The organism is Lactobacillus sp. ESL0261, assembly GCF_003693025.1.
Taxonomy (GTDB): Bacteria; Bacillota; Bacilli; order Lactobacillales; family Lactobacillaceae; genus Lactobacillus; species Lactobacillus kullabergensis.
Map to the genome: position 1 here is coordinate 403,700 of NZ_REHN01000006.1, position 57,671 is coordinate 461,370.

Below are 57,671 nucleotides of genomic sequence, written 5' to 3' on the forward strand. Positions count from 1 at the left end.
ATTCAACCCAATTAATTCTTGAGCTGTTCTTTCGTATACATCAAAAAATTTTAATAGATCTTCTTGATTAGATTCATCAAAAGCATATTTAGAGTTTTCATATTCAGCTTCTTTAAAAATGTCACTGTATAAAACGCCATCACCCCATTCAAGATCGAAAACAGAATTAACATCTTGAATATAGGAAGCCAGTCGTTCAACACCATAGGTAATTTCACTCATTGTTGGCTTAACATCAAGTTCACCAACAGTTTGAAAGTAAGTAAACTGACTTACTTCCATACCGTCAAGCCATACTTCCCAGCCAACTCCAGCGCAGCCCATTGAAGGATTTTCCCAGTTGTCTTCAACAAAGCGAATATCATGTTCCAATGGATTTATTCCTAATTCTTTCAAACTATCCAGATAATATTGCTGGATCTTTTCTGGAGCCGGCTTAATTACTACTTGAAATTGATGATGCTGAAACAAGCGATTAGGGTTATCTCCATACCTGCCATCAGCCGGACGCCTTGAGGGTTCTACATAGCAAGCCGCCCATGGTTCTGGACCAACAGCCCGTAAAAAGGTATAAGGACTCATAGTTCCTGCTCCCTTTTCAACATCATAAGAAGGCATTACCATGCATCCTTTCGAAGACCAAAACTTCTCTAGTTTAAAAATCATATCTTGAATATTTAATTTTTTCTGTGCCATTTTTATTTCCTTTCTGCATAAGACCATAAAAAAAGCCTATGCAAAACATGCATAGGGACGAGATTTAGTCGCGGTTCCACCCTAATTCAGGAAATAAATTCCTGCTCTTAATTAACTTAGCTAGAGGTGCCTTTTCCCAGATGCTCTCACACTCCCAGCACTCGCTTAACTGGTACTTTTTTTATCCTCATTATAGCCAAAACATATTATTATTTTATCATAAAAAGCATATAATCTGAAGGGCTAGTCAGTTAATTTTAATTCGTCCAAAAACTTTTTAGTTTTGAGGTTGAGATCAATTGTTTCCTGATAAATACGGTCAATTGCTCTGCGTGTAGCTTTTTTAGTAGGAGATTTAATTTTAATATCACCTAACTTGTTAAATGGAAGTAAAAAGATAGTTCTTAAAACAGCTGTTTCTCTCGGTTTTAAATGTAGACGACCTGGATCAGCATAAAAATGCTTACTGCACAAGATGCCGCCATTTTTGATTGAGTAGTCAAACTCTCCCTGCTTTTCACCACAGATCACACAGCTTCTCAGCTCTGGTTCAACCCCATAAGCCGCTAGTAATTGCATTTGTACTATTTGAGTTATCATTTCGGGATCGGTTCCAAAATTAATTTTTTGCAAAGCAAATTTTGCAAGATCGTAATACCTGCCTAGATCCTGATATTCAATAAATGCGTGATCGATTAAGTCAATAATAAAAGAAGCATACGCATTTTTTATTAAATCATCATATAATCCATCAAATTGTTTTACATTCTTGTAAGTCCTTAACGTACTCAAACCGTGTCCAGAAGAATAAATGACGTAAGTTCCATACGAGAAATTCAGTAATGAAGCACCTAATTTAGATTTTGATTTTAGAGCACCGCGGGCAAGAAGTGTAATTATGCCATTTTTTTCGGTCATTATTTTAGCCAATAAATCTGCTTCATGATACTTTTGTCTTTTAAAAATTATCCCGTGTACTTCTTTCAATTGACGAGCCATTTCAGGCAAGATCCTTTAGGTTATAACCAATTTGTCTTAAAAACTGAGGATCAGAACGCCAATTGTGCTGCACTTTTACCCAAAGATGCAAATTAACTTTTTCACCTAATAAATCTTCAATTTGTCGTCTGGAATTGATACCAATTTGCTTGAGCATCTTGCCGCCCTTACCAATGATGATTCCTTTTTGACCACTTTTTTCTACATAAATAGTGGCCTCTATTTGTAGCTTATTGTTCTCATGCTTGTTCATTTGTTCTACCCAAACTGCAGCAGCATGAGGAACTTCTTCAGCTGTAAACTTTAAAATTTGTTCACGAATCAGTTCTGCAACCATAAAATATTCAGGACGATCTGTTATTTGATCTGTGCCATAATACTTAGGTCCTTCAGGTAAATATTGATATAAAACTTGAATTAGATCACTAATTCCAACTCCCTGAGTTGCAGATACCGGCAAAAACTCTTTAAAAATATTTAGCTTACGATATTGATCAATTATTGGTAAAAGCTCATTTGGATTAACTTGATCTACTTTATTAATAAGGACCACAATGGGAACAGTCGCTTTTTGCAATAACTCTGCTATATAAGCATCACCCTTGCCCATTTTTTCTGGTTCAACCATAAACAAAATAAGATCAACATCGTTCAAGCTAGACAAGCTGGCTTTATCCATGTAATCATCTAAATCTAGGTGCGGCTTAAATATACCGGGAGTATCAATAAAAATCGCCTGCATATCATCAGTTGTTAAAATCCCAGAGATTTTATTACGGGTAGTTTGCGGTTTACTGGAAGTAATTGCTACTTTTTGCCCTACTAGATAATTCATTAAAGTAGATTTACCAACGTTAGGTCTTCCTAGCAAAGCGACAAATCCAGATTTTATTTTCTTGTTTTCAACCATTATTTACCTCTGCCTTCATCTAACTGATCGGGATACAATGGCAAGCCATATTCTTCTAATACCTTTCCTTGTATTTTAAACATGGTTTTTGCTTCGCCTGGTTCAATATGATCATATCCGCTGAGATGCAAAAAGCCATGGACTAGAGTATAACCAAATTCGCGGTCCCAACCGGTACCGTATTCCTTACTGTGTCGCATAATAACGCTGGGACACATAAATAAGTCACCAATATCTTCAATGAAATCAGGATCATCAAATGTGCTAAAATCAATTTGATCTTCTCCATCTTCAATAGCAAAAGAGATCACATCAGTTGGTCTGTCTTTACCACGATATTTTTTATTAATTTCGTTACTGCGTTTTTCATCAATGAAATTAATACTCATTTCCAAGATGTTGGTTCTATTTATCTCATTTTTAGCAAGTAAGAGAAGTTGCAGAATCCATTTTTGCCAATCACGTTTTTCATTGTCAAGAAAACCAATTTCATCATTAAAAGTAATATCTATTGAATCCATTAAAACTTTTTTTCTTCCTTTTCATAGGCGTTAATAATTTTAGCAACTACCGGATGACGGACAACATCATTAGCAGAAAACCAAATAAATTTAATCTGTTCAATTTTCTTCAAAATACGTTCAGCATCTATCAGTCCACTCCGTTGCTTACCGGGAAGATCGACTTGTGTCATGTCACCATTGACGATCATTTTTGAATTAAAGCCAAGCCTGGTTAAAAACATTTTCATTTGCGCGTCAGTAGTATTTTGTGCTTCATCAAGAATAACAAACGCATCATCCAATGTACGACCACGCATGTACGCTAATGGAGCAACTTCAATTACACCACGTTCCATTAAATGATCGGTGGTATTGGTGCCTAAAATTGCATATAGAGAATCATAAATGGGCCTTAAGTAAGGATCAACTTTTTCTTTGAGATCACCAGGTAAAAATCCCAGCGACTCCCCCGCTTCAACTGCAGGTCTAGTCAAAATAATCCTGGAAACTTCGCCCTTTTTAAAAGCAGCAACAGCACAAACAACTGCAATAAATGTCTTACCGGTACCAGCAGGACCGATCCCAAATACAACATCATTTTTTTCAATAGCTTCGACATATTTTTTCTGTCCCATGTTTTTGACTCTAATCGGCTTGCCTTTAGCATCCCGAATTAAAATCTTTTTATATAGATCAGGAAAATATTCTGTTGTTCCTTTATCTGCCATTTTCATTGCACTTACAACATCGGCAGGACCGATATTAATATTTGCATTAACGACATTATCAAGAGCTTTTAAAACAGCTGAAATTTTTTTGATGTCGCTGTCATCACCTTGAATAGCTATACTATTGCCAGTATCAACTACACTAGCATTATACCCTGTAGACAAAAGGCTTAAATTGTTATCATTAATACCAACTAATTTCTGGATATTTTCAGGATTTTTAGGAATAAAATTGGTTTGGGCCAAATAACTCTGCTCCTTTTCTTATGCCTAATTCAGCTGTTTACGAACGACTGCAGAAGCTTCTTTGCCATCAGCTTTACCTTTGATTTTAGGCATTAATACTTTCATTACTTTTCCAAAATCTGACTTGCCTTGAGCATTCACTTCTGCAATTGCTGAAGAAACAGCTTGATCGAGCTCTTCAGGGGTCATTTGCTTAGGCAGATAGCTTTCAACAATTGCTAATTCCTGTTTAGTTTCGTCTGCCAGATCTTTACGATCAGCTTTAGTAAATTCTGCAATTGATTCTTCACGCTGCTTTTTTTCTCGGCTAAGAACCGTCAGTTCTTCTTCAGCGGTTAAATCGTGACCAGCTTTAATTTTTTCATTCATTAAAGCAGACTTGATCATACGAACAGTGTTCAGTCTAACTTTGTCACGAGCTTTCATCGCTTCTTTCATATCTGACATTATTTGCTCAGATAAACTCAAATGAATTCCCTCTTTCTTCATAAAATCTAGCTAAATTATAACAAATTTACAACCTAGTTTAAATTAAATAAAACATTAAACTTTAATTGTGGTTAATAAAAAACGACTTTTATCTGCTTGATAAAAGTCGTTTTTAGATTAATAATGTCTGCGTTTCCGAGCAGCTTCGGATTTCAGTTTCCTACGAACACTAGGTTTTTCATAAAACTCGCGTTTGCGGTATTCCTGTAAAGTACCACTTCTAGAAACGGAACGTTTAAAACGACGAAGAGCATCATCAATAGACTCGTTTTCGTGAACGACTGTCTTGGCCATATGTGATCCCTCCTTCCATTTCTTGACGTTACCGTCATACATTTAACTAAATTATATCAAACATCACCAGTGGGTCAATACAAACGAACAATATTTTTCAAATTTTTCACAGGAAAAACTTAATCTGTTAATGATTTTGGTTAAATTGTATAATTAAAGAAAAAAAGGAGTAAATAATGGCTGAAGAAACACCCAAAAAAGAAGTTAACATAATAATAATTTCAGATTCTGCTGGTGATACTGCTTTTAACAATGCTGTTGCCGCAGCCGCCCAGTTTCCTGATGCACAGATTAATTACAGGAGGTATCCATTCATAATTAATAAGGAGAAATTGGAAGATACTTTTGCAGAAATAGTTCAATATCCAAATTTATTGCTTATTTACAGTCTGGTAAAAGATGAAATGCAAATACCAGTTATTCGGTTTGTTAGAGAACACCATATTCAAAGTGTTGATATTTTATCTCCTGCTATCGAATCGATTCAAAAATTAACTGGTTTGAAACCGCAACAAAAAATAGGTGCACAGCATAAAATGAATCAAAAATACTTTGATCGCATTTCAGCTATGGAGTTTGCGGTTATGTATGATGATGGCAAAGACCCTAAGGGTTTTTTAGAAGCTGATGTCGTACTTTTGGGAGTATCGCGTACGTCGAAAACTCCCTTATCTTTGTTTTTAGCTAATAAAAATCTCAAAGTCGCAAATCTGCCATTAGTTCCAGATACCCATATCCCGAAAGAAATATATCAAATTGATCCTAAAAAAATTATTGGTTTGACAAATGACCTTTCTGTGTTAAATGAAATCAGACGTGAAAGAATGATTTCCTATGGTTTAAATCCCGATACCTCCTATTCTAATATCGATGCCATAAAAAAAGAATTGGATTCAGCACAAAAGCTTTATGATCAGCTTGGTTGCTTTGTAATAAATGTTGCTCACCGTTCGATCGAAGAGACTGCAGCAATTATCATGAACCACTTAGGAGTTCAAAACTAATTTTTTCTTTGTTTGCCTTGTTTTCATTATTTAACTTCCATATAATTAATTTAATATTAAAAAATTAAACTATTGAAGCCAATTGAGGCAAAATAATGAAAAACAAACAAGCTAATAAATCAATCAGAAAAGTGGTTGTTCTAAGACTGATCTTAATCGCTATTTTTGGCGGGATCACTGCCTTAGATGGCATTATTAGTCCAATTTTAATTGGTAAATTAATGGACAACATCAGTAAAAAAGAATTTTCCACTTCTTTTATCTTATTAGTGGTGTTTTTACTGTGCTTTGTTTTAGTTAACGCTTCCTTTTGGATTTGGCGCTTATTGAGCCTGAATATCAGGAAAATTATTAACAAATGGTTGCGCAGTCAGGCAGTAGCCAGCTACAATAACCATCCGCAACTACAGTCAAGTAAAATTTTAAATTTTATCAATGTCACGATCAAACAATTTGAGAACCAGATCATTGATTCGGTAATAATGTTGATCTACTGCATCGAGCAAGCAGTAATCACTTTATTCTTTGTAATTAAGATTAATCCTATATTAGGTCTGACCTATTTAATATTAGGATTTATACCAGCAGTAGTTCCCTTTGTTTTTAAAAAATGGCTGAGCAAATCAACTGATCGGTGGAACAAGTCATACCAGCGTTATTCACTGCACACCACTGAATATTTTAACGGCTTTTATACAATCAAAAGATTTGAAAGCTTGTTAATCTTTAAGGATAAGCTGAACAATCTCTTAAATGACTCGGAAAATAAATATTATCAAATGGATGCGGACAAGGAACATTCACGTTTTGTTTCTAACTTGCTCTATTCATTATCTACCATTCTTTCTTTGGGTTTGGGCGTTTACTTTGTCAGCATTGGTCAATTGACCGCTGGTGCGTTAATGTCCTTATATTTAGCAGCAGACAGGGTTACAAGTCCCATAATTAGTTCTATTCAATTCACTAATCAGTTACTTTCAAGTCGCCCATTAATTGCTTCATGCAAAAATATTATTTCTAACAAAGAAAAACCAATTAACAATATCGTGTCTCAAAAATTTACAGATGATACTGTGCTAGAAATTGATGATGGTTCATTTGGTTATGATAAAGCCATTATCACTAATCTTTCTTTTAGTGCAAGCAATAGTGAAAAAATTTTAATTTCTGGCAGATCCGGCATCGGTAAAACAACGATAGTAAAAACAATGTTGAACGAGCTCAAATTGTTGGGTGGAACAATTAAATACAGCAAGGAGTTATATGCTAAACCAATTTATGACAATATCGGTGTCTTAGCCCAAGAAACTACCATTTTTACCGGTACCCTGCTTTTTAACTTGTGTCTTGGTCAAAATTATCCGACTGCTACAATTTTACAAGTTTTACATGAAGTTGGATTAACCAAATTTGCTAATGAGAATGCACTGAATTTGAGGCTGGGTGAAGGTGCCAATGCCTTATCTGGAGGAGAAAAAAGAAAGTTAGAATTGGCCAGATTGCTACTGCGCAATAAAAAGTTATTACTGGTTGATGAAGCATTATCAGGTTTAGATAAAGAAAGCTACAGCCAAGTTTTTGACTTGATTCTCAATTTTCCTGGCACAGTGATTGATATTGAACACAATGTTCAGCCTGCATTTGCTAAAAAATATGGTAAAGTAATAGAACTTGATCAGTATGCTTTATGATACAGAAACAGATTTAAGTTAATTATTTACTAAGTTTAATAATTTTAAGCTCATCAATTGCAGTAAACTACCGGGCAAAATAAAATGGAGTAGAACAGTAATCTGATCTAGCAATAGAAAGCGTGTAGAGTTTATGTATGAAAATAAAGAAAAATTAGATACAGCTATTTTCGCCGGTGGTTGCTTTTGGTGCATGGTTAAACCGTTTGACTCTTTACCGGGAATTAAAAAAGTAATTTCGGGTTATACTGGTGGACATGTGCCAAACCCAACCTATGAACAAGTATGTACAAGTGAAACGGGACACACTGAAGCTGTTGAAATCACTTATGATCCTGAGGTTATGCCTTATGAAAAGTTGCTTGACTATTATTGGCAAGTAACTGATCCAACAGACGCATCCGGACAATTTCAGGATCGCGGTGATAACTATCGTCCAGTTATCTTTTATAATTCTTCTGCTCAAAAAGAAGCTGCGGAGATGTCAAAAAGAGCTCTCCAAAATAGTGGCAGGTTTGATGCGCCAATAGTTACAAAAATTGAACCAGCCAAGCCATTTTATCCTGCTGAAGATTATCATCAGGATTTTTACAAAAAAAATCCACTGCGTTATAGTCTTGAAGAATCTGGTGGCAGAGAAGAATTCATCAAAAAACATTGGCAAAACTAATCAAAAATAGATTAAAAACACTTTAAATTTCACGAAAATGTGTTAGTATACTTAAGAAAAATACTAGTTTTTATTTTTATATAGAAACTAGTATTTATTATTTTTATTTAGCATTTTTTCAAAAAGGGATAATTGAATAATGGACCAGCTTGACGCATTCAATCGGCGGTATAATCTACTCTCTAAAATTTCTGCCTCATTTTTCTATTCGCTAGCCGTGGCTGTGGCTCTAAATTTCTTTTGGACACCAGGACACATGTATTCCTCAGGAATAACTGGTTTTGCCCAATTAATTAATACCATGAGCGAACGGTATTTACCCGTTACTCTATCAACTTCTGTTTTGTATTTTGTATTGAACTTGCCTCTGCTTTTGCTTGCCTGGATAAAGATTGGACATAAATTTACGTTTTTTACAATCATTACAGTCATCCTTGGATCAATTATGATGCGAGTAATACAACCGATTAACATGCACATTGATCCACTTGTCTGTGCGATTTTTGGTGGTATGATCAATGGCCTGGGTACAGGTTTTGCGCTTAAGAACGGTATATCAACAGGTGGACTTGATATCATAGGTATAGTCATTCAGCGAAAAACAGGAACCAGTTACGGTAAAATCAGTATCTTAATTAATTTAATAATTATAGCTGCTGCTGGATTTGCTTTTGGTTGGACGCGTGCATTATATTCAGCTTTAACTATTTTTATTAACGGACGCGTAATCGATGCCGTCTATACGCAGCACCAGAAGCTACAGGTTACCATCGTTACAGAACAGCCTCATGCTATTATTGATGGCATTCAGGAAAAAATGCATCGTGGCATTACGATTTTCCATGATGTAGAAGGAGCGTACAGCCATAACGAGAAGAAAGTATTGATCACTGTGATTGACCGCTATGATATGTATGACATATTACATATTGTCAAAAAAAGCGACCCCTACGCTTTTATGAGTGTAACAGAAGTAGAACGGGTTTACGGCAGTTTTAAGGAACAAGAAATAGTTTAATAGTACTCAAAAAGAACATGACTAATAATAGTCATGTTCTTTTTTACATAATTTAGATTATTTAAAGAGCTTTTTATATTCTCCGTAACCTTTTTGTTCTAATTGCTCATAAGGGATGAAAGCTAAAGCTGAAGAATTGATACAATATCTCAAGCCACCTTTATCAGACGGCCCATCGTCAAATACATGTCCTAAATGCGAATCTGCGTCTGGACTCTTAACTTCTGTTCTTTCCATATTATGAGACTGATCACGGTGGTAGACTAATTTTTTAATTGGTCGGGTAAAACTAGGCCAGCCACAACCCGCATCATATTTGTCTTCACTCGAAAATAGTGGTTCACCCGATACAATATCAACATAAATTCCTTTTTGATAAAAATCATCGTATTTGCCTTTGAATGGGTAATCAGTTGCAGCTTGCTGAGTCACTTGGTACTGATCGGGAGTTAACTGCTTCAATCTCTTATTTTTCTCATTTTGATCCATAAATCACACACTCCTTACGTGTATATACCCAATATAACAAAAATAAATAGCATACACTAACTATAAACTCACTAAAATAATACTTTTTCTTAATTTTATTTAAGTTCATGCTGGGTTATAATATGGTTTCAAGAAAAATAGGAAGGATCTTATTGTGTTATGCCACATTTAGCAAAAAACTTATCTGCAAAAATAAATTCTAGAATTAGAAACTTGCCTAATTCTGAAATCAGATCTTTTAGTCAAAAAATTTCTCAAATTCCTGGGATAATAAAATTAACTATTGGTGAACCTGATTTAAATACTCCTGAACATATAAAACGAGCGGCAATTAAAGATATTAATAGTGATGACTCCCATTATGCTCCAGAAGCTGGAAAGGAAAAATACTTAAGTTCCGTCAGCAAGTATTTAAAAAAGAGTTTGGGTGTAAGCTATGATCCTAAAAGTGAAATTTGTGCTATTGTAGGTGTTTCAGAGGGACTGAATATTGCCGCCATGGCTTTGTTAAATCCGGGAGAAAAAATCATTGTCCCTACCCCAGTTTGGGAAGTTTATTTTGGTATTATAAAAATGGCCGGTGGTATACCTGTACAAGTTGATACTTCTGCTGATAATTTCCTTTTAACAGCCAAAAAGCTGACTGAGACGCTTGAAAATGAAGGCAAAGGAGCAAAAGCTGTTATCATTACTGACCCCTCTAACCCAACAGGTCGAGTATACTCAAAGCAAAACTTACAAGAGTTAGCAGACGTTATCACTAAATATGATATATTTGCAGTAAGTGATGAAATTTATGCGGAATTAATTTACGGTGAAAAAAAGCATTATTCTCTGACACAGATTATTCCGGAAAGAACTGTTTTGTTATCGGGGCTGTCAAAAAGCGTTGCAATGACTGGTTGGAGAATCGGTTATATCGCGGGGCCTGCTGAGTTAATGAAGTCAATGATCAAAATACATTCATTCATGATTTCTTCTGTAACTGATAATGTTCAAATTGCAGCTTCAGAGGCATTAGAACATGGCGATCAGGACTATATTGAAGCCAGGGAAAAATACCAAAAGCGTTTGTATCTTCTTCAGGATGGTCTAAAGAAGAACGGTTATATCATGGCTACACCAGAAGGAGCTTTTTATATTTTCGCTAAAATACCAAGTAAATTCGGCTGTGACGATGTCGCCTTTGCTAAAGATTTGGCTGAAAAAGCAAAAGTTGGGGTAACACCTGGAAGTTATTTTGGTGCTGGAGGTCATGGATACGTTCGCTTTTCATATGCATCTTCTGAAGAGAAGCTCAAAGAGGCTATTAAGCGCATAACTGATTACACTAATAATAACTAAAAAGCTAATTTCTTGGGGTTTTCAACTTTAGTAGTTTAAAATTTAAAGGGTAGTCGTTTATATTTATAACAAGAGAAAGGGTTAAGATTATGCAAGTAACAATGAAGAATGAACCTCTGTCAACCAATGGTGAACCACCAAAGGTGGGCGAACAATTACCAGACTTTAAAGTAAAACAGGCAGACGGTTCTGTTGTTTCAGTAACAGAATTAGTTGACAAGCCAACTTTAATCAGTGTTGTACCTAATATTAATACCAGCGTCTGCAGTATTTCTACTAAAAAGTTTAACGGTGAAGTTGATAAGTTTGACGGTATCAATTTCTATACTATTTCTACCAATACTCCAGAAGAACAAAAAAACTGGTGTGCAGCTGAAGGCGTTTCTAAAATGAAGCTTTTGTCAGATGATTCTTTTGATTTTGGTAAAAGTATGGGTCTATTTATTGAAGCTAATAACTTAGATTCCAGAAGCGTTTGGATCGTTGATGCAGATAAAAAAGTTTTGTACAAAGAACTCATTCAGGAATTAACTAACGAGCCTAATTACGATAAGGCTTTAGATTTTTTACAAAGTTTAAAATAATCTAGTTAAAAGCGGTTAAGGAAATAATTTCCTTAACCGCTTTTTTACTTTAAAAAACAGGTTTATCAAGTACAAACCACTTATCAAAAGTTTGATCTGCTAAATCAAAATTGTCTGGGTTTAATAAAAATTGCTTAGCTTTAACTACTAAAGGCGAAGAATTTGCAATACTTATCTTTGCTAATGGTATCCTGATTGCTCCTAATGAGTCTTGACCGGCAAATTGTTTAACTTCTCTTTGAACTTTACCAATAGTTTTCTTTATTTCATAAAAAACACAAATATGTTGATTAAAATGCCACTGTTCAAAATTCCAAGGGTATTTAAACGAAGTAACACCAATTTGCTGGTAATCTTGAACTATTAAGCCTGTTTCTTCATTTACTTCACGCTTAACTGCATGCCTTAATGATTCCCCGTCTTCTAAACTACCTCCTGGTAAGTCATAGCGATTTATATAAGGTCTACCCTCTTTTTTGATTACAACTAGATTTTGCTGATCACCAATAATGTCATAGCAACCAAAAGCCCGATGAAACTTATCAGTCATATGATTTCCTCCTAATTCAAGTTGATTTTTAACAATAAGAGAACAAAATAGCATGAAGAGCATAATTCTTCATGCTATTTTGATATTTGTTTTATCTTTAATCCCAACTGGTATTTTGTGCAGCATCTTTTTCGGCTTGTACTTTCAAGTTTGCTTCAATTTTGGCTACATCGTCTTGATACTTATCTTCGACCTCAATACCCAAATCAGTTAATTGTTGTTCAGATACAGGAGCAGGTGCATGCATCATTGGTTCTGAAGCATTGGCATTTTTCGGGAATGCCAATACATCACGGATATTATCTTTTTCAGCAAGCAGCATTGCAAAACGGTCAAGCCCGATGGCAAGTCCAGCATGTGGTGGAAAGCCCATATCCAAAGCTTCAAGAAGGTAGCCAAATTGTTCATAGGCACGTTTTTTGGTAAAACCGAGTGCCTTAAACATTTTTTCCTGAATTGAACGCTTGTGAATACGTATTGAACCTCCACCCAATTCATCACCGTTCATAACAATATCATAGCTGCGAGCGTGAGCCTTGTGCGGTTCAGTATCCAATAATTTAATACCTTCATCATCGGGCATAGTGAATGGATGGTGCGCTGCAATCCATCTACCGAATCCTTCATCATATTCAAATAATGGCCAATCAACCACCCAGACAAAGTTAAATACATGTTTTGGAATAATATTTGTTTCTTTAGCGAATTCACGACGCAAATGGTCAAGCGAGTCGCAGCAAACTTTCCATTTGTCAGCAATAAATACGACTAATTCGCCGCCTTGCAAGTTAAATTCATTGATTAAAGAAGCTTTATTTTCATCAGTTAAGAATCGAGAAATTGGACCAGAGAACTCACCATCTTCAAATTTGACCCAAGCCAAACCTTTTGCATGGTAGCGCTTAATATAGTCCTGCTTTTTCTCAATTTGTTTGCGAGAGTATTTTTGAGCACCATCTTTAACTGCAATCCCTTTAACAAAGCCACCATCGGCAATAGCACCAGAGAAGACTTTAAAAGCACTATCCTTAAAGATTGGACTTAAGTCGTGAATCAACATGCCAAAACGAGTGTCTGGTTTATCTGTTCCGTAATTATTCATTGAATCTGTCCAGGAAATGCGGTCAATTGGAGTTTTCAGATCAATTCCCATTACGTCTTTCATGATTTTCTTGAGCAAGCCTTCAGTGTAGTCTTGTACCTGCTGCTCATCGGTAAAAGAAGTTTCCATATCAATCTGAGTGAATTCAGGTTGCCTGTCACCCCGCAAATCTTCGTCTCTAAAGCATCTAGCTAACTGATAATATTTATCAAAGCCTGCTCCCATCAATAGCTGCTTGAAAAGCTGGGGAGATTGTGGCAGAGCGTAAAAACTGCCAGGATAAATTCTAGACGGTACCAAATAATCACGAGCACCTTCAGGTGAAGATTTTCCTAAAATTGGTGTTTCAATATCAATGAAACCATTTTGATCAAAAAATTCATGTGTTGCTCGTAAAATTTTTGACCGTAAAATGATAGCATTTTGCAAGTTGGGTCTACGCAAATCCAAATAGCGATACTTTAGCCGAGTCTGTTCGGCAACTTCAACATTATCTTTAACTTCAAACGGCGGATTCTTGGCTTTGTTCAACACATTGATTTCTTTAGCCTCGACTTCGACTTCTCCTGTTTTCATGTCAGGATTAATACTTGAACGTTTAACTACTTTACCTTTGACCTGTATTACGTATTCATTTCCTAGTGAATCTGCAATAGCCATTAACTCTTGGCCTGAATCATGATTAACTACAACTTGGACAAGACCTTCTCGATCGCGTAAATCAATAAACACCAGATTACCTAGATTTCGCACACGTTGTACCCAGCCGTACAAATTTACACTCTGATTAATAAATTTTGATGTGATATTACCACAATAGTCAGTTCTTTTTTCCATTTTTTATTCCTTTAATTGTTTCATTACCGCATTCATATCTTCAAGATCGTTGAAATTAAACTTAAATGTTTTAGCATCAGCAAGTCTTTTAACATTTAAAACTTCGGCAGCTAACTCTTTGTCGCCAAGTGTAATGACGTATTTAGCTTTAGCTCTATCAGCTTTTTTAAATTGGGCTTTTAACTTCTTTTGATCAACATCATATTGAACTTTTAAACCTTGCTTACGCAACAAACGAGCAATTTCGACAGTTTTTACTTCGGTTCCTTGACCAATATTGGCAATAAAGAAATCAATACCCTGATCTTTAAAAAGTTCGGGATTTTGTTTTTGTAAAACCAGCATCAAGCGTTCTTCGCCTATACCAAAACCGACTGCAGGTGTTCTTGGTCCGTCAAATTCCTCTACTAAATTATCATAGCGACCACCACCTACAATTGTAGATGCAGATTCCCAAATACTTTTATCTTCTACCATAAATTCAAAGATTACACCAGTATAATAATCAAGTCCGCGAACCAAATCATTATCAATCACATAATTAATTTTTAATTGGTCCAGTATCTTTAGAATTTGGTCAAAATTTTCTTTTGATTTTTGATCCAAATAATCAACTATTTTAGGTGCTTTAGGCAAAAATTGCTTATCCTGTTCATCTTTGGAATCTAAAATACGCAAAGGGTTCTTTTCTAACCTTCTCTTTGAGTCTTCTGAAAGCTTTTCTCTGACAGGCTTAAAATAATTGACCAGCGCATCATGATAATCTTGACGAACTTGTGCATTACCCAGCGTATTAATATGTAACTCATAATTTTTTACACCGAGTTTGGCTAATAAATCATGAGCCAGGACGATTGTTTCTACGTCAGCTAATGGATTAGAAGAACCAAAACTTTCGATGCCAATTTGGTGAAATTCACGTTGACGACCTGCTTGAGGTCTTTCATAACGAAAAGTTGATTCAATATAATAAACATTTAAAGGCTTCGCTACTTCTGGTGCATAAAGCTTATTTTCAACGTAAGCACGCACAACTCCAGCTGTCCCTTCAGGTCTTAAGGCAATGTGTCTGCCACCTTTATCATTAAAATCATACATTTCTTTTTCAACAACATCAGAAGTTTCACCACTCGAGCGCGAAAAAACATTATAGTTTTCAAAACTGGGTGTGCGAATTTCGCGATAATTTGCTCGTTTAAAAAAATCACGTAAAATTTGTTCTACCTTTTCCCATGATCCAGATTCATCTGGCAAAATGTCAACTGTTCCTTTAGGTCTTTGAACTCTCATTTAATCATCCTTTTAATAAAAAAACGTCCTTGAATAAATCAAGGGCGCTCTGATTTAGCACGGTACCACCTTTTACCTGCTGCGAATAACGCTCGCGAGGCGATCATTATCTGGTAAAGGGGTCACAGTTAGTTTTTTCCCAACCTTTTCACCAAAAACAGGCGGTCTCTGAATAAAAATACTAAACTTCAGTCTTTGTCATTGATAATTCTTTTTTAGAATATAGTTTTCACAGTTAAAAGTCAACCTGTAGTACTACTATGCATGATATTTACAGATCCAACACGATTGTGAAAGGTCCATCATTTTCTAAATCAACCTGCATGTCGGCACCAAATTCACCTGTTTCTACAGTTAAACCCAGTTTCTCCAATTCTTTATTGAACTGTTCCCATAACTTTTTTGATTTTGGTGGTCTCATAGCTTTAATAAAACTTGGTCGATTACCCTTTTTGGTATCCGCTAGTAAAGTAAACTGACTAACACTTAATATTTGTCCGCCAACATCTTTAATTGCTAAATTAGTTTTACCATTTTCATCTTCAAAGATACGCATTTTGGCAATTTTAGCAGCGGCTTTTTTAACGACTTCAGCTCCATCGCCTTCTTTTAAACCAACTAGCAGTAATAAACCCTTGGAAATTTGTCCTACTGTATTTTCAGCTATTTTTACACTAGCCCTGTTAACTCTTTGAATCACAATCCGCATTAATTATCAGCCCTCCTCGTCTGGTATACATCTGGTATATCTCTTAATTTGGTCAAAATGCCATCTAATTGAGCTGAATTTTTGACTGCCACTGTAGCATATATATGAGCAATATTATCTTCATTAACTTTGCCTGAGATATTATTAATATTTGGGGTTAGTGTGTTCAATTTTGTAATGACATCTGTAAGTAATTTACCACGATTGTAGCCGAAGACTTCAATATTGGCATTAAATGCTTGAGCACTGTTTTCTTCAACATTTTCCCACTGAACTTCGATCAGTCTGCCCTTGCTTTCGTCATTATTTACAATGTTGCGACAATCTGTTCGATGAATTGTCACACCGCGACCTTTGGTAACATAGCCGACAATGTCGTCTCCTGGAACTGGGTTGCAGCACTTGGCTAAATGAAGCATCAGGTCACTTATGCCTTGTATCATAACACCATTTTTGTGCTTGATCTTCATTGCCTTAGAATCTTTTTTACTTGGTGGAGTTTCCGAAACTGATTTTTGCCCTGAATTCAGAATTTCTTCTTCAAGCTGCTGTTGCTTTTTCTTTTCATTTTCGTGCCGGATATCAGCAGTTAGCCTGTTGACCACACCAATTGCCGAGAGATCACCAAAACCGATTGAAGCATACATTTCATCAGCAGTGTGGTAATTTATTTGCTCTAAAAGAGGCTCGATATGTTCTTTAGACATAAATACTTTGGGTGAAAGTCCTTGCTCACGCAATTTGTCCGCAACCATTTGCTCGCCCTGTTCAATACTGTGGTCACGATCAAGATTTCTAAAGTACCGGCGAATTTTATTGCGTGCACGTGAGGTCTTAACCAGATCTACCCAGTCTCGTGATGGGGTGGCATTAGATTGAGTCATGATTTCAATGACATCACCATTTTTTAACTTATAATCTAATGGTACTAATTTGCCATTGACTTTAGCTCCAACTGCATGGCTACCCACTTGAGTATGGATTTCATAAGCAAAATCTAATGTAACTGAACCTTTTGGCAGTTCATAAACCTCACCTTTAGGAGTAAAAACATAAACGCGATCAGAGAAGATCTCGCTTTTAACGCTTTTCATGAATTCATCAGCGTCTGAAGTTTCATCTTTTAATTCTAAAATTTCACGGACCATGTCCAATTTTTCATTTGAACTGGTTTGTTCTACGCCTTTAAAATTTCCCCTCTTATACGCCCAGTGAGCAGCCACACCGTATTCAGCAATTTCATGCATTTGTTCGGTTCTGATTTGTATTTCAAGAGGTCTGCCACCAGGTCCAATAATAGTGGTATGAAGCGACTGGTAGCCATTGACCTTGGGAACAGCAATATAGTCCTTGAACCGGCCCGGCATCGGTTTCCATTTAGTATGAACTGCTCCCAAAACTGCATAACAGTCTTTAACCGTTTTAACAATCACGCGTACTGCCAACAAGTCATAAATTTCATTAAAATCTTTATGCTTGTTGACCATTTTTTTATAAATAGAATAAATATGCTTTGGCCGACCATATATTTCGTACTTAATGCCCAGGCTATCCAAACTTTCCTTAAGTGTCTTGATAGCATCTTGGATATATTTTTCCCTTTGGCTGCGTTTAAGACTCATTAAATTAACAATGCGATAATATGCCTTGGGGTTCAAATAATGAAAACTCATATCTTCAAGTTCCCATTTAATTGTTCCGATACCCAAACGATCAGCTAAGGGAGCATAAATATCCATAGTCTCAGATGCAATTCTGCGTTGCTTATCAGGGCGCAAATGCTCTAATGTATGCATATTATGCAGTCTGTCTGCCAGCTTGACCATAATCACACGAATATCTTTTGCCATTGCAATCAACATTTTTCTGTGATTTTCAGCTAAAAATTCTTGGTGTGATTTATACTGGTATTTATTTAACTTAGTGACGCCATCTACTATAAAAGCAACATCTTTACCAAATTTTTCCTTAATATCATCATTAGTGACTGGCGTATCTTCTACTGTATCATGTAGGAATCCTGCTGCAATTGTATCCGGATCAAGACTCAGTTTTGCAAGAGTACCGGCAACTTGGGTAGGATGAACGATATATGGCTGACCGGAGGCTCTTTTTTGATCTTTATGGGCATTTGCAGCAAATTTATATGCTTTTTCAACAAATGCAATTTGATCATCATTCATATATTTTTTACAGGTATCTATCACCTGTTCATGTGTCATTTCGATGTACTTTGACATAGAATATCGCCCCTTCTAGCACTATCCGTAAATTTGATTATCCATTAGACCAAATATTTCCAAAATCAGGTAAATTAACGCAAACAAAAAGTTATAATTAGCATATTTCAATAAAACAATTAAGCAAAAACAGCCCGGCATAAACAATAGCCAATAGTGCCTTAAATTAAGTGCTTTAATCAATTTGCCAATGTGATAGCTGATTATGCTGTTGAGTACTATAAATAAGAGACCCACACGATAAATAGTCCCTATTGAAAACAGGCTAAATAAGAGTGGCAAAATCATGACTAATATACTCCAGCAAATTACTGGTGTTATCTTATAGCTATTTAACTTTTTAAAAAAAGGAATATTTTTTAGTTTATCAATCAACTTGTCAGTTCCTTACTAATTTAATTATCTATTATAACTCTTTTTAGTTATCTTTTCTTTCAATAATCAGTCCAATCCAACGTCCCTGCTGCATTGATAATATAATTTGGAATCCATTGGTAGTTAAAGCTGTCCTGATTTTTTCTATCTGGTCACAATCTATCCCAGAAAAAATCACTTTTCCATTAGAGTTTAAATGCTCATTCAATTCTGGAATCAAATCAAGTAAAATTTCAGCTAAAATATTTGCTACAATAATATCATATTTACTTTTGACTTGATTTAATAAGTTCGTCTTCTGCACTTTTATATTAGTTAAATTATTTAAAGATATATTTTCATTAGCAGCAGTTATTGCCTCATCAGATATATCTGTCGCTAAAACTGAACTTGCTCCTAAGACAGATGAAGCAATAGCTAAAATTCCAGAGCCAGTGCCAACGTCACAAACAGTCTCTGGTTTGACTAAAATCTGTTCCAGTCCTAACAGTGCTAATTGAGTAGTCTTATGTGAACCAGTTCCAAATGCCAAACCTGGGTCAAGTTTGATTATGTTTTGGTCTTTAAAAGCTGGCTGATATTCTTCCCATTCAGGTACTATTGCCAAGTGCCTGGAAAAATCAATTGGATGATAAAATTTTTGCCACACTGTATTCCAGTCTTCATCTTTGATATAAGAAGCAGTCACTTTAGCCTGACCTATTTTCAAACCGTAATCCTCTAATTCAGACAGTTTTTTTTGGTACTTTTTAACTAATTCTGCCTGATCTTGTTCCATATCAAAATATGCTAAAAATTCCAAATCTTCAGGTAAGTCTTTTATTTCGTCAAGTTTAACAATTGTTGAATCAGATTCCCAACCAGCTTGTTCAAAATCTGAACGTTTCCGTGTTTCAGTGCCCAAACACTTTAGTACATCATGACTATATATATTTAATGCATCTTCAACTTCATGACTAGTTTCTATTTTAATAATTAACAATTTCATTATTTTTTTAACTCCCTTTTATTTTCCCTTTTATCAATGCTATCATTAAAAAGGTGATCATTATGTCAAAAAAGAAAAATAAGATTGAAAAGACGCTCGTCGAAAAAATATTAGATAGGAATAAAATACTATATCGACAAGCAGAGTTTGCTACACGTGAAGACTCAGGTGGTGTGGCAAAAATGGATACGTCCATTTTAAACGAGAATGAACATTTGGTCTATAAAACTTTGGTGTGCTGTGGAAATAAGACGTCGACTTTAGTAGCGGTAATACCAGTAACCGAGCATTTGAGCATGAAAAAACTTGCCAAAAACTCCGGTAATAAAAAATGTGAAATGTTGCCTCTGAAAGATTTAGAAAATACTACCGGTTATGTACATGGGGCTAATACTCCCATTGGCATCTATTTTAAACATCATTTTCCTATTTTTCTTGATAATAGCATGATTAAAGAAAATGAAATTGCTGTTTCCAGTGGCAAAATTGGCCGGAGCGTGTTTTTAAATCCTCAAGATTTGCAAAAAATCACACATGCAAAATTTTGTGATTTACTGGAATAAAAGCAGAATTTAAATTTCGCATCCCGAAAATTTTTCTTCTAAAGAGTTGCTTAAGTTATAGTATTAAACCGTTCTTTCTAATATAATTAAAACAAATAAAAAGTATAAAGAATAGGAAAAAAACAAATGACATTGTTAACAGATGAACAACTTGCGAACATCGCACACGACTATTTTTTGAGCAAGCTAAACATTGCAGAAATCTCGAAAAAGTATAATCTCTCCCGCTATCTTATAGCTAAAGCAATAGAAGAAGCCGAAGATAAGGGAATTGTGAAAATTAGTATTTATCAAAGTCCTAAACGGGCACAAAAACTTGAGCGTGAATTCCAAAGACTCTTTGATTTAAAAGAAGTTTATATCTTAGAAGATAAAGAAACCAAAAATCAAGATAATGAAATGATTGTTAACTTTGCAGCTAAACAAATACAGAATTATATTAATTCCGCTCATGTCATAGGTTTAACTTGGGGAACTCTCTTAAGAGACATCATTGATGATTTTTCAGTAGAAACGCGTGATGATTTGACTTTTGTACAGTTGTTAGGTCAAGTGGTTAATGCAAGCAAGCGTAAACTGCCATTGATTCAACATGCTGCAGATAAGTTCAGCGCAAAATGTCTAACTTTTCCTGCTCCCCTTTATGCGATTGATCCCACTTTAATAAAAAAGGTTCATAAAGAACCGTATTATGAATATATAGAAAAATACTTCTCACAGCTCGACCTAGTATTTGCAAGTATCGGAACATTCCAGTCGTTAGAATCAGGCCAATTCTTTATGGATTATTATGCAGATAAACTATTTGCAGGTTTGGAGAAAAATCAATTAGCGGGAATTATTTTTGGCAGGCCTTATGATATTAAGGGACGTTTTTATAGTCCTATTGAGCCACATATATCTGGCATCAGCCTTTCTAATATTTTTGCAATTCCGGATCGCTTTGTAATTGTTAGAAATCGTTTTAAAGAAGATGCTCTTTTGGGAGCGTTAAGGACAGGCGTAATTACTCACTTGATTACTACTAGTGGAATAGCCGAAAGAGTTTTACATAAGAATGACACTCTTTAGTTTTAATCAGAGGATATCTCCTGCTTATACAAATTAGTGATAAAATTTTGTAAATCTGTGACCGAATGTCTTCTTGAACGAGCACATTCTTTAGCAGGTCTTGAACATAAAAAACATCTGCGAACAGGCATACCCAATTCTTTGCGGGATATGGCCTGTTTTTGCTTATTAATCAACACATCAGCATCAAAAAGTCGATTTAGTTTTTGATGATCTTCAAATTCAACTGCTTTTTCTTTTACAACTCTGTAGTTACTATTGACAAGGTAAAAATTTTCTGGACCTGTTACTTTTTCCCAATGTTCATAAAGAATAAAAGGCAAATTACTGCTTTGAAAAATTTTTTCTAAATCAAAAATACCTTCGGCAAATATTTTTTCTAAATAACAATTGTTTTTAATAGGTCCAGGAATATTCAATTTAACATCCAATAATGTAATCTTTGGAAACTTTTGTAAAATTTCTTGTTGAAGCTTGACTCGTTCATCTTTATTTTCCAGTACTTCAGCTATACTCTGAGGCTGACCCTTGTCAAAAATTGATTTTATCATTCTGGTATTCATTTCTTTTTATATTATAACTAAAAAATGTGAGAACAAGTTCCAGCTCATTCTCACACTTTTTTAAAAATAAATAATTAGTCTTTTACCTGCTTAATAGTATCAATAATTGTGCCGTCTCGATACTGAATTAAAGCAACAGTGCGATCAGTATATGCCAGTGGTTTTGGTACCCCAACCTGCTCTTGAGCCATTTTTTGAAGTTCCTTAATATCAACCACATTGAGTTCTGGAACCTTGGCAAAAGCATCTATGAGATCTTTACGGCGTGGATTAATTGCAATTCCTCTTTCAGTTACCAAAACATCAATTGAATCACCAGGAGTTACAACTGTTTCGACTGCTGGAACAACAGTCGCATTTCGTCCACGTACTAATGGAGCAGTAATAATAGTCATTTTAGCTGCAGCCGCATCTTGATGACCACCAATAGCGCCGCGGATAACACCATCAGAACCGGTCATTACATTAACGTTAAAATCTGTATCAATCTGTAAAGCCGAAAGAATAGCAACATCTAAATTATTAACTACTGCCCCTTTATTGTGAGGATCGGCATACCAAGAAGCATCAATTTCTTGTTGATTTTTATTCTTAGCCATTGATGCCGCAGCACCTTTATCAAAATCCTGCACATCCATAATTTTTTTGACTAGGCCTTCCTCAAGTAAGTCGGTTGTAGGCTTGGTAATGCCACCTAGAGCAAACGATGCTGTGATACCATCTTTTAACATGGATTCTCTTAAATACCTGGTCACAGCAAGAGCAGCTCCACCAGATCCTGTCTGAAAAGAAAATCCTTGTTTATAATAAGGTGAATTGGTAATTACCTGATTAACGGTTTGAGCTATCTTTAACTCTTTCGGATCTTTAGTAAAGCGAGTAGCTCCTGAACCTATTTTATCTGCATCACCGATTTGATCAACCTTAACAACGTAATCGACCTGGGTTTGTTTAATAGAAGCAGGAGTATTTGGATAATCAACAATGTTGTCTGTCAATAAAACTACTTTATTCGCATATTGAGAGTCAATCAATGCGTATCCTAAAGAACCGAATACGGCATCTCCTTCTTGACCATTAGCGTTTCCTGCAGGATCAGAATTAGGGACACCTAAAAAGGCAACATCAATTTTGATTTCTCCTTCTTCAATTGAACGAGCCCGATTGCCGTGAGAACGGAAAATCACTGGATTCTCCAGCCCACCGTGGGAAACAAAATCCCCTAAGCTGCCTCTCATTCCAGAAGAAGTAATATTGGTAATGACACCCTTTTTAATTGCTTCAATTACTTTGTCATTCATAACACCAGTCAAAGAAGAAGGAGCTAAAGTCAAATCTTGATAACCCATTTTAATAATTAAATCCATTACTTTGTTAAAAGCAAAATCGCCATTTCTAAAGTGATGGTGAAACGAAATGGTCATACCGTCTTTTAGTGTCTTTTTGATAACTTCCTCTAAAGAGTCGACCACTTTTGATTCACCAGTAGTAACTTGCACTTTGGGTGCAACTCTCTTTACTTCAGGATTCCCAACTACAACAGACTCAAATGGTTTAAGATTCATATCAGTCATCAAATCATCCGGCAAATTGCGCTTTACTTTATTCTCCAATGTAATTACCCTCCTCATCAATTAAATTCGAAGCTTTTGCTGTTTCAATAACGCGATCAGCTTTTTCAACTACAGGTTTGTCAACCATCTTACCGTTCATCGAAATTACTCCAGAACCTTTTGCTTTTGCTTCCTGAATTGCATTTTGCACAGCAAGTGCATTTTCAATTTCTTCTTTAGTAGGATTGAATACTTTATTAACCATTGGAATTTGCCGTGGATTGACCAAAGACTTACCATCATACCCAAGTTCATAAATATATTTTGTCTCGCGGTAAAATCCCTCGGTGTCGTTCATATTTGAAAAAACTGTATCGAAGGCATAAACATCTGCAGCTCTAGCAGCTTGTAAAACCATATTACGAGCAAATTCAAGTTCACGTCCGTCAGGATACCGGTGAGTGTGCATATCAGCAGTATAATCTTCGCCAGAAACTGCCAAACCCATCATTAATGGTGTGGCCGTTGCAATTTCAGGTGCATTAAGAACACCTTTAGCACTTTCAATCGCAGCCATTACGCCAATAGAACCTTTTTCAACGCCATATTCTTCTTCTGCCTTTTCCATATCAGCTACTAATTTTTTAATCATTGCAGCTGATTCTGTTTTTGGCAGACGAATAACATCAACTCCTGCTCGAACCATTGCCTTTACATCTTCGTCATAAAAAGGCGTATCTTGACCATTAATTCTGACAACTACTTCTGCACCACCAAAGTCAACAGTTTTTATAGCATTAAATACTAACATTCTTGCTGCATCTTTTTCAGTTAGAGATACTGCATCTTCCAAATCCAACATAATAGAGTCGGCACCATAGATACCGGCATCCTTAACCATAGCTGGATTATTTCCCGGTACAAACATCATAGTTCGACGCAAACGATTTTTTACGTAAGTCATTTATTGTAGTACCTCCAATCTTGGTTTATCTGTGGTTTCGGTTGCTCTTTGAGCTGCAGCCAATGTACGTGCTGCAATTACGCAGTCAAGTGCACCTTTATCAGTAGCCTTGACTTTTGCATTATCAAGTCCGAATTTATTAAGAGTATCTGTTATTACTTTTTTAATCTGATCTCCGTATGATTTGGCTACTTCGGATTCCAAATCTATTTCAATACCATTTTGACTAGCGGATACCATTATTTGAATATCTGAAGATTCTAAAGTTCCTGCCACTCCAACAGTCTTAATTTCCATTGATGTTCATTCCTTTCTTTATTCTTTCTTGTAAAATTTGATAGTTTTTATTAATAAAATCAAACGTAGTTGGCGGGACTAAATTTGAAATGTCTTTTAAATTATCACTTTTGATCAATTGACGAACACGAGTAGCTGTAATTATTTGATCGCTATTGCAAAAGCGCTTAACAATTGCAACGTAAATTTTGGGACCAAGTGTGTTTTTTAAGCTTTGATTATAGAAATTAGTTGTTCTTGAAAATGGTTCAGTACCCAAATAACGCTTTTTTATTGCCAATTTCGGTGCAATAGTATTTTTAAAAATTAATGCATCAATTTCTGTTTGCGTAGCGATCAGTTCATCAGGTGATTTTAAAAAGTATGCTGGAAAAGTTGATTGAGAAACTAAATAGTCTCCACCACTAACTACTAATACATTTTTGTACTCAGATGTGCCTTGTTTTACCAGTTCCATTCTTTCGCTCGTCTTAAATAATGAAGCATCTGTAGCAACAACAAACACATATACCAGATCATTTTCGCTACTAGCAAGTTTTACCAGCCCTTGATGACCTAAAGTAAATGGATTAGCGTTCATGACAATTGCCGCAACTTTTTTATGATTTTGGTCTTTTATTCTGGGAATTTTTGCCAAAAAATCCTGAATATTAGGCGTGCCACTCTCTAAAAAAGCTGCTTCATTAGTATGAGCTAGTTCCTTAAATCCTAAGTGAGAAAAACTGGCAGAATATTTTGCCTTAGTAAAAACAAACGAATGATAAATATTTTGGCTAAAAAGGTATTCTTGTAAAGCTGAAACTATTTGATTAAATCTTGTTCCTTGAACAGATTCATCATTTGAAACTGCTATATATTTGAGAACATTTCCAGCAATGCTACCCGTTCCTACTAATTGACCATTTTCATCAATTAGGCCAACTGTATGATCAATCACAGCAACTTCACTAGAACTAAAATTATTAATTCCTTGACTAACCAGGAAATTTTGCCACCTTTTTTTGGTTTCCGGCAAGGTTAAAAAAAGTTCTACGGTTTTATCCATTTGTTTCATTCTCACTTTGAGTTAAATCTTTTTTAAGAAATTCGTAACTTCTTTATACATGCTAGAAGGCTGTTCAGCCTGAATTAAGTGTCCACAATCTTTAATAACTTTTGCGCTAATTATTACATTTAACCTTTCCATAGCAAAGGCGAAGTGATAATCAAAAAAGGGGGATTTCTGCCCTGCTAAAACGAGCATTGGGATTTTTAAATCAATTAAAACATCTCGCCAATCCTGCTCAGCATGATCTATACGACAAAGATAATTTTCTTCAGCATTATATGGATGTTTTTGGGCTTCTATTTTGGCCTTTTTAAACATCTCATCATTGATATGAGCATAAATGCCATTGCCAAGATCTGCCTTTAGATAATCCGGATAATTCTGCCAAGTTAATTCTTTAAAACCATACTCCCAAGAGCTATCTCGAATCATCTTGGGAGGTTGATCCAAATCAATAATTGCATGTAGCCTGTCATAGCCAAATAATGAAACATAAGCCCAAATATTTGCTGCACCCATTGAATTTCCAATAGCAATAATATTTTTCAAGTTTAACTTGGTAATCAGTTCCGCTAAATCAGCCGCATGACGACTGATACGCTGTCCCTTAAATGTTCTTTGTGACCGTCCCTGATTACGCGGATCTATTACAATAAAACGATAGTCAGTTGCAAAAAGTTTAGCAACTCCTTCCCATAATATTGCGGTGCTTCCTATACCGGAAATTGCCAATACAGGTTGTTTGCCTTTTTCAGTATCATAATATGCTATCCGTATACCATCATTAGTGATAAAACTCTTCTCATTAAGCATTTACCAGATTCCGATAACTTTCATCCATAAAGTTCCAATTACTCCAAAAATCAGCAAATAGATAATTCCCAAAATAAAGTTGTATTTCCACCATTCACCTTGTTTAATGTAACCTGTAGTAGCTAAAATTGAAGCTGGGCCGTTGGCATAGTGAGTAGTTGAAGCGTTGAAAGCTCCTGTAAATGCAAGCAGCATTGCAGAAAGTCCTAAAGGAGCACCAGTAGCTACTGCCACTGACAAGAATGGTAAATATAAGGCAGTCATATGAGCGGTTCCACTAGCAAAGAAGTAGTGGGTATAAAACATTAATATTACCAAAACCACTAATACTATTTGCCAGCTGATGCCGTGAAGACTTGTTTGAATAGTCTTTGAGAACCAGTCAATAAAGCCAAATGAAATAAGTTTACTTGCCATAAAAATTAAAATTGACAGCCAAATCAAAATATTCCAGGCACCAGTTTGGTTTAAGGCATCTTTCATGGTTAAAACACCAGTTAACAGCAACAAACCAACCGCTAGAAAAGCAACGAAAGTTGAATCTAATTGAGGAATATCAAAAACGCCAGATAAAACCCATAAAATTATGGCCAGTAAAAACACCATTGACATAATTTTTTCTGGTTTTGTAACTGGCCCCATGTCCTTTAAATGATCAGTAGCCCATTTTTCAGCATTAGGAGTTTCTTTTATCTCAGGTGGGAAAATTTTATAAATCACAAGTGGAATGACAATAGTTGCAACAAGTACAGGAACTACAGCTGCTGAAAACCAGCTAATCCAGGTCATGTTATAATTTTTCTGCGCTGCCATTTGTGAAGCAACCATATTCGGTGCCGCGCCGGTAATAAAGAGGGCAGTTGAAAGAATATTGGCATGAAAAGCCATAAAACTGAGATAGGCACCAATTTTCTTTCTGGAAGGGTCATTAGGGTAAGAATCATAATCTTTAGATATTGATTCGGTCACGGGCCAAACGACTCCTCCAGTTCTGGCACTGTTTGATGGAATCAAAGCTCCTAAAATTAATTCCAATCCAGTAATGGCATAGCCGATGCCAATGGATTTCTTGCCGAAACGTTTAATCATCCAATAAGCTATACGGTTGCCCAGTCCAGTTTTACTAATACCATATGCCATGATGAAAGCCATAGCAATTAGCCAAGAAGCTGAATTGCTAAAGGCACTGAGGATTCCAGTTGTTACTTTGCCTGTTTTAGGATCTGCAATGTCCTTGATTGGGGCTAAACCAACTAAAACCGTTACTATAAGTCCGATTAAAGTGGTGCCGCCTATTGGCAAAGGTTTAGTGATACACCCAACAATAGTTGCTACGAAAATAGCAAACATTTCCCAAGCTGGAGCGGATAAACCTGCAGGACGCAAAGGCGTGATGCACCAAAGTATAACACCAACAGCTAGGGGTAAGATAAATCCCTTGTAATTAACTTTTTCAAGTGTTTTCATTTTAATTACCTGTAATTTTCCGGGCGATAAAAATCGTCAATAATTTCATAATTTTTATTCTTCAGTTCTTCATCAAGCCAATTTATATTTCCTGTGCCATCATGAAAACTTGCCGCTTTGGCATCATCTTTTTTGTGAAAATCCTGGACGGCTGGAAGCAATTCACTTGCTTCTTCTAAAGCAATTTTTATAACACCATCGGCATCACCTAAAATTACGTCACCAGGATTAACACTCACGTTCCCACAAGAAATTGGAACGTTTATTTCTCCTGGGCCCTCTTTATATGGTCCATCTGGTGTTGTGCTAACCGCATAAATGGGCAAGTCCCAATCACGCAAACTATCTATGTCACGTATTGGCCCATCAACTACGACTCCAGCAACATGTCTTTGGTCGCGAAGCCAGGTCATCATCACTTCGCCAATAACGGCCCTGGTATTGTCATTCTCATTGTCAATGACAACGATATCGCCTTCATGACAATATTTTAAAGCTGCATAAATGGTCAGATTATCACCTGGACGATTATGCACTGTAAAAGCTGGCCCACACATTTCCTCATGAGGATTGGACATAAGCTTAATTCTCGGTGCCATTGCACCTGTTCTATTCATACAATCAGCCACATTTGACGATGGCAATTTTTTGTATGCATCTATTACCTCTTTCTGTGGAAGGTTTCTTTTTAAAAAAATTCTTTTTCCAACCTGCATTCGTCATGCCTTCTTTTGGTTAATCTAAAGTAATATTATCTAGTACTTCCTGCATTTTTGAAGCTGAGTTCAGCATCTTAGCTTTTTCAGTTTCAGAAAGCTTAGTCTCAAGCACCTGACTAATTCCGGCACCATTTATTACAGTAGGAGTTCCTAAATAAAGCTCACTTTTAATTCCATATTCACCATTAATTGGTGCTGATAAAGGCAAAGCGATTGACCGATTATTTAATATAGCGGTAACAATTTGAGTTAACATCATCGCAATGCCATAAAAAGTAGCACCTTTATTTTCAATTATTTTTCCTCCCTTTTTACGAATACCTGATTCTACTTGATCCAGCACAGAGTTGTCAATACCGTCAAAATCTTTAAGTGGCTTGCCACTAACTGTTGACTCATCAAAGTTTTCGAAAGAAGTATCACCATGCTCACCTAAGACCATAGAATTAACTTCAGCAACAGGAACATGTAATCTTCGTGCTAAATCTACCTTTAAACGTGCTGAATCAAGGGAAGTACCTGTTCCAATAACCTTATTTTTAGGGAAGCCGGATAATTTCTGGGTCAGCGTTGTTAAAATATCAACTGGATTAGCAGAAACAAGGAAAATTCCATTAAAGCCTGATTCAACTACAGGTTGAATTATGCTTTTTAAGATATTAACGTTTTTATTAACTAGATCCAAACGACTTTCTCCCGGCTTGCGCGGAACACCAGCGGTGATCACAACAACATCAGCGTCTTTTGCATCAGAGTATTCTCCCGAATGAATATTACATTCTCCTGTAAAAGGCAATATATCTTCTAAATCCATTGAATCACCCAGTGGACGTTTTTTTACCACATCGCAAATAACCAGCTCGTCAACTCTAGTATGTTGCAATAAATCGTTGGCAAAAGTTGAGCCTACTGCTCCATCACCAACTAATAAAACCTTTTTATTCATAACGTCATTTCCTTTCAATTTTTAAAAATGTAATCCTTTACATTTATAATTATAAAATTACTTTTTAATTTTTTCAATATTTAAAATAAATAATTCAAATTTCAATTTTTTAAAAATATAAAATGATTTCCATCTTTTAAATAATATAAAAAATGCTTAGAATTTCTAAGCATTTTAAATATTTATTTATATTGTCTAGTAAACTCTGACATTTGTATCCCGGCCTGTCTGCCAAATATTACAGTTTCAGCGATTGAGTTTCCTCCAATTCTATTATTGCCATGCAAACCTCCTGAAACTTCACCTGCGGCATAGAGTCCTGAAATAATATTTCCGTCTGAATCCAAAACTTCAGTTTTTGGAGTTATATGAATTCCACCCATAGTGTAATGAATAGCCGGATTAATATGAATAGCAAAGAAAGGACCTTGCTCAATAGTGTGATCCATTCCAGTAGTTCGCTGATATTCACTATCATTTTTGTTTTTCACAGCTTCATTCCATTTTGAAATTGTTTTCTTTAGATTATTACTGTTAACACCAATGTTTTCTGCTAATTCCTCAATGGAAGATCCTTGATTGACTAATCCTACATGATCATAAAATTCAACAGCGGTGAAATTATTACGGATCGTTTGATCAAACAGAAGATACGCTCCATCCTCATTTAACTTAGTAATTGCATCAGAAACTATTTTCCGTGTGTTGAGTTCATTAACAAATCTTTGACCAGATTTGTTAACTAAAATTGCTCCTTCGCCTCGTAAACCTTCACCTATTAAATAAACGTGATCAGTGTCTGTCTGTGCTGTGGGGTGAACCTGAATAAATTCCATTTGCTCTAATTGAGCATCTATTTCAGCAGCTAACATTAAACCATCACCTGTAGCTCCGGGTTGATTAGTTGTTTTGTAATTCGCTAGGTCTGGACGGTATTTTTGTATTAAATCTTTTGAAGAACCAAAGCCACCTGAGGCTAGTAAAGTAGTCGTCGCTTGAACCTTTTTAGTTCCTGAATCAGTTTCAACTTCAATTCCTACAACTTTTTTCTGCTCATTTTGTAATAAACTAATTACCCGTGAATTATTAAAAACAGGAATACTTTTTTCTTTAATTTGTTTCAAAGCTCCTGTTACTAAATAACTGCCAACAGGTGCCATTGAGGCAGGCCGGTGAGCCCTCTTTTTACTCATACCACCCGTTATCGTCAAATTTGTTAACTCAATGCCATGATTCATTAACCAGTCAATTGCTACTGCTGAATGGTCAACGAAATACCTTAAAAGATCGCGATCATTTAGTCTGCCTCCACCTTTTAAAGTCTCCTGATAAAAATCTTCCTTATTATCTATAATTCCTTCATTAAGTTGAACCAGGCTCTCAGAAGCATTCATTCCTGACGATGCTCTATTGGTATTTCCACCAAGGTCGGCATTTTTTTCAAAAACAGCAACATTGAGTCCGAGTTCTTTTGCCTGAATTGCTGCTGTTAAACCAGCTCCGCCGGCTCCAACGATCACAGCATCATAGCGGTCTTTAATTTCTGCACTGCCGTTAGGCGTAAAAACAAATTTACCCATTTATTTTTCTCCTCTAAAAACATTAAAATAGTTATTTCTCAGGATTAGTTTGAGATACATTGGTCATCTCCATGTAATCCATCCACTTATCATATTCTTCCTCTGTTAATTTGCCACTATCTAAAGCTGCTTTCTTTAGTGTTGTACCTTCCTTATCTGCAGTTTGGGCAATTTTCGCAGCTGCATGATAACCAATGTGTGGTGACAGAGCTGTAACAGTCATCAAAGAACTTTCAAGCAAGTCATCCATCTTTTCTGCATTAACTGTTAAGCCTGCTATCATTTTATCAGCAAACCCTGTAATAGTACCAGTTAAAATGTCACAAGAATCAAGAAAAGCTGTAATCATTACTGTTTTATAGACGTTCATTTCAAAATTTCCTTGTGAACAGGCAAAAGTAATTGTGGTATCGTTGCCAAAAACTTTTGCAGCTGCCATGGTCACGGCTTCAGCTTGCGTGGGATTAACTTTACCTGGCATAATTGATGATCCAGGTTCATTGGCTGGAATGTTGAGCTCGTGATAGCCGGCTCTTGGGCCAGAAGCTAAGAATCTAATATCCTGTGCTATCTTAAACATATCAGCAGCTAAAGTTTTCAATGCACCATGAACAACATCAATTCCAGAATGATGAGCTAAGCCCCAAAACTTATTGGTATTAACTTTAAATTCATGCCCGTAAACTTGGGACAATTTACCGGCAATTTTTTCAGTCATTCCAGGCGCGGCGTTAAGTCCAGTGCCAACAGCGGTCCCTCCTATTGCTAATTCAAACAATGTTGGTTTAAGTTCTTGAATATAATTCAAATCATGCTTTAAGGCAGAAATATAGCCTGAAACTTCTTGACCAAAAGTAATTGGTGTAGCATCTTGCAGGTGAGTACGACCCACTTTAACGGTTTTCCAATACTTATTCTGTTTTACTATCAGTTCATCAATTAAATGCTGCACAGCCGGCTCGAGTTTATCCAGGGCTTCAACGGCCACAATATTCATTGCTGTAGGGTAAGTATCATTAGACGATTGTCCTCTATTAACATCATCATTAGGTAAAATATGCAAATGTGGATGCAACTTGTTGGCTAGATTTGCGACAACTTCATTGACATTCATATTGCTTTGAGTTCCAGACCCTGTTTGCAATACATGTAATGGAAAGTCCTTGCGTAGTTCATGGTCATCTAATTTAAGTAAGTAATCAACTGCGTCCTCAATTGCTTGCCCTTTATCCTCAGGCTCATCTCCAACTTCTACATTTGATTCAGCAGCAGCTTTTTTTAAATGCAAAAATGCCCGAATAATTGCAAGAGGCATTAATTCACCACTGGGGAAGTTATTGCGACTGCGTTCAGTTTGTGGTCCCCACAAAGCTTCTTTCGGTATTTTGACAGGACCAATAGTATCACTCTCAACACGATATTCATTTTCGCTCATGTTCAGTCTCCTTATTTAATGCTGACATTCTTCTGATAATAAATTTTATATTACTCTTTCACTCATGATACAGGTTTTTTGAGCTTTTTTCAATATTTATAAATAAAAGGGCTATCATTTTAAAAATTAAAAATTTATTTAAAAATACAAAAAGCACTCCTGACGAGTGCTTAATGCTAAGTGTCATATTTTCAATGTTTCTGCGTTGATAGCTACTATTACTGTTGATAAGGACATCAAAACTGCTCCAACGGCCGGAGATAATAAAATTCCCCAAGGAGCTAATACTCCAGATGCTAAGGGCAATGCCACAATGTTATAGCCGGCTCCCCACCATAAATTTTGGACAGTTTTTCTTTGAGTATGCTGGGCAAGATTTAAAAAGCTAATAATGTCAAGTGGGTCACTATTTACCAAAATGACATCGGCTGAATCCACAGCAACATCTGTTCCCGCTCCGATAGCAACACCGATATCAGCTTTTGCTAAACTTGGAGCATCGTTTATGCCATCCCCGACCATCATTACCTTATTGCCTTTTTCTTGAAGTTCTGCAACAATTTTTTGTTTGTCAGCAGGCATCAAACCCGAATGAACTTCAGAAATGTTAAGTTTATGAGCAATATTTTGTGCAACTTTTTCATTGTCTCCTGTTAGCATTACTGGTGTGATATTAAGATCTTTAATTTGCTTAATTAAAGAAGCAGCATTCTTCTTAATTTCGTCTCCAACAGCAACATATCCTAAAAGATCATTCCCCTCTACTAAATAGCTTGAAGTGTAGTTTAAAGCATCCATTTGGGGAAAATTGTTCACTAACTTTCTAGCAGATGTTTCGTTTACAAGTTGAAATTCCTTTCCATTTAGAGTACCAGAGACCCCTTTACCATCTAAAGTTTTACTATTTGTTAATGAATATAGATTAATATTCTTTTCTTTAGCAAACTGTAAAATGCTTTGAGCAATCGGGTGATTTGAATCCTGCTCAAGTGAGGCAATAAGCTTAATTACTTCATCAGCACTGTAATTTTTATCCAAACTATCAAATTTTCGAACTTGAAATTTTCCTTCAGTTAAAGTTCCAGTTTTATCTAAAAGCAAATAATTGATTTTTGAACTGATGCTGATGACATTGCGATTTCTAATTAACAAGCCATTTTTGGCGCCAATTGAAGTACTTCTCGCATTAACTAAGGGAATGGCCAACCCCAAAGCGTGAGGACAGGCAATAACTAAGACGGTGACCATTCGTTCTAGACCACCAGATATACCACGCAGACTAGTCCAAACGATTAATGCTATAATCCCAAAAACAAGTGCCGCATAAAATAACCAACTGGAAACTTTATCGGCCAGATTTTGCAATTTTGATTTATTCATTTGTGAAGACTGAACCAGCTTATTCACATTAGCTAAAAAGCCGGAATTAGCAGAACTAGTTACTTTAACCGTTAATGTACCAGAACCATTAATTGAACCACCGATCACCTTATCGTTTTCTTTGCGGGTAATTTCTCGCGATTCACCGGTAACTAGCGATTCATTTACCTGACTTGAACCACTTAGAATGACCCCATCTAAAGGTATGCTCTCTCCTGCTTTTACTAAAATAACAGCATTCTTTTGCACATCATTAATAGCCATATCTTTAAATTGACCGTTATTTTGGACATGCACTTTATCAGGCAAAAGCTTAGCTAAATCATGCACAGAACTATTTGCGTTCATCACTGAATTCATCTCAATCCAGTGACCTAAAAGCATAATCAAAATTAAAGTAGCCAATTCCCAGAAAAAATCCATTACTTGAGCTTTACTGTTTAATAAATTATTTTTCACAAAAGCATAAATACTATAAATATATGCAGTAGTTATTCCCAGAGAAATAAGAGTCATCATTTCAGGTTTCTTGTCTTTTATCTCGTAAAAAGCACCTGATAAGAATGGTTCCCCACCGTAAAAGTAAAGTATAGTCGCAAAAATAACCACTACCCAGTCAGACCCAGTGAAAGAAAACTGGAATGGCAAATGAACACCCATTGCAGGTGATAAAAAAATAATTGGCAACGATAATAAAACGGAAACCCAAAACTTTTTCTTTAAGTTTCCCATGTGCATCATGTGACCACCATGCATCATCATATCATGATTACCCATTTTCATTGATGAATTATTATTCATCGAATGATTCATATTTTCATTATGGTTCATATTCATATTATTCAAAATATTCAGCCCCATTCTATACAATCACCAAAATTGCTCTTTTCTTTAATCTACTTTTATAAACAGGTGATGTCAAAATATCAGCTTAATTATTTGAATTATATTTGCACAACTAAATAGTTTTTGCTTTTTTATAAAAATGAATAATAAACCCAACAGCTAATCCAATAACAGCCGGAATTACCCAGTCCATACCAATATCTGCGAATGGCAAGAAGCGTAATTGCAATGACCTTAATTGTAATGCCCATGACTGTTGACTAATTACGGCAGGAAAAGAAGCAATCATGTCTAATATTGCAGGAATGAATGTAAAAACTATTCCCCAAAAATAAACAATTGGATCACGATCAAACAGTGAACTAGAAATTGACAGAATAATTAGTACCATTGCAATAGGATATAAAAACATTAGCATTGGAGTTGACCAGGCAATAATTGTATCCAAACCAAAATTAGCCGTGATGAAAGAAACAAGAGTCATAATTGTCAACCAACCATGATAGCTGATTTTATTGAAGCTACGGTGAAAGTCTTGTGCAAAAGCGGCTATTAAACCTACAGCGGTTGTTAAACAAGTTAGTGTAACCAGTGTAGCAAGTAAAGCATGACCAAAATTGCCCAAATAATAAGTAACTATTTGATTGAAAACAGTGCCGCCTTCAGCAGAAATTTTAAAATGGTTTAAAGTTGTCGCACCTACCCAAATTAACCCAATATAAATAATACCAATTGCACTTGTGGCGATCACACCTGCTCTAGCTGTAACTTTGGCATTGCTTTTAGCAGAAGTTTTTCCCAGCTGTCTTACCGCCGAAACAATTGTATAACCAAAAGCTAATCCGGCCAGAGCATCCATTGTGTTATAGCCTTCTAAAAAACCATTGAAGAAAGGAGCACTTTGATACGCTGCTGTGACATTTTGACTTTTTGCAGCACCCATTGGTGAAATGGCGGCCAACAAAAAAATCGAAAATAGCAACAGCAAAAATAATGGATTTAGGATTTTTCCTATACTAGTCAATATCGTAGACTGTTTATAAGAAATAATAAAAGCCAAAATGAAAAATATTGCAGAGAATATCAGGAGTGCTGGCTTTGCGGCAGATTTCGGCAAAACTGGTTGCAAACCCACTGAAAATGAAATGCTTGCCGTACGCGGGGTGGCAAATAATGGCCCCAGAGTCAAATGGATTAAAACCATAAATACTAGAGCAAAAATGTTACCCAGTGGCCTGCCAATATCATAAACTCCTTTGGCATGACTTGCGCTAATAGCTAAAACGGCTAGTAAAGGTAAAAGCACTGCCGTTACCAAAAAGCCAAAAGTAGCTATTCCCCAATTTGCTCCTGAAAGCTGACCTAAATGAATCGGAAAAATCAAGTTGCCTGCACCAAAAAACAGTCCAAACAACAATGACGCTACTACCAAATATTGCTTCCATGTTAAAGGTTTTGTATTAACATCTTGCTCAATTTCTTCCATTACAATTCCTCCTAAACAGAATTACAGATAAATTTAATAATGATAAAGGGTTGGCTAGATTATTTTGGGTAATAAAAAAGCACCCTTGATTTTAAATCAAGGGTGCTTTAGCACGGTACCACCTATATTACTGCACTATAAATCAAAAAATGACAAATAGCATAGTCACTTCACGTACGGCAAAAATGCGATACGCTAACACGTTAATGGGTGTACCCAATAATAGCTACTAAAATTCACCATATAGCTCAAAGTTACTTTCAGCTTGCCGTCACGGTCCGTTCTCAGCAACAGGACTCTCTTAAACGCTACTTGTAAGCTTACTTATCTTTTCTTCGCTTTATCAATATTAATGATATTCTAATCAATGTCTTATTTTCTGTCAACTAAAATTTTGAAAAATTAGTGAAATTGGCAAAAAATTGATTATTTTTGGACTTATACCCTTTTAAGTATGTTTTCTTTTAAAAAAGGGTCAACTAGCACAATTACAAGCCTAAATATTTCTTGAATAATAAAGCTTAAAGTAATATCAAAATATAAGAGAAACTTTAGCCCTACATTTTCAAATGAAACTACTGAAAAATTTCCAGTGACAGAAACGCTACATACAAATTTATATTTGCTAGCATTTGCGTAAAAAATCAAAAAGTTTTTATTAAAAATAATAAGATTTTAAATAGGATTAGTACTTCTGTGTTCGATATAGGAACATTGACGTTAGGGTTAACCATGCAATAATAGAATTTAGTGATGAAGAAATTTTATTATATTTTTAGCCAGCAAGATTCTACTTTTGCTTAACATGTTTAACCCTCAGAGCAACGAAACCATGTTCGCGGACTAGCTCCACCCAGCTCCTGATAGCCGTGTAATCAATGCCATATTCTTTGCCTAAGCCAGCCATTTGGCGTGCTAGATACTTACTAACAACTTCAATTTTCAAAGCAGTCGAATATTTAGTCATAAAAAAGGTGCTCCTAATAGTCAGATTATTGTCTAACTATTATGGAGCACTTCATCATTATTTGAATTTCAAATAATTTTTGCTTAACCAGTTTGCAAAACGTTTGGTACTTGTTGTTACACCATAGTCTAACATTGCAATCCCATATTTAGGTCTAATAGAATAATTTAAAGGTACACTCGTAATTGTTTTATCCTGGTATGCATTAACAAAGTCCGCCCAAATTCCTACTCCAAGCCCAGCTTTTACCATTAAACTAGAACTTAATATGTTGTTGGCATAAGCCACATTAACATCCTTATTCACGGACACGATATATTTTTGCAAAATATTTTGTGATGGTGGACACCATTCACTATCAGAGAAAACCAACCTAAATTTATTCAGCTCAGAAATTTTAAAAATATTATGTTTAATCCCTGAGGAATTATAGAAATTTACACAATAATGACCTTCCACTAAATTAATATATTTTACGTTTTCCATTTTTGATATGATATCTGGCATCGTAAAAATAATATCACAGTCCCCGTTAATCAATCTATCTTTTAATTCATTATGCGCAAAATTTTCTAAAAAAATATAAAGTGAATCATTACCTATGTTTCTGTTGTATTCCTCAATTAATTTCGGTAATATAGAAATTTCATAAGGCGTTCCACTATAACCTATTGTTAGATTATTCCTTTTTCTAATAGCAGCCGATTTTGCTTTTTGAACCGACTTATCATAAACATTTAATAATGGCTTGATAGAATGATAAAATTCCCTTCCACTTTCAGTCAGATGCACTTCTTTTCTAGTCCTTTTAAATAAGAAAAAATTAAGCTCATTTTCCATTGAAGAAATAATTTGCGAAACAGCTGATTGTGATAAATTCATTTCTATAGCCGTCCTGGAAAAATTTAAAGTTTCTGCCAAATTTACAAATACTTTTAAATGTTCAAAGTTCATTTCTATTCCTTTCTTAATAAGTAAATCTTATTAATAATCATATTCTAGATTATTTGTAAACAATTGAACAATGTTATATTTATTTTTGTAAGCATTGGCGTAATCACTGAAATGAAAGGGGAAATTTAAAGTGAAAAAACTTACATCTGGAAATTATGACATTATAGCTCATGAATACGAAAATGAAGAAATGCCATTAGAGGTCGAAATTAAAAATGACAAAATTTGTAAAATTAAAACAAAGAAGAAAATGATTCCTGGAAGTTTAGAAGAGACAGTATTTACTAAAGTTCCAAATGAAATTATTAAGAATCAAAGTTTATCCGTAGATGCAATTTCTGGAGCAACACATTCTGTTGATGGTCTGTTAAATGCAGTAGAAAAAGTCATTGAGCAAGCAGGAGGCAACGCTCAAGAATACAAGAAAGAGCAAAAAGAAATTAATCTGAATAAAAGACATGTTTCAGCGCATTTTTCTAACGACTTTTCTTCCTGGCGTACGAAACCAGAACAAATTGTTAAGGAATATAATACCGACTTTTTAATTGTAGGTGCCGGGATATCAGGACTGGCTGCAGCGGTTCAAGCTCGTCAACTTGATTTAAGTACAATCGTAATTGACAAGAACGGTTTCGTGGCCGGAAATGGTGGCGGTGTTGAAGGTATTTTTGGAATTAACACTAAAATGCAAAAAGCTGCCGGTATACATGCAGAAAAGGAAGATATAATTTCAAAGGAAGCTGAGTTAGGACAATATAGGGCTGACGGATCTTTTTGGGTTGATTTAATTAATAATTCTGCAGATAACATTGACTGGTTGGTAAACCTTGGTGTTCAGTTGACTAAAGTCGACGACTATCATGGTACTTGTATGTTTCCGACTTTTCACTGGTTTAAAGGGGGTTTTGCCTCTGTCGGATATGTACCTTATATGAAAAAGAAGGCTGATGAGCTTAAAGTAAAATTCCTGCTGGAAACTTCAGCTACAAGCATTATTGAAGAAAACGGAACTATTAAAGGAGTTTATGCAAAAACACCAGAAGGATATATAAAAATTAATGCAAAAGCAACGCTTTTAGCCACAGGGGGCGTTGGACATAACCCTGATCTGTTAGAGCAACAAGGCTGGTCAACAAAGAATATTCACTATTGTTCAATGCCAAGTAATACTGGTGATGGTTATCAGATGGCTATGTCAGTTGGCGCAATGGATATGCTAAAAGAATCTCCAGAATTTATGATGAACTATATTCAGGCTTTTCCTCATGAAGGTGTACATTTATATCTTGATCCTATTAATGGATTTATGTCTTTACCATCTGGAGGCCCAGTAGTGTTTGTCAATCAAGATGGCAGACGTTTTGTGAATGAAAATGTCAAAAAGTATAATTTGTTATATCAAAGAATGGCAATTAAAGCTACAAAAGTCACATATGAAATATTCACACAAAGAATTTTTGATAAACTAACCAAGAACGTTGAAAACGCAGATGAAATACTAGCTAAGGCTCTAAAAGAAAACGAAGGAAATTCATTATTCAAAGCAAATTCAATTTCAGAACTTGCACAAAAAGTAAACCTTCCTGTTACAATTTTATCCAAGACAATGAAACTATACAATTCTTACTGTGACAATGGCAAAGATCTAGAATTCAATAAGGATAAAGAAATGTTAGTTTCAATGGAAGATGGTCCATACTACATCGCTCGCTTAGATCCGTCTAATTTAATTGGCGTTGGTGGAATAGGGTCAAATAGAAAATTTGAAGTTATTAGTAATAATTTCGAAAAAATTCCTGGATTATACGCTTCTGGAATGGATTCTACTATGCAATATCGTGATGTATATACGATTACTCTAGGTGGGTCTGCTTGCGCTCATAATGTTAATTCTGGTCGACAAGCAGCCAAAAATGCCAAGCAATATATTCAAGAACTTTAATTAACTAATTAATTTTTAAATAATACAAAAAAGAGCTTCCATTGAAGCTCTTTTATTTTACAATTTTTGTGCCATGAAGTTGATTAACATTCAGTTCTGCACTAACCAAATTACTATTTTCGGTTGTGATGCCTCCACCTGGCAAAATTTCTATACGATCATTCGCCCATTTAATTATTTCTTTTAAATGGAGTATTGTTGCCAAGATAGGTTTGTCTAATTTTCCACCATGTGTCAAAATTCGTTTGACTCCTTGATCTGCTAACCAGTTTAATTCTGTTTTCTGTTTATCATTTGATATGTCATCAAAAGCCATGTGCATAACGACTTCAACGTTTAAGGAACGAGCTAGTGTAATTAGATGTTTCATTTGAATTCTATTTATTTGATTATTGTTGGTCAAACATGCAAAAGCCACTCCTTGAGCACCCAGTTTGGCAGACGCTTCAATGTCATCAGCCATTATGCCGATTTCATTTTCGTTATAAACAAAATCTCCACCTCTAGGTCTAATCATTATGACAACCGGTATTTTAAAATTCTCAGCATAAGTGACAGATTTCTTTATTACGCCATAGGAAGGCGTAGTGCCACCCAACGCCAAATCATTATTCAGCTCTAATCTGTCAGCGCCAGCCTTAATTACATGAGGAATATTATAAAAATTTTCAACACACGCTTCTTTTAGCATTTTATTCTCTTTCTTTTAGTTAAACGTTACTCGACCGGAGCATTGATTTGTTTTTGATAATCATCTAACCAAGACTGTGAAATAGGCTCAATCTGAGTCTTTTGATTTTTTCCAAGGTTGGCCATTAAAATTTGAGCTTTTTGTTTTTCATTAGCAACACAAAAAGGAAATTCCACATTAGTAGCTACTCCCCACTCACCTTTTCGATTTAAAGCAATTAAAGAAATTTCCCCTACTTGACCATAGCGCTGTTTTAAATCTTCACAAAATGGGTAAAGTGCTGTGTCACAAGCATCTTGAGGAGACTGACCTTTTGCCATTCTGCGAACTATTTCATATGAAAGACAACCTTTCATAATATCTTCTCCCAAACCTGTTGCAGTGGCTGCCCCAATATGACTGTCAGCATAAAATCCAGAACCCGATAACGGTGAATCACCAATTCTACCATCTTTTTTCATAAATAAGCCTGAAGTTGATGTAGCTGCAGCCATCGATTCAGCTTGATCAAGTGTGACTGCTCCAACAGTATCGTGCCCATCATAGGGATGCAGTCCAGTTTTAAACTGCTCTTTTACCTTATTTTGCCATATTGTTTTTGCTCTTTCTGTCAGCATGTTAGTCATTTCAAAGCCATTTTGCATAGCAAATTTAGCAGCACCTTTTCCGACTAAAAAGCTGTTAGTTTTATTTAAACTTAATTTTCTGGCTACAGAAACAGCATGCTTAACATTTTCAATGGCCGCGACTGAACCTTGTGCTAAAGTATCACCATTCATGAACGCAGCATCCATTTGGACGACTCCATCTTCATTCGGAAGTCCGCCATACCCTACTGATTTATAGAGAGGATAAGATTCAACTTTTTTTATTAAGTTTTCAACGGCATCTCCTGCGCTCTCACCGTTTTGCAACATACTGCTTGCTTTTAACAACCCATCGTATGACATGCTCCAAGTTGATATTACAGCCCAATTTTTCATTATGATCTTCCTTTTTATTCGGTATAGTAATAATAGTAAACTAGACTCCTTAAACTAACAAGCTACAAATTTAAAAGACAAATTTGAATCAAAAATAAAAGGCTTTGAACCAAAAATTCAAAGTCTTTTTATTACCACATGCCGATAAGTTTAGTCCAAACCAGACCGCCGCCTAACCAGATGATGTTAAGTACAACACCAATTATGGCGCTTAGTTTCCACCAATCTTTGTTAGAAACATAGCCTGTTGAAGAAAGCAAAGCAGCAGGACCTGCCGAATAGCTTGAAGTTGACAAGTATAAAGAACCGTCCAAAGCTAACATTAACGCTGCCATCACAGGTGGCACTCCGGCACCAATCGCAATTGAGAGAAATCCTGCGTAAAGAGCAGAAATTTGTGTAGAAACACTTGGAAATAAATAGTGGAGGTAGAAGTAAACCAAGAATAAGATTACCAGTACTAAAACCCAGTTCATACCATGAAGTGCACTACCTAAAGTCTTTGAGAACCAAGGGAAAAAGCCCAAAGTCATTAATTTTTGTGACATCAACATGATAATTGAAAGCCAAGTCAAGATGTTCCAAGCAAAACTTTGACCTAAAATATCCTTAACATTAATTACGCCAAATACCAATAGTAATGCAACTGCAATAAAGCTCACCAAAGTAGCGTCAATGCCAAACCTAGAACCTACTAACCATAATGCAACCGACAGGACAAAAATCACACCCATGATTTTTTCTGCAGCCGTCATTTTGCCTAATTCTTGTAACTTTTTGTTTGCCCAAGCATGAGCATTAGGTGTTTCTTTGATCTTAGGCGGATATATTTTATATAGAATAAAAGGTATTAATATTAAGGAAATTATGCCCGGTACAATTGCAGCTACAAACCATTGCATCCACGAAATGGTAACGTTTTGCGTCTTTGCTATTCCTAATGCCACCATGTTACCGGCTAAACCAGTTAAAAACATTGTGGAAGTAACGATGTTAACTTCGTATTCTGTAAAGACAAGGAATGAACCCATGTCACGCTCAGTTCCCTTTTTAGGATCTGAACCCATTTCTCTTGATAAGTTATCAATAATTGGGTACATAATACCGTTAACACGAGCGTTGTTACTTGGGATACCAACTGCCAAAACAGTTTCCACTAACGATAAGGCATAAGCCAAACCTAAAGTTCTCTTGCCAAAAGTTTTTACAAAGAAATAGGCAATTCTTTTACCAAGACCTGATTTAATAAAGCCGGCCGCCATAAACATACACATAGCGACCATCCATGCCGTGGAATTACCAAAACCGGCAGTGACTTCTTCCATCTTAAAAATACCGGTTAATGTAGCAATCACCACCGCTATTATTGTAGTTGCCATCATTGGTAAAGGTTTAGTTACACAGGCAATTATAGTTGCAATAAATATAGCGAATAGGTGCCAAGCTTGAACGTTAATTGCCGCTGGTTTTAATGGAGTTAACAGCCATAAGCCAATGCCAATAGCTAGTGGTAAAACCCACTTTTTCCATTGAATTTTATCTAACATTTTCTCTCCTTTTGCAGTGCTTTTTCTATGAAATGCAAAGCTTATAAGTTTTAAAGCATTGCTTTTGTTCAAAGTATTCGTTATCAATTATTTAAAATCACTAACCTTGCGATATTTTGGGGTATACGGTCAATAGCAAGTTATAAATCTATTTGTTAATTGTTAATACTTAGAACTATCACAAAGCTTTTCATTTATTGTCGTTCAACATTCTTAATCGCTTGGTTGACAGCTTCTTTAAAAGCAGCACTAGTTGTACTTGCGCCACTGATAGCATCAACCTCTGTAGTTTGCTTTTCAATCATTTCATTAGTTAGAACCGGGATTGCTTTTCCTCCCAAATAAGGAGTTTCTTTTTCTTGTAGTGTCTCAATTTGAGAAATTTTATCACTTGACATGGTGATCCGCACAACTATTGGTACATCATTAATGCCATTTTCGCTAATACCAATACCCTGATTTGGGCCAGCTTCAAAATCAGTTGAAGAAGCATGAGCATCAGTTTTTAGATCAGGATTTTCAGAAGCTCCTGTAACCACATCAACTTCAGCCATTTTTCTTTTAGGCCAAGCTGCATTTTCTCCGGCAATTTTGCCAGAAATTAACAAATCAGCAATACTGTTTGCACCAACATATTTGGTAGCAAAAATGTCTCCTAATTCACCGGCTTCATATAAATGAGGAATAACATTATTCTCCATGTCCAAAACTTCGCAATTTTCATTACGACGAGCGCCACCATGTGTATGCAGAATGTTGTGGCAAATTGGGATAGCATAATATGGACCTGCGCCAAAAGCACGCATTGTTTCAATTTTACGATTTAAAAACATATCGCGCTTTTTTTCATTGACTAAAAAGTTAAAATCACTGACAGCTTCAGCTAATTTTGGTGCGGCAATCTTGTCAGCCAATTCAGCAATAGTTTCTGCTTTTACTGCATAGGTGATCAGGCTTTTAATTTGTTCAGCCTTATCTGAATCGTCATTAACTAGTTGCTCAAATTGTCTTTGATCCATGATAATATGTGGATGATTTTGGTTAGGAGGCATAATCCAGTTACCGTGGTTGTATTTGTACCCATGACGGTCCTCTTCGTCTTCACGGTAATACCGCGTCCCGTCATCGCCAGCAACGAAAATACTGCCATTAAACAAGTTCTTCCAGTTGATCATATAGGCAAATTTTTCTCTTGGCGCGCCTTCTCTTAAAGAAAAACCATGTGAATCATAGTTGGACATATGCCACAGTCTAGCGCCAGCTTCAACTGCTAAATCAATTCCTTTACCTTGATTATATAAAGTACCAATTGGAGCTAAAGAACCTTGACCTAAAAAGTTTTGAACCATATCTTGGTTATTTTCAAAGCCACCACAAGCTAAAACAACTCCGTTTTTGGCAGCTACATTTCTATTGATTCCTTTGTGTTTTATTTGCACACCTAAAATGGTTTTAGTGTTGGGGTCCTGAATTAAATGTTGTGCAGGACTTTCAAACCAAACATCAATTTTGTCTAAACGCTCGTAAACTTTTTTACGTAATAATTTCCAGAATCCGCCATTATACATACCAGAAGTCATGCTTTGTGAGCGCATGGTTTCCGCATGTTTGTATTCTGGATATTCACCTTTAGGTCTTCTACCAGTGTACTGAGCTTCAATGCCAAAATAGTTTTGTGAATATTCTTTCATTTTTAAAACATTATTGACAAAAGCGGCTAGATCTTTAGGATCATACTTGAAGGGATAATAAGTTTGTTTATAATACTCACGTAGATCCTCAAAATTGTCACCCCACGCGAATGCACCACCAGCGTATCTGGTATTACCCCCTTCATGACCCTCAGGAGCCGCATCTATCAGTAGAACATGGGCATTGTTATCTGCTGCGAATCTAGCAGCACTAGCGCCAGCGCCACCGAATCCGACTACAATTACGTCATAAACGGCATCCCATTCGAGAGTTGAATCGTAGATCAAATTTTTCACCTTAACTTTCTTATAAATCGTTCTTTTGGTAAATATAGCTTGAAGTGCTTTTTAAATCTAATTAAATTTTTCTCATAATTTAGCTTTCTTAGTTGCGATAAAATGCATAGTAGCAAGTACTTCTTGTACATTAAAGTGAATTTTAATATAATTTAAAAAGATACATTTATAAATAAAATTTATTTAGGAAGTACAAATGAACGAAAAAGATCTATTATATTTTTGTAAATTAGTCGAAACTGGTAATTATACGCTAACTGCTAATACTTTTGATGTTACTCAACCGACAATTTCAATGGCTATTAAACGCCTGGCGGATAAATTCGCAGATCCATTGATTTTACAAAAAAATCGCAAAAGCAAGATTGCTTTAACTGATGCCGGAGAACTACTATATCGTAAAGCAAAAATATTATTACAAGATATGGCAAGTATCAATTACGACGTGATGCACGCCAGCGATAAAAAAATCCGACTCGCTTTTTCTGGCGAAGCCGGTAGTTTATATATTGCCGACATTATTCAACAATTTTATCAAGCTGGAATTACAGATTTAATTGAATCAAAGATAGAGCGATCTGCAGACGCATTTGCTGATTTAACCAATGGCAATGTCGATGTTGCTATTTATTCATGGATGGTTCCCATTAATGATCCCGAATATTTTATTCATAACTTACAAAAAACTGAACTGGTGGTAATTACTAGTAACACTGATAAATGGCATAACGTTCATGAAATTAGTGCTGCCAACTTGCGTGAGTGCAAATTTGTCGCTCGCACTCGAGGCTATTTGACAAGGGAATGCTTGGAACAAGAAGCAAAACTAGGGGATTTTACTCCTCAAATTTCCTATACTGCAACTACAATGAAACTTTTAATTGATTTGGTCAAGCGTAATGTTGGTATAGCTTTAGTAATGGAAAGCAGTCTTAAAGACTTTTCTGACATTCACGTGATTCATTTAAAACCTGGCCAGCGGCTTTGGGCATATATGCAAATTGCTATGAGAAAAACTTTTATACCTAATAAATATCAGCAGAAAGGAATTGAAATATTACGCAATTTTAAACCGTAGTGAAATTTTGCAAATAAAAAAAGTTCACGACTTTTTAAAGTCATGAACTTTTTTAAGTTTAAGCAATAACATTAAACAAAAATGCGGCAATTCCGCCACCTAAAAGTGGTCCAAAAATTGGAACCCAACTATAAGCCCAGTCGGAGCCACCTTTGTTGGCAATTGGCATAAACTGATGTGCAAGTCTTGGTCCCAGGTCACGGGCCGGATTAATCGCGATTCCAGTTGGTCCTCCTAAGGACAAACAGATTGCGGTAATTAAAAATCCTGCTAGTAATGGGTTTAATCCTGGTGCCAATTTAGCATTGGTTAATCCCAACAAGCCAAATACCAAAACAAACGTAGCAATCATTTCAGTAAAGAAATTCCAAGTATAGTTTCTAATGGCAGGCGTTGTGGCAAACGAACCTAAAATGCCTTCTTGATCAGTGGTTTCTTCCCAATGAGGAAAATAGGTTAGCCAAACTAAAATGCCACCGATAAAACCCCCAGCAATTTGAGCTAGCATATATGGTAAAACTGAAGACCATGGCAATTTGTTTGCAATAGCCATTCCTAATGACACTGCCGGATTAAAATGTCCTGGGCAAAGCCAACTAACACAAAATACTCCGAAAGTTACGGCAAAACCCCAACCAAAAGAAATAACGATCCAGCCACTGCCTTTTGCTTTCGACTTGTTCAAATTGACACCGGCACAAACGCCATCTCCGAGCAATACTAAGATGATAGTTCCAATGAACTCTCCCACTAATTGCATTGTTAAACTATTATTCATTTTTTAATCTCCTACTTTGATTATTAGGCTGCATAAGCCTCAAATAATGTTTAGTAGTAAATTACTCCCTAACAAAATATATTATAAAATTTTGCTTGTGTAAACACTTTCTTTAAATAAAATAATTTTTAAAAAATTGTTTAAGAAACTGTTATTTAATTTCTTTGATTATATAGCATTTATATTTAAATTCTTAAAAAATTCCGTTATATTTTTATAACTGTTATTTTTAGCAAAGTCTTTTAAATTGAAGCTTTAAACCTATTTTTTAATTTTTAAGGGTTCAAGTTGTTTTTCTATTTCAGTTAAATCAACTCCCGCTTCAATCAAAGTAGCAGCAGTATATGCACCTTCAATAAAAGCTACATCATACAAATGAATCTTTTTAGAAGTCATTTCCATCGCCAGTTCAAGATTCATTTTGGCACTTCCAAGATCATAAAAAGCCAAAATTTCATCGGCTTTATTGTCAGAAAAAGCTTGCAAAACCTTGTCCATACTGGTACCTATATCTTCTTCATTTGTTCCACCAGCATTTGTGATTGATACATCTTTGGCAACTTGATCTAAAAGTTTAGTCAAACCGGTAGGTATTTCGGGAACATGTGATACTAACGTAATGCCTAAACTCATAGTATACCTTCAGTTTCCAGTAAAGCTTCAAAGAGATAGCCGCTAGATTGTGAGCCGGGATCAACATGACCCTTTGATCTCTCTCCCAAATATGAAGCACGACCCTTTTTTGCTACTAAATCTTTAGTTGCAGCTACAGCAGAATCAATTTTTTCTTGAGTTAAATTATGCGCTTTCACTTCAGGTACGAGCACTGACCAAACATCAACCATCGTTTTGTCACCTGGTTTAGCACCGCCACGTTTTTTAATACCAGCTAATGCAGCATCCAGTAATTCACCAATATCATCGCTAGTAGCGCTCTTCTTGGCCATTTCTAAAAAAGCTGTGCCATATAATGGGCCTGAAGCTCCACCAACAGTAGAAATAAGAGTCATTGCAATTTGTTTAAATGCATCAGTAATAGTTTTTGGCTCTAAATCCAGTTTTTGACTGACGGCATTCATGCCTCGGCTCATATTAAACCCGTGATCCCCATCGCCAATTGCAGTGTCTAAATCGCTTAAAAATTGCTTATTCTGCTCAATTTTTACGGAAAATTTATTGATCCATTCAACTACGTTTTTAACCGTTAATCCCATATTATTTCCCTCTCTTTTACCAAGCTATCGTTTCAACTGGTTGATTAAGATATTCAAGCCACTTTTCGTCAGCTAACTCAAAAATTGTGAGTGAAATACCAGCCATATCAAGCGATGTCATGTAATTACCAATTTTGATAAAGGCAGGTTTAACATTAAATTCCGCCAATTTATCAAGCAAATCATTACTAAAAATATATTGTTCCATCAAAGGAGTTGCACCCATGCCATTAACTAAAACAGCATACTTTTTATTTTGCTCTAAATGCATTTCATTATTTAACTTGCCCACTAATTCAGATACTAAGTCTTTAGCAGGTTTGATTTTTTCACGACGATAGCCAGGCTCTGAATGAATGCCAACTCCAAATTCAATCTCGTCATCTTTTAATACAAAACCGGGTTTACCAGTTTCAGGATTAGTAGCAGCCGATAAAGCTACAGCAATTGTTTTAATATTAGGCAAAACTTTTTTAGCTGCTGCATCAATTTCGTCAAGACTTGCACCATTTTGAGCCATAGCTCCCAGAATCTTATGCATAAACAAGGTTCCGGCAACTCCACGTCTTCCTTGTGTGAATGTACTGTTTTCTACAGCAATATCATCATCGACTACAATTGATTTAACTTTAATGTCGTCCATGTCAGCCATATCTTTTGCCATATCAAAGTTCATGACATCCCCTGAATAATTTTTTATAACTAGAAAAACACCTTGCCTTTGATCTACTGCTTTGATTGCTTCGTAAATTTGATCTGGAGTTGGAGATGTGAAAACCTGACCGCAAACTGCTGCACTTAACATCCCTTTACCTACAAAACCTGCGTGAGTAGGTTCATGTCCTGAACCTCCCCCGCTGACAATACCTACTTTCCCGGTCATTGAATCCTTATCTGCTCTCATAACAGCTTCGGTATCTTTAACTTGAGAAATAAATTGTGGATATGATCTGACCATACCTTTGACCATTTCAGGTACAACATTTGCTGGATCATTAATAATCTTTTTCATATAATAGCTCCTTAAGTAAATAAATGTAACGCTTACATAACTATTATACCAAGTAACATTTATATAAACCATTTGCGTTGCAATAAATTAAATATTTTGCGCAAAATAAAAACTTTAGCACACTTCATCAAAAAAGTATGGCTAAAGTTTAATACAAAACTATAAAATAATATTATTTTCTTATAACCTTATACCTGGTAGATCTATCATCATTAGGATGTTCTGAAGCATGTCCACAGGCAACAATGACACAGGTCTCAAAATTCTCCGGAACACCAAGCTCTTCTTCCAAATTTTTGGCAGAATTAAGTACACTGGCTGCACTCATTAAATAAACCGAACCTAAGTTGAGTTCTGCAGCCTCTATCATTATGTTTTCTGCTGCAACAGATGCGTCTCTTTCACCAAATTCATTATTCTTTTTAACATTAATGACAAATAATAAAGGAGCATTATAGCAAGCGTTACTTGTAACCTGTTCTATTTGTGACAGTAATTTTTCATCCTCAACCACTGTCATTTGCATTACATCAGTTTGGTGCATGCCACAAGGTGCTGCCTGAAACGCATTGATCAATTTTTCAATGTCATCTTGAGCAACTTTTTCATTAGTGTATTTTCTAACAGCTACTCTTTTTAAAACAGGATCAGTCATGTGTTTGCCTCCCAGAAAAAATTATTTGATAACTGCTTTACCAGTCTTATGAACTAAATCAGACCATTTTAAAAACTGTGTTTCAGATATTCCTACTAACTTTTTACCTTTGATCTTCTTGGTACTATAGACAAAAACTGTTGTACCTTTTTTAACGTATGAATATTTATTTCCTTTTACCAAAAGCTTGCCTTTGCTATTGTATACTTTAGCGTTGCGTTTTACCTTGTAGCTGGCAACTTTAAAAAGTTTTACATTACCTGGCTTTACGTATTCTTTCTTCTTAGTTTTCTTGCCATTTAATGATATTTGCAAGTAACTCTTATTTTTAACTGTGGTAAAACCCGTAATTGAAAGAATTGTTCCTTTTTTCAGTTTTTTGTTTTTAATTCTTTTACCCTTACTGTCAAATATATAGGCATTTCTCTTTAATTTGACAGTTTTGCCTAAATATTTTATCGCATTATTTGAATTAGTATTATTTTTCTTAGGCTTTTTGTCAGTATCTGCAGTAGCAGGATTATTTGTACTGTTAGTTGTATTAGATTGTCCATTATTGGTTTTACTTTGGTCAGTAGTATTTGACGTGTTTGAATCTCCGTTCGTAGTATTAGATGTTGTAGTATTAGTCTGACTTTGATTGGTGGTTGCTGCAGGAGTATCTGCAGCCAACACTGGCTTAGTTACACTCAATCCTAAAGTCAAAGATGCAACTCCAACTATACTTAACAAAAGTTTTTTCTTCATTTTGACACCTCATTATTGAAAAACTTATTCATATACATTCTACTACTTTGAATAAATAATTTCTTTTACAATATCAAAACAATTATTTTACCTTCTAATCTTGTGGCATTTAGTTTTTTTTACAACTTATATTATGAGGTACAGAATCTACTTTTGCTTTATACTTAGAAATAGTGAAAACAAAAAAATGTTATTAAAGGAAGAACTTCATGAAAAAGTCGCAAAAAGAATCAATCGAAATACTGGTCACTATAGACCAAAACTATATCAAACCACTCGAAGTTATGATGTATTCCCTTAGGCTGAACAATATGACTGAAGAGTTTCATGTCTGGCTAATTTACGACAATATTAACCAGCATGCTCTGAATAAATTAAAAAAATTTGGGCTAAAAATAGGAATTCAGGTATCCACTTTGACTATGAATAAGAATATTAAATTTCCTGATTCATTGCTCAACTTGCATGATTATCCTAAAGAAATGTATTTCAGATTACTTTCAAGTAAAATTTTGCCAGCAGATCTACATCGAATTATTTATCTTGATCCTGACATTTTAGTTATTAATTCAATAGTGCCCTTGTGGGAGTTAGACCTTGAAGGTAAAATGTTTGCAGCTTCAGTTCATGAAGGGTTAACGGACATTATGAGTTCAATTAATAATATCAGGCTGGGTACATCAACAGGGTACTTTAACTCTGGAATAATGCTGATGGATTTAGATCAAATGCGTACAAAAATTAAAATTACAGAAATTACTCAGGCAATTGAAGAGCATCATGATACTTTAATTTTGCCAGATCAAGATATTCTCAATTATCTATATGGCGAAGATATTTTAAAAATTCCAGAAACGCGCTGGAACTACGATGCCAGAGCTTTCTCAGTTTACTTAACCAGAAGCACAGGTGAAATCAACACCGAATGGGTCATGAAAAACACCTCAATTTTACACTTTTGCGGTAAACCTAAGCCGTGGCAAAAGGAGAAACATTCCCGGTTTAAGCCCCTTTACCTTAATTACCTGCAAATGGTCAATCGCTTGTTAAAACAGCAAAAATTAACGTAACATTTAGCTTTTTACTGTTGAAGCTTGCTATATGTGTGCTAAAATAATAAAAGTTGCCGAATATCAAGCGACACAATGCTTTAGGTGGATTAGTATAGAAAAAATGCAAACTATTTAATAGCATTGAATGTGTAATATTTTTTATAGAAAAGAGAAGAATTATGGCTTCAATTAACAAGTCTGAACTTACTAAAGAAGTTTCAGCAAAGACAGATCTTAAACAAAAAGATGCAGAAAAAGTTATCGATGCTTTAATCGAATCAATTAAGGATAACTTGGCTAAAGGCGAAAAAGTACAAATCATAGGTTTTGGCTCTTTTGAAGTACGTAATCGTGCAGCTAGAAAAGGCAGAAACCCACAAACTGGTAAAACTTTAACGATTCCTGCAACTAAAGTACCTGCATTTAAGCCTGGTAAAGCATTGAAGGATGCAGTTAAATAAATTCTACATTTAAATACGAAAAAACAACGAGATTCAACTCGTTGTTTTTATTTTGCTTTAAAATTTTTAACGATTTTGATGATTTAATTTGTTGGCAAAAAAATCACCAATAACTTGAACAATAAATATTAAAATAATAACTAAAACTGTCGCAATAAGTGTTACGTCATTATTAAAACGATTATATCCATATGAAATTGCTGTATTACCTAGTCCACCGGCACCTATAGCTCCTGCCATTGCAGTTAAACCGATTAAACTGATAATTGTCACGGTAGAGACGCGAGCAAGTTCAGATCTAGCCTCGTTTAAGTAAACACTAAATATAATTTCCCAAATCGTAGCTCCTAGACTTTGTGCTGCTTCAATTTTTCCGTGGTCAACGCTTTCTAGTGCTACTTGAACCTGCCGAGCATAAAATGGAAAACAGCCTAATGTCAGAGGAACCAATGCAGCTTGAATACCTATTTGTGTCCCAACAATTTTTTGCGTTACTGGAGCTATGAATGCCAGTAAAATAATGAACGGAATTGCTCTAAAAATTGAAACAATTTTATCACAAAGGTTAAACCAAAATTTATTAGGCCTGATGCCGTCACTCTTTGTTAGGACTAAAACGATACCAAAAACCATTCCCAAAATGCCGCCAAAAATTCCGGCCCAAAAAGTCATATACAGAGTTTGAATAATGCTGGTGCCCCAGCCAGTGTCTCCCAGCCAGCCTAATTGCACAACATTGGGAAAAACTTTGCTAAACCAACTACTCATATAGATCCCCCTTTTCGTTTAAACGAGTGACAGCAACTTTTTCTTTTCTTAAAAAAGCAACTGTCTCCTGCTGTTTTGTCTTGTCTCCTTTGACTTGAACAAGTAAAGTACCAATTGGCTCATCATCAAGCAATTCAACATTGCCATATAACATGCTGGCTTCAACTCCTACTTCACGGTATAAATCAACAACAATTGTTTTGGTGACATTAGCCATGCTATATACAAGTTGATAAATGGCCTCATTATCGTTGTCAAGCTTATCAATATTAAGAGATTTCAAAGTGTTGATTACTTCCAAAGAGCCACCCACGAAACTCTTGGTCAAATCATTTTTAGGATGTAGCACAACATCCCTTAAACTTCCTTTTTCAACAATTTGTCCAGACTGCATTAAGGCAACTTTATTACAAACTTTCTTAATAGCCGCCATTTCATGGGTTATCAAGACAATAGTTAAGTTAAGATCTTTTTGGAGCTTTTTGAGCAATGTCAGAATTTGAAGAGTATTTTGGGGATCAAGTGCACTAGTAGCCTCATCTGAAATCAAAATATCTGGTTCATTCGCTAAAGCTCTGGCAATAGCAACTCTTTGCTGCTGACCTCCGGAAAGCTGCACTGGATAAAAGTTTGCTTTATCTCTTAAATCCACTAAATCTAATAATTTTAATGATTTTTCCTTAATTTCTTTTTCTTTTAATCCAGAATGTTTCAGGGCAAAGGACACGTTGTCAACCACGCTTATTTCATTTAATAAATTAAAATTTTGAAAAATCATGCCAATTTTTCTGCGAGCTAGTTGTAAATCTTTGTTAGCTATTACCTGTTTGCCATCTTTGACAAAATCGGTTCCGTTAACTTTAATATTACCGGCTGATGGTTTTTGTAAAAGGTTGACTGTTCTGACTAAGGTAGACTTACCTGCTCCGGAAAAGCCTACAACTCCGAAAATATCACCTTTTTCTACAGTTAGACTAACATCATGAACTGCTTGCACAATTTTGCCTTTTTTATCAGGAAAATCTACACTAACGTGTTCTAAATCAATAATACCCATTACAATCTTCTCCGATCATTAAAATTTTTACTTCAATTTAATGTCCCAAGCACTTCTAGTCATATTTCCGTAATATTTCTTTTGTATCCGTTTAGTCTCAGCGGTTTGATAACATTTGACTACCGCCTGGTAGTCCTTGTTCTTTGCTTGGTCTTTCTTAGCTACAATGATATTTATCCATTGATAAGAATCTTTATTTACCGGCTCAACAAAGATTGTTTGTTTTTCACCTAAACCTGCAGGACGAGCAAAGTCATTATTAATAACTGCTGCATCGACTGAATTAATCACACGTCCACATTGATCGGCACTAATTTCTTTAACTTTGATGTTTTTAGGATTCTTCACAATATCCGCAACGGTCACAAGAGCTTTACCTTTGCGTAATGAAATTAATCCAGCATTTTTCAAAACGAGTAAGGAACGAGATTCATTACTTGCGTCATTTGGAACAGCAATTGTGGCACCTTTTGGCAGCTCGCTCAATTTATGATATTTCTTTGAATATAGCCTAATTGGATTTATATCTGTGCGTCCGATAGCTACTAATCCACCATGATTGGCTTTATTCCAAGCTTTTAGAAAAGCATAATGTTGGAAAGCATTTAGATCTATGTCTCCACTTTTTACGGCCTTATTTGGTTGATTGTAATCAGTGAAATTCTTGATTTTAATTGTTATGCCATATTTTTTCTTGGCCAAGGCCGCAGCGTGATCCCAAATAACCTCTTTGGGTTTTGACTCACTAACTATACCTACAGTAACAACATGGTTCTTTTGATTGCTATCCCCTTTTTTGCCAAAGCTAAACCAGGCAATTGCAATAATTACAATGGCTGCAATTACTCCAATAATTATATTGCGACTTTTTTTAGTCATTAGAAAAACCTCCCAATTTTTCAATAAAAAAAAGCACTCATCCTAAACTAAGGACGAGTGCTTCGTGTTACCACCTTTAATTTGTTTATTACTCACGTAATAAACCTCAACAGCTATCTAACAATAGCTTGCAATGCTAACGGATGCAACTCCGCCACTAGCTAAATATCACTAGCAGTCATCATTTCAAGCCCATGTTCACTACACCTTACTAACTGACTCTCACCAAACGTCAGCTCTCTTTGTTAGTAAAAATAATAGCTACTCTGCTTTTCAAGATGTATTAATTATTTAATTGTTTATTAATTTAACATCTAAAAAATCTTCTGTCAACCAAAAAATAAATTATTTTTTATTTGTTTGGTATGATTTTATAGTTTTAAAAAAATATTGTCCTACAGCAAAAGTAACAATTGCCATGCCAATTACCTGCCACCAATAATTATGATTTAAGTTTTCTGCAAGTAAAAAACTGCTAATCAAAATCAGTATGCAAATTAGTAAAACGACGGTTGAAGCAATAACTTGTTTCATGTCACTTCTCCTTTCTCATATAAGTTAAAAATTCATATGGATAAGAATTCGAATCATCAGGTTGATGAAATTCCCTTTTTACTATCTTAAAATCGCCATAGTTAAGCTTGGTCATTGTCACATCAGCTGTAAAAGCGGCTTTTATTTCAGTTTTTTCTAAGCAATCAACTTGCTTTTTTAAAGCACTAAAAACCGAGTTACCACCAATAACACAAATTTCCAGATTTTCGTGCTTGTGAATCCAGCATTGTAATTCACTGATCGACGGTATTATTAAAACTCTTTTATCAGAATCAAATTCCTTTTTTAATTGCTGACTAGTTGATAAAACAACGTGCGTACGTCCTGGTAGAATATGGGGCAAGCTCGTGAAAGTTTTTCTACCCATAACAATGGGATGTCCATATGTTATTTTTTTAAAATGGTGTAAATCTGCGGGCAATCTCCAAGGTAAATGTCCATCTATACCAATTTGGTGTTTTTCATCTTCTGCCCAAACAAAAGTGATCATCAGTTCGCCTTTCTTTCTTAATTATAGCGCTTTATTTATTAGATTTCTTGTCTTTTGCTCCACTTTACCAATTGTCCCTAGTTACATTTTGCTTTTTCCGCAAACAAATTTGGACATGATTTTTCAAGATAAAGTTGCTATAGTTATTTCAGTATCTAAACAGATTATAGGAGAAAATTATGTCTGAATCTAACGAATTTACTGAAGCAAAATATAATAAAATGAAACAAACAGAGGCAGATCTGGTAAGAGATTTACAGGAAGTTGTCAAAGACCCTGCTAAAGAAGCTGCCTTAAGTGATGCTATTTTTAAAAATCACCAACACTGGTTGCAAATTGTTATGCCGAATTATTCTACTAAAATTCATTTAGGTATTGTGAATGCCTATGACAATGATACCCGCTATCAATCATATTATGATGACAAGGCAGGCAAAGGTGCAACTAAGATCTTAAGTAGAATTGTCAAAAAACATTTAGACAAATAAAAGAAGTCTTTTGAAAAAGACTTCTTTTTTGTTAGTGAAACCAGCTAACATGCTTATCGGTAAATGCCAGTAAATCATTAGTTAAATACAAAATATATGTTAAAAATAAAGTTAGATTAGCATCCCCTTGAAATGCGGTAACTCCCCATAAAATAATTGAAAGTATTCCCTGAATAGTCCAAAAATAGTATTGCTCGCGAAAATGTAACATACAAAGAAGAGATCCAGTAATTCCAATTGCTCCAGCTGTTGCATCGATTAGGGGTCTTGGACTAGTGAAAAGTTTAGTATCTAGCAGATAAAGTAAAACTAGCACCATGGCAAAAAAGATAATGGTAAGAAGCCACTTTATCAGTGTCAAACCATGAATATGTTTTTCCGTATCTTTAGACCAAGACGGCAACATTAATACAGGTAAATCTAACAGCAAAATATAAATAGCTTGCAAAATCACATTGGCATAATTTTTGGCGTATATGGAAACTATAATATAAATCGCAGAAGAAATTAAACCTAAAATACCATTGATTTGTCTGGCATTAGTAATGGCAAGTGTACATGTAAAACCCAAAATTGCAGCTACCATTGTTAACAAGGAAATTTGAGTAACGGGTGCGGCTACAGTAGTACCAACAATAATGCCTATTCCCAACATTAATAATAAATATGTTTTAAAACTCCAGCCTCGCATCTGCTCTATATACCATCTTAATTTAAAGATTCCAGCACTCGGCTTTATTTTCATCAGACCTTCCTACCTTCTGTTTAAGTTTAACAGTGAAAAAACACGGTTTTAATCATAGCATAACTTCTAAATGACTTTAAGAAATTTAACTAGAAGGTCAGATCTCTGTATTGATCTTAAGTATCTTGTTTTG

Annotated in this window: 58 protein-coding genes and 1 other annotated feature (1 of these 59 cut by a window edge); of the genes, 13 read left to right on the plus strand and 45 right to left on the minus strand. The window is 35.4% G+C overall.

From position 1 onward, the window contains the following. The 7 genes from glyQ to rpsU all read right to left on the minus strand — a co-directional run. Positions 1-696, minus strand: partial view of a glycine--tRNA ligase subunit alpha gene (gene glyQ / locus F5ESL0261_RS05295; protein WP_034979786.1) — the 5' portion only. It extends 222 nt beyond the left edge of the window; the window shows 696 of its 918 coding nt (coding positions 1-696); the start codon lies at positions 694-696; its stop codon lies off the left edge, out of view. Positions 697-939: 243 nt separating this feature from the next. After that, positions 940-1,695: a DNA repair protein RecO gene (recO, locus tag F5ESL0261_RS05300; RefSeq protein ID WP_109586313.1), complete on the minus strand. Its 756-nt coding sequence runs from the start codon at positions 1,693-1,695 to the stop codon at positions 940-942. A 1-nt stretch (position 1,696) separates the two neighbouring features. Continuing rightward, positions 1,697-2,605, minus strand: a complete 909-nt coding sequence (gene era / locus F5ESL0261_RS05305; protein ID WP_122052424.1) for a GTPase Era — start codon at positions 2,603-2,605, stop codon at positions 1,697-1,699. Next, on the minus strand, positions 2,605-3,126 hold the full coding sequence (gene ybeY / locus F5ESL0261_RS05310; protein ID WP_122052425.1) for an rRNA maturation RNase YbeY: 522 nt from the start codon (positions 3,124-3,126) through the stop codon (positions 2,605-2,607). The genes era and ybeY overlap by 1 nt, the downstream gene beginning before the upstream one ends. Beyond that, positions 3,126-4,082, minus strand: a complete 957-nt coding sequence (locus F5ESL0261_RS05315) for a PhoH family protein (protein WP_122052426.1) — start codon at positions 4,080-4,082, stop codon at positions 3,126-3,128. Before F5ESL0261_RS05315 ends, ybeY begins: the two co-directional genes overlap by 1 nt. 24 nt (positions 4,083-4,106) lie before the next feature. After that, entirely contained in the window at positions 4,107-4,550 is a 444-nt protein-coding gene (locus F5ESL0261_RS05320; RefSeq protein WP_122052427.1) for a GatB/YqeY domain-containing protein, read from the minus strand. Positions 4,551-4,688: 138 nt separating this feature from the next. Then, positions 4,689-4,865, minus strand: coding sequence for a 30S ribosomal protein S21 (rpsU, locus tag F5ESL0261_RS05325; protein ID WP_009560161.1), 177 nt, complete (start codon positions 4,863-4,865; stop codon positions 4,689-4,691). Between the two features lie 176 nt (positions 4,866-5,041). Here rpsU and F5ESL0261_RS05330 point away from each other — a divergent pair, with 176 nt between their 5' ends. The 4 genes from F5ESL0261_RS05330 (at position 5,042) to F5ESL0261_RS05345 (ending at position 9,248) form a co-directional block, all read left to right on the plus strand. After that, positions 5,042-5,869 (plus strand): pyruvate, water dikinase regulatory protein, encoded by an 828-nt coding sequence (locus F5ESL0261_RS05330; protein WP_122052428.1) that lies wholly within the window; start codon positions 5,042-5,044, stop codon positions 5,867-5,869. 95 nt (positions 5,870-5,964) lie between these two features. Continuing rightward, the gene (locus F5ESL0261_RS05335) at positions 5,965-7,560 is read left to right on the plus strand and encodes an ABC transporter ATP-binding protein (RefSeq protein WP_122052429.1); all 1,596 of its coding nucleotides are present in this window, start codon (positions 5,965-5,967) and stop codon (positions 7,558-7,560) included. Between the two features lie 133 nt (positions 7,561-7,693). Then, positions 7,694-8,230 carry a peptide-methionine (S)-S-oxide reductase MsrA gene (gene msrA, locus F5ESL0261_RS05340; RefSeq protein WP_122052430.1) on the plus strand — a complete coding sequence of 179 codons (537 nt, stop codon included), beginning with the start codon at positions 7,694-7,696 and terminating at the stop codon, positions 8,228-8,230. A 139-nt stretch (positions 8,231-8,369) separates the two neighbouring features. Further along, on the plus strand, positions 8,370-9,248 hold the full coding sequence (locus tag F5ESL0261_RS05345) for a YitT family protein (RefSeq protein WP_122052431.1): 879 nt from the start codon (positions 8,370-8,372) through the stop codon (positions 9,246-9,248). Between the two features lie 57 nt (positions 9,249-9,305). Here the strand turns inward: F5ESL0261_RS05345 and msrB are convergent, their stop codons facing one another. Then, the gene (gene msrB, locus F5ESL0261_RS05350; RefSeq protein ID WP_046332158.1) at positions 9,306-9,737 is read right to left on the minus strand and encodes a peptide-methionine (R)-S-oxide reductase MsrB; all 432 of its coding nucleotides are present in this window, start codon (positions 9,735-9,737) and stop codon (positions 9,306-9,308) included. Between the two features lie 159 nt (positions 9,738-9,896). On the opposite strand from msrB, the gene F5ESL0261_RS05355 reads away from it, so the two are divergent. Together F5ESL0261_RS05355 and tpx are read left to right on the plus strand one after the other, a co-directional pair. Next, entirely contained in the window at positions 9,897-11,081 is a 1,185-nt protein-coding gene (locus F5ESL0261_RS05355) for a pyridoxal phosphate-dependent aminotransferase (RefSeq protein WP_122052432.1), read from the plus strand. Between the two features lie 89 nt (positions 11,082-11,170). After that, the gene (gene tpx / locus F5ESL0261_RS05360) at positions 11,171-11,665 is read left to right on the plus strand and encodes a thiol peroxidase (RefSeq protein ID WP_122052433.1); all 495 of its coding nucleotides are present in this window, start codon (positions 11,171-11,173) and stop codon (positions 11,663-11,665) included. Between the two features lie 49 nt (positions 11,666-11,714). Here the strand turns inward: tpx and F5ESL0261_RS05365 are convergent, their stop codons facing one another. The 6 genes from F5ESL0261_RS05365 to prmA form a co-directional block, all read right to left on the minus strand. Further along, positions 11,715-12,215, minus strand: a complete 501-nt coding sequence (locus tag F5ESL0261_RS05365) for an NUDIX hydrolase (protein ID WP_122052434.1) — start codon at positions 12,213-12,215, stop codon at positions 11,715-11,717. A 97-nt stretch (positions 12,216-12,312) separates the two neighbouring features. Beyond that, complete coding sequence (aspS, locus tag F5ESL0261_RS05370; protein WP_122052435.1) at positions 12,313-14,154, minus strand: aspartate--tRNA ligase; 1,842 nt, start codon at positions 14,152-14,154, stop codon at positions 12,313-12,315. Between the two features lie 3 nt (positions 14,155-14,157). Then, a complete protein-coding gene (gene hisS / locus F5ESL0261_RS05375) occupies positions 14,158-15,444 on the minus strand; it encodes a histidine--tRNA ligase (protein WP_122052436.1) in 1,287 nt (428 codons plus the stop codon). Between the two features lie 271 nt (positions 15,445-15,715). Further along, entirely contained in the window at positions 15,716-16,153 is a 438-nt protein-coding gene (dtd, locus tag F5ESL0261_RS05380; protein WP_122052440.1) for a D-aminoacyl-tRNA deacylase, read from the minus strand. Further along, a complete protein-coding gene (locus F5ESL0261_RS05385) occupies positions 16,153-18,393 on the minus strand; it encodes a bifunctional (p)ppGpp synthetase/guanosine-3',5'-bis(diphosphate) 3'-pyrophosphohydrolase (RefSeq protein WP_122052442.1) in 2,241 nt (746 codons plus the stop codon). Before F5ESL0261_RS05385 ends, dtd begins: the two co-directional genes overlap by 1 nt. Positions 18,394-18,811: 418 nt before the next feature. After that, positions 18,812-19,756 carry a 50S ribosomal protein L11 methyltransferase gene (gene prmA / locus F5ESL0261_RS05395; RefSeq protein WP_122052446.1) on the minus strand — a complete coding sequence of 315 codons (945 nt, stop codon included), beginning with the start codon at positions 19,754-19,756 and terminating at the stop codon, positions 18,812-18,814. A 62-nt stretch (positions 19,757-19,818) separates the two neighbouring features. Between prmA and ybaK the strand changes: the two genes are divergently transcribed. Continuing rightward, complete coding sequence (gene ybaK, locus F5ESL0261_RS05400) at positions 19,819-20,319, plus strand: Cys-tRNA(Pro) deacylase (RefSeq protein WP_109586337.1); 501 nt, start codon at positions 19,819-19,821, stop codon at positions 20,317-20,319. A gap of 126 nt (positions 20,320-20,445) precedes the next feature. Next, positions 20,446-21,390 (plus strand): sugar-binding transcriptional regulator, encoded by a 945-nt coding sequence (locus F5ESL0261_RS05405; RefSeq protein ID WP_109586338.1) that lies wholly within the window; start codon positions 20,446-20,448, stop codon positions 21,388-21,390. A 2-nt stretch (positions 21,391-21,392) separates the two neighbouring features. Here the strand turns inward: F5ESL0261_RS05405 and citX are convergent, their stop codons facing one another. The 15 genes from citX to F5ESL0261_RS05475 form a co-directional block, all read right to left on the minus strand. After that, entirely contained in the window at positions 21,393-21,941 is a 549-nt protein-coding gene (gene citX, locus F5ESL0261_RS05410) for a citrate lyase holo-[acyl-carrier protein] synthase (protein ID WP_122052448.1), read from the minus strand. Between the two features lie 86 nt (positions 21,942-22,027). Then, positions 22,028-23,566: a citrate lyase subunit alpha gene (gene citF, locus F5ESL0261_RS05415; protein WP_109586340.1), complete on the minus strand. Its 1,539-nt coding sequence runs from the start codon at positions 23,564-23,566 to the stop codon at positions 22,028-22,030. Further along, positions 23,556-24,470 carry an aldolase/citrate lyase family protein gene (locus F5ESL0261_RS05420; protein ID WP_122052450.1) on the minus strand — a complete coding sequence of 305 codons (915 nt, stop codon included), beginning with the start codon at positions 24,468-24,470 and terminating at the stop codon, positions 23,556-23,558. Before F5ESL0261_RS05420 ends, citF begins: the two co-directional genes overlap by 11 nt. Then, a complete protein-coding gene (gene citD, locus F5ESL0261_RS05425) occupies positions 24,471-24,767 on the minus strand; it encodes a citrate lyase acyl carrier protein (protein WP_122052451.1) in 297 nt (98 codons plus the stop codon). Continuing rightward, positions 24,757-25,812 carry a [citrate (pro-3S)-lyase] ligase gene (citC, locus tag F5ESL0261_RS05430; protein WP_122052453.1) on the minus strand — a complete coding sequence of 352 codons (1,056 nt, stop codon included), beginning with the start codon at positions 25,810-25,812 and terminating at the stop codon, positions 24,757-24,759. The genes citD and citC overlap by 11 nt, the downstream gene beginning before the upstream one ends. 21 nt (positions 25,813-25,833) lie before the next feature. Further along, positions 25,834-26,628, minus strand: coding sequence for an alpha/beta fold hydrolase (locus F5ESL0261_RS05435; RefSeq protein WP_122052456.1), 795 nt, complete (start codon positions 26,626-26,628; stop codon positions 25,834-25,836). Then, a complete protein-coding gene (locus tag F5ESL0261_RS05440) occupies positions 26,629-28,095 on the minus strand; it encodes a DASS family sodium-coupled anion symporter (protein ID WP_122052457.1) in 1,467 nt (488 codons plus the stop codon). Between the two features lie 5 nt (positions 28,096-28,100). Beyond that, positions 28,101-28,811 carry a methyltransferase gene (locus tag F5ESL0261_RS05445; RefSeq protein ID WP_109586346.1) on the minus strand — a complete coding sequence of 237 codons (711 nt, stop codon included), beginning with the start codon at positions 28,809-28,811 and terminating at the stop codon, positions 28,101-28,103. Between the two features lie 19 nt (positions 28,812-28,830). Then, positions 28,831-29,760 (minus strand): L-lactate dehydrogenase, encoded by a 930-nt coding sequence (locus F5ESL0261_RS05450; protein WP_034979673.1) that lies wholly within the window; start codon positions 29,758-29,760, stop codon positions 28,831-28,833. Positions 29,761-29,942: 182 nt separating this feature from the next. After that, positions 29,943-31,340 (minus strand): flavocytochrome c, encoded by a 1,398-nt coding sequence (locus F5ESL0261_RS05455; protein WP_122052459.1) that lies wholly within the window; start codon positions 31,338-31,340, stop codon positions 29,943-29,945. Positions 31,341-31,371: 31 nt separating this feature from the next. Further along, on the minus strand, positions 31,372-32,775 hold the full coding sequence (locus tag F5ESL0261_RS05460; RefSeq protein WP_109586348.1) for a class II fumarate hydratase: 1,404 nt from the start codon (positions 32,773-32,775) through the stop codon (positions 31,372-31,374). 183 nt (positions 32,776-32,958) lie between these two features. Beyond that, positions 32,959-35,016, minus strand: a complete 2,058-nt coding sequence (locus F5ESL0261_RS05465) for a copper-translocating P-type ATPase (RefSeq protein WP_233560899.1) — start codon at positions 35,014-35,016, stop codon at positions 32,959-32,961. Positions 35,017-35,113: 97 nt separating this feature from the next. Next, positions 35,114-36,487: a branched-chain amino acid transport system II carrier protein gene (gene brnQ, locus F5ESL0261_RS05470; RefSeq protein WP_122052461.1), complete on the minus strand. Its 1,374-nt coding sequence runs from the start codon at positions 36,485-36,487 to the stop codon at positions 35,114-35,116. A gap of 790 nt (positions 36,488-37,277) precedes the next feature. Then, complete coding sequence (locus F5ESL0261_RS10120) at positions 37,278-37,454, minus strand: hypothetical protein (RefSeq protein ID WP_158595198.1); 177 nt, start codon at positions 37,452-37,454, stop codon at positions 37,278-37,280. A gap of 57 nt (positions 37,455-37,511) precedes the next feature. Then, on the minus strand, positions 37,512-38,408 hold the full coding sequence (locus F5ESL0261_RS05475) for a LysR family transcriptional regulator (protein ID WP_122052463.1): 897 nt from the start codon (positions 38,406-38,408) through the stop codon (positions 37,512-37,514). Positions 38,409-38,538: 130 nt separating this feature from the next. Here F5ESL0261_RS05475 and F5ESL0261_RS05480 point away from each other — a divergent pair, with 130 nt between their 5' ends. Continuing rightward, positions 38,539-40,350: an FAD-dependent oxidoreductase gene (locus F5ESL0261_RS05480; RefSeq protein WP_233560900.1), complete on the plus strand. Its 1,812-nt coding sequence runs from the start codon at positions 38,539-38,541 to the stop codon at positions 40,348-40,350. 52 nt (positions 40,351-40,402) lie between these two features. Here F5ESL0261_RS05480 and F5ESL0261_RS05485 read toward each other — a convergent pair whose 3' ends face one another. The 4 genes from F5ESL0261_RS05485 to F5ESL0261_RS05500 form a co-directional block, all read right to left on the minus strand. After that, the gene (locus F5ESL0261_RS05485) at positions 40,403-41,041 is read right to left on the minus strand and encodes a copper homeostasis protein CutC (RefSeq protein ID WP_122052465.1); all 639 of its coding nucleotides are present in this window, start codon (positions 41,039-41,041) and stop codon (positions 40,403-40,405) included. Positions 41,042-41,067: 26 nt separating this feature from the next. Then, positions 41,068-42,024: a N(4)-(beta-N-acetylglucosaminyl)-L-asparaginase gene (locus F5ESL0261_RS05490; RefSeq protein WP_122052467.1), complete on the minus strand. Its 957-nt coding sequence runs from the start codon at positions 42,022-42,024 to the stop codon at positions 41,068-41,070. A gap of 131 nt (positions 42,025-42,155) precedes the next feature. Next, positions 42,156-43,571 carry a DASS family sodium-coupled anion symporter gene (locus tag F5ESL0261_RS05495; protein ID WP_122052470.1) on the minus strand — a complete coding sequence of 472 codons (1,416 nt, stop codon included), beginning with the start codon at positions 43,569-43,571 and terminating at the stop codon, positions 42,156-42,158. A gap of 194 nt (positions 43,572-43,765) precedes the next feature. Then, complete coding sequence (locus F5ESL0261_RS05500; RefSeq protein WP_122052529.1) at positions 43,766-45,550, minus strand: FAD-binding protein; 1,785 nt, start codon at positions 45,548-45,550, stop codon at positions 43,766-43,768. Between the two features lie 205 nt (positions 45,551-45,755). On the opposite strand from F5ESL0261_RS05500, the gene F5ESL0261_RS05505 reads away from it, so the two are divergent. Beyond that, a complete protein-coding gene (locus F5ESL0261_RS05505) occupies positions 45,756-46,637 on the plus strand; it encodes a LysR family transcriptional regulator (RefSeq protein ID WP_122052472.1) in 882 nt (293 codons plus the stop codon). A gap of 58 nt (positions 46,638-46,695) precedes the next feature. On the opposite strand, the gene F5ESL0261_RS05510 is transcribed toward F5ESL0261_RS05505, so the two are convergent. From F5ESL0261_RS05510 to F5ESL0261_RS05535, 6 genes are all read right to left on the minus strand, one after another. Beyond that, positions 46,696-47,415 (minus strand): MIP/aquaporin family protein, encoded by a 720-nt coding sequence (locus F5ESL0261_RS05510; RefSeq protein ID WP_045928162.1) that lies wholly within the window; start codon positions 47,413-47,415, stop codon positions 46,696-46,698. A 261-nt stretch (positions 47,416-47,676) separates the two neighbouring features. Next, positions 47,677-48,048, minus strand: coding sequence for a dihydroxyacetone kinase phosphoryl donor subunit DhaM (dhaM, locus tag F5ESL0261_RS05515; protein WP_109586356.1), 372 nt, complete (start codon positions 48,046-48,048; stop codon positions 47,677-47,679). After that, on the minus strand, positions 48,045-48,629 hold the full coding sequence (gene dhaL / locus F5ESL0261_RS05520; protein ID WP_045928164.1) for a dihydroxyacetone kinase subunit DhaL: 585 nt from the start codon (positions 48,627-48,629) through the stop codon (positions 48,045-48,047). Before dhaL ends, dhaM begins: the two co-directional genes overlap by 4 nt. A 16-nt stretch (positions 48,630-48,645) precedes the next feature. Beyond that, positions 48,646-49,641, minus strand: coding sequence for a dihydroxyacetone kinase subunit DhaK (gene dhaK / locus F5ESL0261_RS05525; RefSeq protein ID WP_122052475.1), 996 nt, complete (start codon positions 49,639-49,641; stop codon positions 48,646-48,648). Positions 49,642-49,813: 172 nt separating this feature from the next. Beyond that, entirely contained in the window at positions 49,814-50,296 is a 483-nt protein-coding gene (locus F5ESL0261_RS05530; RefSeq protein WP_122052477.1) for a nitroreductase family protein, read from the minus strand. A gap of 21 nt (positions 50,297-50,317) precedes the next feature. After that, positions 50,318-51,043 carry an SLAP domain-containing protein gene (locus F5ESL0261_RS05535; protein WP_109586360.1) on the minus strand — a complete coding sequence of 242 codons (726 nt, stop codon included), beginning with the start codon at positions 51,041-51,043 and terminating at the stop codon, positions 50,318-50,320. Positions 51,044-51,252: 209 nt separating this feature from the next. Here F5ESL0261_RS05535 and F5ESL0261_RS05540 point away from each other — a divergent pair, with 209 nt between their 5' ends. Then, positions 51,253-52,113, plus strand: a complete 861-nt coding sequence (locus tag F5ESL0261_RS05540) for a glycosyltransferase family 8 protein (protein WP_045928168.1) — start codon at positions 51,253-51,255, stop codon at positions 52,111-52,113. 161 nt (positions 52,114-52,274) lie between these two features. Then, positions 52,275-52,556, plus strand: a complete 282-nt coding sequence (locus F5ESL0261_RS05545) for an HU family DNA-binding protein (RefSeq protein WP_034979630.1) — start codon at positions 52,275-52,277, stop codon at positions 52,554-52,556. A gap of 66 nt (positions 52,557-52,622) precedes the next feature. On the opposite strand, the gene F5ESL0261_RS05550 is transcribed toward F5ESL0261_RS05545, so the two are convergent. From F5ESL0261_RS05550 to F5ESL0261_RS05570, 5 genes are all read right to left on the minus strand, one after another. Next, positions 52,623-53,324 (minus strand): methionine ABC transporter permease, encoded by a 702-nt coding sequence (locus F5ESL0261_RS05550; RefSeq protein ID WP_122052479.1) that lies wholly within the window; start codon positions 53,322-53,324, stop codon positions 52,623-52,625. Further along, positions 53,317-54,381, minus strand: a complete 1,065-nt coding sequence (locus F5ESL0261_RS05555) for a methionine ABC transporter ATP-binding protein (protein ID WP_122052482.1) — start codon at positions 54,379-54,381, stop codon at positions 53,317-53,319. Before F5ESL0261_RS05555 ends, F5ESL0261_RS05550 begins: the two co-directional genes overlap by 8 nt. 27 nt (positions 54,382-54,408) lie before the next feature. Continuing rightward, a complete protein-coding gene (locus tag F5ESL0261_RS05560) occupies positions 54,409-55,260 on the minus strand; it encodes a MetQ/NlpA family ABC transporter substrate-binding protein (protein WP_122052484.1) in 852 nt (283 codons plus the stop codon). Between the two features lie 46 nt (positions 55,261-55,306). Continuing rightward, positions 55,307-55,546 (minus strand) — a binding site (T-box leader). A 59-nt stretch (positions 55,547-55,605) separates the two neighbouring features. Next, positions 55,606-55,794 (minus strand): hypothetical protein, encoded by a 189-nt coding sequence (locus F5ESL0261_RS05565; protein ID WP_122052487.1) that lies wholly within the window; start codon positions 55,792-55,794, stop codon positions 55,606-55,608. A gap of 1 nt (position 55,795) precedes the next feature. Continuing rightward, complete coding sequence (locus F5ESL0261_RS05570; protein WP_122052489.1) at positions 55,796-56,305, minus strand: dihydrofolate reductase; 510 nt, start codon at positions 56,303-56,305, stop codon at positions 55,796-55,798. Positions 56,306-56,484: 179 nt separating this feature from the next. Here F5ESL0261_RS05570 and F5ESL0261_RS05575 point away from each other — a divergent pair, with 179 nt between their 5' ends. Further along, a complete protein-coding gene (locus F5ESL0261_RS05575; RefSeq protein WP_122052492.1) occupies positions 56,485-56,793 on the plus strand; it encodes a TipAS antibiotic-recognition domain-containing protein in 309 nt (102 codons plus the stop codon). A gap of 31 nt (positions 56,794-56,824) precedes the next feature. On the opposite strand, the gene pnuC is transcribed toward F5ESL0261_RS05575, so the two are convergent. After that, positions 56,825-57,538 carry a nicotinamide riboside transporter PnuC gene (gene pnuC, locus F5ESL0261_RS05580; RefSeq protein ID WP_122052495.1) on the minus strand — a complete coding sequence of 238 codons (714 nt, stop codon included), beginning with the start codon at positions 57,536-57,538 and terminating at the stop codon, positions 56,825-56,827. Positions 57,539-57,671: the final 133 nt, after the last annotated feature.

Coding starts and splice junctions, on each gene's coding strand:
- citD (WP_122052451.1), bottom strand. CDS start 24,767: ATGGAAATTAAGACTGTTGGAGTGGCAGGAACTTTAGAATCTTCAGAT.
- aspS (WP_122052435.1), bottom strand. CDS start 14,154: ATGGAAAAAAGAACTGACTATTGTGGTAATATCACATCAAAATTTATT.
- F5ESL0261_RS05555 (WP_122052482.1), bottom strand. CDS start 54,381: ATGGGTATTATTGATTTAGAACACGTTAGTGTAGATTTTCCTGATAAA.
- F5ESL0261_RS05330 (WP_122052428.1), top strand. CDS start 5,042: ATGGCTGAAGAAACACCCAAAAAAGAAGTTAACATAATAATAATTTCA.
- dhaL (WP_045928164.1), bottom strand. CDS start 48,629: ATGGGATTAACGGTTAAAAACGTAGTTGAATGGATCAATAAATTTTCC.
- F5ESL0261_RS05465 (WP_233560899.1), bottom strand. CDS start 35,016: ATGGGGCTGAATATTTTGAATAATATGAATATGAACCATAATGAAAAT.
- F5ESL0261_RS05550 (WP_122052479.1), bottom strand. CDS start 53,324: ATGAGTAGTTGGTTTAGCAAAGTTTTTCCCAATGTTGTGCAATTAGGC.
- dtd (WP_122052440.1), bottom strand. CDS start 16,153: ATGCGGATTGTGATTCAAAGAGTTAACAGGGCTAGTGTAAAAATAGCT.
- hisS (WP_122052436.1), bottom strand. CDS start 15,444: ATGAGAGTTCAAAGACCTAAAGGAACAGTTGACATTTTGCCAGATGAA.
- brnQ (WP_122052461.1), bottom strand. CDS start 36,487: ATGGAAGAAATTGAGCAAGATGTTAATACAAAACCTTTAACATGGAAG.
- ybeY (WP_122052425.1), bottom strand. CDS start 3,126: ATGGATTCAATAGATATTACTTTTAATGATGAAATTGGTTTTCTTGAC.
- F5ESL0261_RS05345 (WP_122052431.1), top strand. CDS start 8,370: ATGGACCAGCTTGACGCATTCAATCGGCGGTATAATCTACTCTCTAAA.
- F5ESL0261_RS05570 (WP_122052489.1), bottom strand. CDS start 56,305: ATGATCACTTTTGTTTGGGCAGAAGATGAAAAACACCAAATTGGTATA.
- F5ESL0261_RS05575 (WP_122052492.1), top strand. CDS start 56,485: ATGTCTGAATCTAACGAATTTACTGAAGCAAAATATAATAAAATGAAA.
- dhaK (WP_122052475.1), bottom strand. CDS start 49,641: ATGAAAAAGATTATTAATGATCCAGCAAATGTTGTACCTGAAATGGTC.
- dhaM (WP_109586356.1), bottom strand. CDS start 48,048: ATGAGTTTAGGCATTACGTTAGTATCACATGTTCCCGAAATACCTACC.
- citX (WP_122052448.1), bottom strand. CDS start 21,941: ATGATAAAATCAATTTTTGACAAGGGTCAGCCTCAGAGTATAGCTGAA.
- F5ESL0261_RS05495 (WP_122052470.1), bottom strand. CDS start 43,571: ATGTTAGATAAAATTCAATGGAAAAAGTGGGTTTTACCACTAGCTATT.
- ybaK (WP_109586337.1), top strand. CDS start 19,819: ATGTCAAAAAAGAAAAATAAGATTGAAAAGACGCTCGTCGAAAAAATA.
- citC (WP_122052453.1), bottom strand. CDS start 25,812: ATGGATAAAACCGTAGAACTTTTTTTAACCTTGCCGGAAACCAAAAAA.
- recO (WP_109586313.1), bottom strand. CDS start 1,695: ATGGCTCGTCAATTGAAAGAAGTACACGGGATAATTTTTAAAAGACAA.
- F5ESL0261_RS05545 (WP_034979630.1), top strand. CDS start 52,275: ATGGCTTCAATTAACAAGTCTGAACTTACTAAAGAAGTTTCAGCAAAG.
- F5ESL0261_RS05535 (WP_109586360.1), bottom strand. CDS start 51,043: ATGAAGAAAAAACTTTTGTTAAGTATAGTTGGAGTTGCATCTTTGACT.
- F5ESL0261_RS05475 (WP_122052463.1), bottom strand. CDS start 38,408: ATGAACTTTGAACATTTAAAAGTATTTGTAAATTTGGCAGAAACTTTA.
- prmA (WP_122052446.1), bottom strand. CDS start 19,756: ATGAAATTGTTAATTATTAAAATAGAAACTAGTCATGAAGTTGAAGAT.
- F5ESL0261_RS05355 (WP_122052432.1), top strand. CDS start 9,897: ATGCCACATTTAGCAAAAAACTTATCTGCAAAAATAAATTCTAGAATT.
- F5ESL0261_RS05450 (WP_034979673.1), bottom strand. CDS start 29,760: ATGAATAAAAAGGTTTTATTAGTTGGTGATGGAGCAGTAGGCTCAACT.
- tpx (WP_122052433.1), top strand. CDS start 11,171: ATGCAAGTAACAATGAAGAATGAACCTCTGTCAACCAATGGTGAACCA.
- F5ESL0261_RS10120 (WP_158595198.1), bottom strand. CDS start 37,454: ATGACTAAATATTCGACTGCTTTGAAAATTGAAGTTGTTAGTAAGTAT.
- F5ESL0261_RS05565 (WP_122052487.1), bottom strand. CDS start 55,794: ATGAAACAAGTTATTGCTTCAACCGTCGTTTTACTAATTTGCATACTG.
- F5ESL0261_RS05530 (WP_122052477.1), bottom strand. CDS start 50,296: ATGACTGATCCTGTTTTAAAAAGAGTAGCTGTTAGAAAATACACTAAT.
- F5ESL0261_RS05385 (WP_122052442.1), bottom strand. CDS start 18,393: ATGTCAAAGTACATCGAAATGACACATGAACAGGTGATAGATACCTGT.
- F5ESL0261_RS05540 (WP_045928168.1), top strand. CDS start 51,253: ATGAAAAAGTCGCAAAAAGAATCAATCGAAATACTGGTCACTATAGAC.
- rpsU (WP_009560161.1), bottom strand. CDS start 4,865: ATGGCCAAGACAGTCGTTCACGAAAACGAGTCTATTGATGATGCTCTT.
- F5ESL0261_RS05440 (WP_122052457.1), bottom strand. CDS start 28,095: ATGAAAACACTTGAAAAAGTTAATTACAAGGGATTTATCTTACCCCTA.
- F5ESL0261_RS05335 (WP_122052429.1), top strand. CDS start 5,965: ATGAAAAACAAACAAGCTAATAAATCAATCAGAAAAGTGGTTGTTCTA.
- F5ESL0261_RS05455 (WP_122052459.1), bottom strand. CDS start 31,340: ATGGGTAAATTTGTTTTTACGCCTAACGGCAGTGCAGAAATTAAAGAC.
- pnuC (WP_122052495.1), bottom strand. CDS start 57,538: ATGAAAATAAAGCCGAGTGCTGGAATCTTTAAATTAAGATGGTATATA.
- F5ESL0261_RS05560 (WP_122052484.1), bottom strand. CDS start 55,260: ATGACTAAAAAAAGTCGCAATATAATTATTGGAGTAATTGCAGCCATT.
- F5ESL0261_RS05460 (WP_109586348.1), bottom strand. CDS start 32,775: ATGAGCGAAAATGAATATCGTGTTGAGAGTGATACTATTGGTCCTGTC.
- era (WP_122052424.1), bottom strand. CDS start 2,605: ATGGTTGAAAACAAGAAAATAAAATCTGGATTTGTCGCTTTGCTAGGA.
- F5ESL0261_RS05445 (WP_109586346.1), bottom strand. CDS start 28,811: ATGCAGGTTGGAAAAAGAATTTTTTTAAAAAGAAACCTTCCACAGAAA.
- F5ESL0261_RS05485 (WP_122052465.1), bottom strand. CDS start 41,041: ATGCTAAAAGAAGCGTGTGTTGAAAATTTTTATAATATTCCTCATGTA.
- F5ESL0261_RS05365 (WP_122052434.1), bottom strand. CDS start 12,215: ATGACTGATAAGTTTCATCGGGCTTTTGGTTGCTATGACATTATTGGT.
- F5ESL0261_RS05510 (WP_045928162.1), bottom strand. CDS start 47,415: ATGAATAATAGTTTAACAATGCAATTAGTGGGAGAGTTCATTGGAACT.
- F5ESL0261_RS05435 (WP_122052456.1), bottom strand. CDS start 26,628: ATGCTTAATGAGAAGAGTTTTATCACTAATGATGGTATACGGATAGCA.
- F5ESL0261_RS05405 (WP_109586338.1), top strand. CDS start 20,446: ATGACATTGTTAACAGATGAACAACTTGCGAACATCGCACACGACTAT.
- msrB (WP_046332158.1), bottom strand. CDS start 9,737: ATGGATCAAAATGAGAAAAATAAGAGATTGAAGCAGTTAACTCCCGAT.
- F5ESL0261_RS05505 (WP_122052472.1), top strand. CDS start 45,756: ATGAACGAAAAAGATCTATTATATTTTTGTAAATTAGTCGAAACTGGT.
- F5ESL0261_RS05420 (WP_122052450.1), bottom strand. CDS start 24,470: ATGACTTACGTAAAAAATCGTTTGCGTCGAACTATGATGTTTGTACCG.
- msrA (WP_122052430.1), top strand. CDS start 7,694: ATGTATGAAAATAAAGAAAAATTAGATACAGCTATTTTCGCCGGTGGT.
- F5ESL0261_RS05490 (WP_122052467.1), bottom strand. CDS start 42,024: ATGAAAAATTGGGCTGTAATATCAACTTGGAGCATGTCATACGATGGG.